The sequence below is a fragment of the Exiguobacterium sp. UBA7533 genome, assembly GCF_002479335.1.
Taxonomy (GTDB): domain Bacteria; phylum Bacillota; class Bacilli; order Exiguobacteriales; family Exiguobacteriaceae; genus Exiguobacterium_A.
In genome coordinates this window covers 1-41421 of record NZ_DLMP01000009.1, presented here as the reverse complement: position 1 = coordinate 41421, position 41421 = coordinate 1, and the positions used below count along the sequence as shown (strand labels likewise).

The window sequence follows — 41421 nt, the reverse complement described above, 5'->3', positions numbered from 1 at the left end:
GTTCAGTTTTCAAAGTTCGTTGTGTCGTTTTCAGCGACTTTAATATCTTAACAAGTTATCAACCCGATTGTCAACAACTTTTTTGATATTTATTTTTGTGTGTCACGACCATTCGCGGCACAAGAAGTAATATACCATGGCTTTTTGAATCGTACAAGCATTTTATTAGAAAAACATTTAAAAACTTTTGTTTACCCGTTTTTTGACTTGTTTATTCCTGTGTTGATTCCAAAAAGAACGCTCCGTTCCTTCTATACAGTATAGAAAGAACAGAGCTCTACTCATTAATTTTGTTGGTGACGCATCGTTGGGAAGAGTAATACATCACGAATCGATGGCGCATTCGTCAACAACATGACGAGACGATCGATCCCGATCCCAAGACCACCCGTTGGCGGCATACCGTACTCGAGTGCTTCAATGAAGTCTGTATCCATTTCATGCGCTTCGTCGTTTCCTGCTTCTTTTTCGACGAGTTGTGCTTCGAAACGTTCACGTTGATCGATTGGATCGTTCAATTCCGTGAAGGCATTCGCATGCTCACGACGGACGATGAATAATTCAAAACGATCCGTAAAGCGTGGATCTTCTGGATTTTTCTTCGCAAGTGGTGATACTTCAACAGGATGACCATAGACGAATGTTGGTTGAACGAGTGTTTCTTCTACTTTTTGTTCGAAGAACTCATTCAAGATATGTCCCGTCGTCATGTGCGACTGGACTTCAACACCGTGTTCATGCGCGAGTTCAAGGGCACGTTCGTTCGAAATCTGTTCGAAGAAGTCGACACCTGTTGCTTCTTTAACGAGATCTACCATGTGCGCTCGTTTCCAACCGACAGATAAATCGATGACGTCTTCTCCGTAAGTGACTTGTGTCGTACCGAGTACTTCTTGTGCGACGTGAGCAATCAGGTTCTCTGTTAAGTTCATGATGTCTTTATAATCCGCATACGCTTCATAGAGTTCGATCATCGTAAACTCTGGGTTATGACGTGTTGAGATTCCTTCATTACGGAATACACGACCGATTTCGTAGACTTTCTCAAGTCCACCGACGATCAAACGTTTCAAATGAAGCTCAATCGCAATCCGCATGTAAAGCGTCATGTCGAGTGCATTATGATGCGTGATGAACGGACGCGCCGATGCTCCACCCGCGATCGTATGCAACATTGGTGTTTCGACTTCCAAGTATCCGAGGTTATCAAGATATTGACGGATTCCACGAATGACTTTACTTCGCGCGATGAATGTCTCACGTGATTCTTGGTTCGTAATAAGGTCGAGATAGCGCTGACGGTAGCGTTGCTCGATATCCTTTAATCCATGATATTTATCCGGAAGCGGACGTAACGCTTTTGTCAATAACGTAAATGCTGTGACGTGAACAGAGAGTTCACCAACATTCGTCTTGAACACGTATCCTTGGATCCCGACGATGTCACCTAAGTCACATGTCTTATAGATCTCATACGCCTCTTCACCGACGTCATCTTTACGAACATACAACTGAATTTGACCTTGTACATCCTGAACATTCGTAAAGCCAACCTTCCCTTTACGACGTGTCGTCATGACACGACCTGCGATGGCAACTTCCGGTTTCAGTTCAGCCAATTCTTCTTTTGTATGTTCACCAAATGATGCACGAATGCTCGCAGTATCCGTCGAACGTTCAAAACGTGCGCCGAATGGATCGAGACCTTGTTCACGCATGGCGTTCATCTTACTGAGACGCACCTGCATTTGATCGTTCATTTCCATATCCTGACTCACTGTCTTCACTCCTTTTAATAATGGTTCACGACGATTCTCTCGAATAAAAAGCTGCCGGAATGACCGACAGCCCTTTAGAAAACCGATACGCTCATCTTCAATGCAACTAGCGTACCACAAAACGACTCTGTCCGACTATACTTTACCTGTTAGGCATACGCTACGTCTTCTTCGAGTGTCTGCAAGTACTGCTGTAACAGTTCAACGAGTCCCGTATGCGTGTCGATGTTAAATAACGCATTGCGAACGCGACCGTTCCCCTTCATTCCTTTCAAGTACCAGGCGACATGTGTCCGCATTTCGCGCACGGCGAGTTCTTCTCCTTTTAGCGCGACCAGTCGTGTAGCGTGCAAGAGACAAATATCAATCTTCTCGCGCGCCGTCGGTTCTGCCGGAAGCGTTCCTGATTCGAGATACTGGATTGTCTGATACAACATCCAAGGGTTTCCGAGAGCGGCCCGTCCGATCATGACACCGTCGACACCAATCTCATCAATCATTCGTTTAGCATCTTGTGGGGTTTGAACATCCCCGTTTCCGATGATTGGAATATTAACCGCTTTTTTTGCTTCACCGATGATGTTCCAGTCTGCGACACCTTCATATTTTTGTGAACGTGTCCGTCCGTGAATGGCAACAGCCTTCGCGCCACCTGCTTCTGCCGCTTTGACATTATCGACACAATAGATGTGATGACTGTCCCAGCCGGTCCGCATTTTGACCGTCACCGGTTTATCGATCGCTTGTGTCACCGCATGGACCATCTCATAGACCTTATCCGGATCAAGCAACCATTTCGCTCCAGCATCACTTTTCGTGACTTTCGGGACCGGACACCCCATATTGATATCAATGATGTCGGCATTCGTGTTCGCATCGACATATCGCGCTGCTTGAACGAGTGTCTCCTTTGAACCACCATAGATTTGAAGACTCAGCGGTTTTTCCCGCTCATCCACGTACAGCATCTGTAGCGTCCGTTCGTTCTCGTACAAGATCCCTTTATCGCTGACCATCTCCGCACAGACGAGTCCCGCGCCGAATTCTTTTGCGATCAATCGAAACGCGGGATTACAGACGCCTGCCATCGGTGCCAAGATGACTTGATTCTTCAATTTGACATCACCAATGTTAAATTCCATTATTGTTCCTCCGCTTCTAAAAGACCACCTAAGCGTCGCACACCGTTTCGTTCTGTCTCTGGTAACTGCTGGTACAATTGCTCGACACTTTGCCCAAGACCAGGTATGACGCATGTTGCTGTTAGTTCCCGTAATGGCGCGAGGACGAATGCCCGCTCTTGCATCCGCGGATGCGGAACGGTTAATCCTTCAAGGTCAATACGTTCTCCCCCATATAACAAAATATCTAAATCAAGCGTCCGCGGTCCATTTTTGAACAGACGCTCGCGTCCTTCTAGCTGTTCGATTTCCTGCAGTCGCTCAAGTAAGACATCTGCCTCGTCCGTCGTTTGAATCCCGACGACCATATTATAAAATAAATCCTGATCGAGATACCCGACAGGTACAGTCTCATAAATGGAAGAGACCTTTACATCATGAACAGACGATAAGGCTCTCAGGCGAGCGATCGCTGCTCTTAAGTGAGCCGCTTTATCACCAATGTTTGAACCGAGTGCAATGTAAGCTTCCTTCATGCATAGTCCCCCCGGAGTCGATTGATCTCGACTGCCACATGTTCATAATGACCAGCAATCGGCGGATCCGGTTTGATAACTTTGATCGATGCTTCTTCAATCCGCCCGTCTAACGCAAAGACTTCTTTTGCAATACGATCCGCCAAGGCTTCGACGAGTTGGAGCGGTTCTCCTTCGACGACACGTTTTGTCGCTTCATACAATTCAGCGTAATTGACACTTTTCGTCAAATCATCCGTCCGACCGGCTTCTGCCAATGCAAGTCCGATCGATAAGTCGACATTGAAGCGTTGACCGAGTTTCGTCTCTTCTGCAAATACACCGTGATACCCATAAAAACGCATTCCTGTTACATGAATTCGATCCACCGTCATTCCCCTTTCGTCGCAGCTAACATGATGTCCATCATCTGCGCTGCCCGTTTGACTTCTTTGACGTCATGCACGCGCACCCAGTCACATCCTTGTTGAATCCCGTAGCAAACCGTAGCAATCGTTCCTTCAAGTCGTTCTTCCGTTGGCAATCCAAGCGCGAGACCAATCATCGATTTACGGGACGTTCCAAGTAAAACCGGATACCCGAAGTCCGTGACGATGGACAGGTAACGCATCAAGTACAAGTTCTCTTCCTGCGTTTTCATGAATCCAATCCCTGGGTCGAGCCAAATGTGCTCTTCCGCCACGCCTGCCTGTTTCGCTAACCGGATTGATTCCTCAAGGTCAGCACGGACTTCCGCAAGCATATCTGTTCCATGCGCCGTTTCCCGATTATGCATTAAAATGATTGGTACTTCATACTGCGCAGCGACCTTGACCATCGAACGATCGCCCCACTTCGAACCCCAGACGTCATTGATGATGTCCGCTCCTGCTTGAATAGCAGCTTCTGCGACGACCGGTTTATACGTATCGATCGACACGAGGACGTTCAGCTCTCGTTTAATGCGTTTAATAATCGGTAAAACACGAGCGAGTTCTTCTTCAACTGACACGAACGCCGCACCCGGTCGTGTCGATTCTCCACCGATATCGATCGCATCTGCTCCATCCGCGACAAGCTGACGCGCTTGCCGCATCGCTTGCTCGATATCAACATATTGTCCACCGTCCGAAAAAGAGTCCGGTGTCACGTTCAAAATACCCATGATGTAGGTCATGGTTGTTCCCTCCTTGTTGTCACATGTTCGACAGATTGATCGAACAGTTTCATAATCTCCGCATACCCTGTTCCGTTGATTCCGGGGAAAGGGCGTCCGTCAAGTGACGAAATGGCGACCGCTTCCTGAACGGAATTCGTATAGATGATCTCATCTGACTCTTCGAGCTGTGGTAAATATGCCAGACGTTCTTCGACTGGTAAATGTTGCATGAGGAACTGACGGGTAATCCCATTCAATGCACCGGTCTCAAGGGGCGACGTATACCATGTACTTCCGTAACGCCAAAAGATATTTGACGTAATGCCTTCACAGACATGACCTTCCTTCGTCAAGAACAGCCCTTCTGCTTCTGGATTGAACAATTGACGTTTCGCGACTAGATTGTTCATGTAATGATGTGACTTTAAGCGATATGTCGTCTCCGGCGTACTGCGCGGCAAACGAATCGTCTCGAGTGCACGTTCCGCCCGTTTTCGTGGAGCGATTGGTTTCGCATAGATCAACACGGTCGGCGTATCGTAAGGGTCAATTGATAACCCAATCTCACGCGGACCAGCCGAAACATTCAACCGGATATAGAGATCGTTCGCCTCATATGCTTCATATAAATCTTGGATTGCTTGCCGTAAGGCTTCCCGGTCATACGCTAACTGTATCCCGAGTGCGACACAACTCATCCGCAAACGTTCGATATGATCATCGAACAAAAACGGATGTCCGTTATACGTCCGAAACGTCTCGAATATACCCATCCCATAGACGAATCCATGATCAAGTGGGGAGATTCTTATCTCTTCTTCTCGTTTGATGATTCCGTCATGCCAGAGATACATAATGCGTCAACTCCAAGAAATTTTTTAACATCTGTTTACCGTCTCGTGTCAAAATCGCTTCCGGGTGGAACTGGACACCTAAAATCGGTAACGTCCGGTGACGGAGTGCCATGATCTCTCCGCCGGCTTCCGCTGTCACTTCGAGTACTTCCGGGAATGTCTTACGTTCAACGACAAGTGAATGGTAACGCGTCACCGGTGTCGCTTGTGGGATCCGTTCAAAGATCCCTTGTCCATCATGCGTCAGTGGCGAAACTTTTCCGTGCATCAATTCCTTCGCTCGGACGACTTTACCACCGAATACTTGTCCAATCGCTTGATGACCTAAGCAGACCCCTAGGATCGGTACCTTCCCCGCAAAATAAGCAATCGCCTCTAAACTGATCCCCGCTTCATTCGGTGTACAGGGACCCGGCGAGATGACGAGATGATCAGGCTGTAGCGTTTCGATTTCCGCAAGCGTAATTGCGTCGTTGCGAAATACCCGGATGTCTTGTCCGAGTTCGCCAAAATACTGGACTAAGTTATACGTAAAGGAATCATAGTTATCAATCAATACAATCATTGCGTTCCCTCCGCCGTTTCTTTGGTCACCCATAACGCTTTGGCTTTACTGAGTGACTCTTCGTATTCACGTGCTGCGTCCGAGTCCGTGACGACTCCAGCACCTGCTTGAACATATGCCATCCCGTCTTTTGCGACGAGTGTCCGAATCAAGATGTTGAAAATGACATCATCCGCCCAACTGATGAAGCCAAGCGATCCGGTGTAGATTCCGCGCCGGACCGGTTCTAGTTCCTCGATGATTTCCATCGTCCGGATTTTTGGTGCTCCAGTGATCGTCCCACCTGGGAACATCGCAGCGAGCACTTGACTCCCGGAGTGTTCCGGAGCCACTTCGCCTCTGACATTTGAGACGATATGTTGCACGTGGGAGTATTTCTCGATCACCATCAGCTCATCGACATGGACCGTACCATAACGACTAACGCGCCCTAAATCATTGCGCTCTAAATCAACGAGCATCACATGCTCTGCCCGTTCTTTTTCGTTATCGAGTAAGGTTTTCGCGAGTCGTAGATCCTCCGCTTCATCCTTCCCGCGTAGCCGTGTTCCCGCAATCGGACGCGTTGCTAACGCATCACCTATTTTTTCGACGAGCAACTCAGGTGAGGCGGACACAAGTGTTAAATCCTCATCTGCGAAGTAACCCATGTATGGAGAAGGATTAATTTGTCGTAATACATCATACAGATGTTCCGCTGTCGTCCCAAGCGGTTCTTGTTGACGGACGGACAAATTGACTTGGAAGACGTCACCATCCTCAATATACGATTTAATCCGGTGTGCCGCTGTCATGAACGCTTCCTGTCCGAAAGCTCGTTCTCGTTCGCCGGATGAACCGGTTGTTGTAAACTGCGGTCTATTTGTCTTGACGCACCAACGCGCGACTTCTTCTTTAAGAATCTGTGTTGCTTCCTCTGCTGTGTCTCGCGTCACGGCAATGAACAACTGTTTCGTCTCCTCATCAAACACGGCGACTTCATCGTACCAGTAAAATGACAGATCGGGTGTTTGTAGATCATCCATCGCTTGCTCCGGTAGCTTTTCTAAATAACGGACAGCATCATAACTGACATATCCGGCAAATCCACCAAAGAATGGCGGCATTCCATCCGGTCGGATGGATTCACGTTCGACGCGGAGTCGTTCGAGTAGATCAAACGGGTTTGCCGTCGACGTCTCGACTTTTCCATCTGTCTCAATCGTCGTCATCCCGTCCTTTGTCCGGACGTATCCGACAGGACGAGTCGCCGCCATCGTATACCGTCCGATTCGACCACTTTCGAGCCAGACGTGTCCTGTTGTTCCAATCGTCTGTTCGACATACCGATTGTAGAATTGTTCTTTCGTCCATGGTATTGCTTTATATTTCGTCTGTCGCATACGCGTCCCCCACTTCACACTATTCTGCTCTCATTATACGCAAAAAAGTACACGGAAGCCGAATGACTTCCGTGTACTTATGATGGATTACTTCGATTGATCTGCTTCTTCCTCGACTTGATACAGCGGTGTACTTAAGTACCGCTCACCGTTCGAAGGAATGATCGCGAGAACATTTTTTCCTTTGCCGAGACGTTTTGCCGTCTTCAGTGCCGCTGCAATCGCAGCACCTGACGAGATACCGCCTAAGACACCGTTCGTCTTCGCTGCTCGGCGCGCGTGATCAAATGCTTCTTCCGTCGTGATTTGCTCGACACCATCATAAATATCTGTATCGAGAATCGACGGTACGAATCCAGCACCGATACCTTGCAGTTTATGCGGCCCCGGTTTACCACCTGATAAGACCGGTGAATCCGTTGGTTCAACAGCAATGATTTCAATGCCTTGGAAAGCATCGCGCAACACTTTACCAGCACCCGTGATCGTTCCACCGGTTCCGATTCCCGCGATGAACGCATCGAGTTGCATACCTTCGAACGCTTCGACGATTTCAGGACCTGTCGTTTTTTCATGAACGACTGGATTGGCACCGTTATTGAATTGTTGCGGCATGAAGTAACCGTGCTCTTCCGCTTCCGCTGTCGCGCGAGCGATCGCACCCTTCATCCCTTCAGGACCTGGCGTCAAAATCAATTCCGCACCATAGGCGCGAAGCAACGTCCGACGTTCCATGCTCATTGTTTCCGGCATGACGAGGATGGAACGGTATCCCTTCGCCGAAGCGACCATCGCTAGTCCGATACCCGTGTTCCCACTCGTCGGCTCGATGATCGTATCTCCCTCTTTAAGTTGACCTGCTTCTTCTGCCGCTTCAATCATTGATAACGCGATCCGGTCTTTTACGCTCGATCCAGGATTCATGTACTCCAGCTTCAGATATACATCTGCATCCTCAGGACCCGTTAGATGATGTAACTTGACGATTGGTGTCCGACCGACTAAATCTAATACTGAATTCGCAATACGCATGACCATTCCTCCTCATTAGTGAACCGCTTGAATTCCAAGTAATCCGATAGATTAATTATCAGCGGACTGGATGAAATCTGTCAATCAAAGCGTTTAACTTCCGGCTTTTTTCCATCCTTTGTCTGGCGCTCGACCGCTTCTTGAATCAAACGATCGATTGTCTGCTTCTCTTGTTCCGTTCGCATCGTCTGATAGACCATTGCTCGGGTGATTTTTTCATCACCGACTTCGGCGATGACATCCTCAAGCGGACCACCAATACTGTCCTGAACGATTTTAGGAGAATCGACCTTAGGGAGCTCACCCATGAAGGCATAAGCGCCGGTCATGAAATTCGTCAACAATAAGATGAAGATCAACATCCACAAGTACTTAGGTTGTACATTCCCCATATCGGATCCCTCTTATGCTCTTTCGAGTGATTTTTCGCGAAGTTCCTCTAATTCTGGAACATCATAGTGATAATGCTCTGAACAGAAGTGACAAACAGCTTCCGCGCCACCATCTTCATCAATCATCGCTTGAATCTCATCTGGTCCAAGGGCAATAATCGCTGTTGCTAATTTGTCGCGGTCACACGTACATTCGAATGACACCGGAATCGTATCAAGATGTTCGTAGTCACCGAGAACGAGTTCTAACATTTCTTCGGGTGTTTTTTCCTCACCGACGAGAATGGAGATTGGTTTAAGAGCTCCGACACGTTTTTCAAGCGCTGCGATCGTCTCTTCCGATGCACCCGGCATCAATTGAACGATCAACCCACCTGCTGCAATGACCGATTCGTCTTCTGGGTAAACGAGAACGCCAGCTCCAACGACTGATGGACTTTGTTCCGATACAGCGAAGTAATACGTGAAGTCTTCGCTGATCTCACCGGTTTGAATCGGAGATTGACCACCGACAAAGTCACGCAACCCGAGATCCTTGATGACAGAGATGTTTCCGCGACCGACCGCTTCACCGACTTTTAATTTCGTCAGACCGTCTGCATTGACGTACGTATCCATCTCGACGCGGGGACGACTGACATATCCACGAACGACCCCTTTTGCATCGGCATCGACGATGATTTTTCCGATTGGTCCATCGCCTTCGACTTTCAATGTGACACGTGTATCGCCTTTTTGCATCGTACCCATCATCGCGCCGATTGTTAGTGTCCGACCGAGCGCTGCCGTGACGACCGGTGTCGTCTGGTGACGAAGTTGTGCTTCATAGACCGTTTTTGTCGAACGGATCGCAAATGCACGAACTTCTCCGTTGAAGCCTAACGCCCGTACTAAATAGTCATCTTTTAATTGTGCTAATAATTCTTCCCGTTTCATCTTAATCCCTCACTTATTTCGTTCGTAGATAATCCGTAATCCATCTAACGTCAAGAATGGATCGACGATCTCAATCATCGTGGATTCCTCGCTGATTAGTCGGGCTAAACCACCGGTCGCAATGACCTTCGCTTCACCCATTTCTTCTTTCATCCGGTGAACGAGTCCGTCCACCTGCGCCACATATCCGAAATACGTACCCGATTGCATCGCATGGATCGTATTTCGTCCGATGGTTGACTGCGGTTTCGCAATTTCAATTCGCGGCAATTTTGCTGCCTTATTATAGAGTGCCTCGGTCGCAACCATCACACCCGGTGAGATGATGCCGCCGTAATACCGTTTTTGTGCATCGATGTAACAGTACGTCGTCGCTGTTCCAAAATCGACGATGATCATCGGTCCCTCGTATTTCGCCGTCGCCGCTACTGCATTGACGATTCGATCGGCTCCCACTTCCCGTGGATTATCGACTTTTAAATCGAGTCCTGTCTTGATTCCTGGTCCAATCAAAAACGGACGGCGTTTAAAGTAACGCACACACATATTTTCTAGTGGAAACACGACGGGGGGTACGACAGATGATAACACGATTCCCTCGATTTCTTCCACGTTTAGCTCTGCGTCACGAAACAACGCTTTGACGAGCATACCGTATTCGTCCGTCGTCCGTGTCCGGTCTGTCGCAATCCGCCAATGCTCGATCAACTCTTGTCCTTGATAGACACCTAAGACGATATTCGTATTTCCGACATCGATGACTAAAATCATTTGCTTATTTCCCCGCTTCTTCTCGATTTTCATGCTTCTTTTTATATTCCGTTGTTTCACGCTCGGAATGATATACGTTGTGATTATACCATGCTCGTATGGTCACACCTACCGATGTGTATTCGCTCGGTCTGTAACAAAAAAGAACGGATTCGATGCGAGATCGAATCCGTTCCATCCGTTTACACTTGATCGTCGCGACGCGGCGTATCTGGTGTATCCGTATCTACATTTTGTCCTTCGTCAACGACTGAACCCATTTGCGTTGGAGACTCTGTCGGTTGATCGACGGTTGCATCTGTCGATTCCGGTGCTTTCTCTTCTGCTTTTGGAGTCGTTGCTTCTGGTTCATGTTTTTTGTATTCGCCTGTCTCTAAGAGATGGTGAATTTGTTTTTGATCAAGTGTTTCGACTTCAAGCAACGTCGTTGCAATCAAGTCGAGCTGATCGCGTTTCTCAGTCAAGATATCTTTCGCTTTTTGGTAACAGCGGTTGATGATCGCTTGGATTTCCGTATCGATTTCGTGTGCAATCGCATCCGAGTAATTCTGTTCGTTTTGGAAATCACGGCCGAGGAAGACGTTACCGCTTTGACCTGAGCCGAATTGAAGCGGTCCGAGTTTTTCACTCATTCCGAACTCCATGACCATTTTCCGTGCAAGACCTGTCGCACGCTGGAAGTCATTGCTTGCTCCAGTCGAGACTTCTCCGAAGACGATGTCCTCTGCAACGCGACCACCGAGCAATCCAGTAATCTTATCTTCGAGTTCCGGCTTCGTCATGAAGTAACGATCTTCTTTTGGCAACATGACGACGTATCCGCCCGCGTTACCACGAGGAACGATTGTTACTTTGTGTACTTCGTCCGCATCGTCGAGCGTGACACCGATGATCGTATGTCCAGCTTCATGCCATGCGACGATCTTTTTCTCTTTCGGCGAGATGATCCGGCTCTTCTTCGCTGGTCCAGCGATAACACGGTCAATCGCTTCTTCGAGATCAACGATCGAGACCTTATCACGATCTGCCCGAGCGGCAACAAGTGCTGCTTCGTTTAGAAGGTTTTCAAGATCCGCACCCGAGAAGCCAGGCGTCCGTTGTGCGATGGCTTTTAAATCAACCGTTGAATCAAGCGGTTTGTTCCGCGCGTGTACTTTCAAGACTGCTTCACGACCGACGACATCTGGACGATCAACCGTGATTTGACGGTCAAAACGACCTGGACGGAGTAACGCAGGGTCAAGAATATCAGCACGGTTCGTTGCTGCGATCATGATGATGCCTTCGTTTTCACTGAATCCATCCATCTCGACGAGAAGTTGGTTCAATGTCTGCTCACGCTCATCATGTCCACCACCGAGACCTGCGCCCCGTTGACGACCGACAGCATCGATTTCATCAATGAAGATGATACATGGTGCGTTTTTCTTCGCGTTTTCGAACAAGTCACGAACACGTGATGCCCCGACACCAACGAACATCTCAACGAAGTCAGAACCTGAAATCGAGAAGAATGGTACGCCAGCTTCACCAGCTGCAGCACGCGCGAGCAACGTTTTACCTGTACCTGGAGGACCCACGAGGAGAACCCCTTTCGGAATACGGGCACCGAGCTTCGCGAATTTACGCGGATCTTTTAAGAATTCGACGACTTCGACGAGTTCTTGTTTCTCTTCGTCTGCGCCGGCTACATCATCAAACGTAATCTTTTTCTTCTCTGTATCGTAGAGGCGTGCCTTCGATTTCCCGAAGTTCATGACGCGACCGCCACCACCGCCACCTTGTGCTTGATTAATCAAGAAGAAGAAGAGGATGAAGATGATGATGAATGGAACGATCGTCGTTAGTAACGCGATCCAACCACCATTCGTTTCTGCTGCCTTGAAGTCCATCTTGACTCCTTGGCTTTTCAATTGCGTGTAGAGATCCGTTAGTTCCGTATCAACAGCCGGTACGACTGTTTCATACGTCGAATCTTTTGCACGCAAATCTCCTGTCACATTATACGTCTGGCCTTCATACTGGAAGGTAGCCGTCTTGATTTCACCTTTTTCAACAGACTCGACAAACTGTGTGTAATTGATTTCTTTGCTTTTGTTCACTGGACTCTGCAAGTATTGCAGAAACAAGATCAAAGCTAGAAAAATGACCCCAAACACGAGGGTATTCTTCACTGCTCGGTTCATCTTATGCCTCCTCTCCGCATCCATCTCGTTTTTCTAATGGATGAATACGAATCCTGGCGCGACAGGGCGCGCTTTGTAATTGGTTTCATCTTATCATGGGACAGACGAGATTAAAAATAATTAGCCACCGTAGACTGCAGGTTTCAAGACACCTACATACGGAAGGTTACGGTATTTCTCTTCGTAATCCAGACCATACCCGACGACGAATTCGTGTGGAATGACGAAGCCGCTGTAATCTGCATGCAAGTCATTTTTCCGTCCTGTCGGTTTGTCGAGCAATGTCACGATTTTAACGGACTTCGCTTTCCGGTACTTGAAGAGGTCTACGAGGTAACCAAGCGTCAATCCGCTGTCGATGATATCTTCGACAATCAAGATGTCGCGTCCTTCTACCGATGTGTTCAAATCTTTTTCAATCTTGACTTCACCGGTTGATGTTGTCCCACCGTGATACGTCGAAACGTCCATGAAGTCCATTTCAAGGTGCATATCCATCTTTTTGACAAGATCGGACATGAAAGGCATTGCGCCTTTTAAGACACACACAAGCAACGGAAAACGATCGTGATAATCCGCTGTCAAATCGCCGGCGAGTTCGCCCACTTTATTTTGGATCTCTTCTTCTGAAATCAATACTTTTTCCATATCGTTCATCAAGGTCATGCTAGGTATTCCTCCTCCATAATAAACACTACATTACCATTCTATCATTAAATAAGATTTTGCGAGGAGTTCAAATGACCCGAATATTGCAATTCGATGTCCAATGACGGCTAAAATCACTCCATTTGCATCGACGACGACCGGAACCTGTTCTCGGAGATAACGTGGAACCTTCGCATCAATCAGAATTCGACTGACTTTTTTCGAACCAACAGCAAGTTGAATCCGATCTCCCGGACGTGGCGGACGTACCGTCAACGGAAACGTAATCGCGTCCAGTGGGATCCCGTGCGTTCCAATTGAGAAGCGAACCATTTGTTCACCATAATGATACGTTCCCAAATTCTCCCCTACTTGAAACGGTAAATCGTCATTCATTGACCGTATCACACGATCTTGCATCAAAAAGCCATATGCACGTCGCATCCTCCAGTTTCCATAATACACTTCGTCCGAGCCCTTATCCACCCGAAGCCACATGATGAAGTGACGAATCGTTTCGGAAGAAAACGTATCGCCCGTTAACGTCGGCAAGACGAGCCGTTGTAAATCCGTCGGCAATTCTAAAATACGTGCGACCGGAATTCCGTTTGTTTCCTTACACCGGTCGAGATAGGTCGCGACGAATGTTGCCTGCTCACGCATGATTTGCTGTCGCGCATGTGCTGCTGCTGCTGTTGCCTGTTCAAAACCAGGACGAATGTCTCTCAACAGAGGAAAAATAGTATGCCGAATTTGATTTCGTAAATAGGTTGTTTCTGCATTTGATGCATCCTCTCGCCACGGTACCTCATGTTGCCATGCATAATCGAGTAATGCTTGCTTCGATTCATGTAGTAACGGTCGATGTAACCAGCCGTTACCAAACGGACGAATGACAGGAATCCCATCAACTTGTGCTTCTCCTCGAACGAGCTGAATGAGCAACGTCTCGATTTGATCATCTTGATGATGGGCGAGGACAAGACGCGAGCGTCCGGTCTCTTCCATGATGCGCTCAAAAAATGCATACCGTTCCTCACGACATGCTGCTTGAGAGCTCGTACGTCCTGCCCAGTCTAAACGCGTCATGAAAAACAAAATCTTTCGAGTTGCTGCCCAGTCTTCGATAAAATGTGCTTCTTCGTCGGATGCTTCTCGTAATCCGTGATGCACATGTGCAATTGCAATGTCATACCCTTCTCGATACAACCGATCGACGAGTACCATCGAGTCACATCCTCCAGACACTCCGACTAGGAGCGGTTCAAACGGCACACCTTCCATTACGACTTCACCCCTTTCCGTTAAAACCTAAAAAAAGCTATCTCTATATAATAGAGATAGCTTTTTGAGAATGACCCGTACGGGATTCGAACCCGTGTTACCGCCGTGAAAGGGCGGTGTCTTAACCGCTTGACCAACGGGCCAAAAAAAATATGGTAGCGGCGGAGGGAGTCGAACCCACGACCTCACGGGTATGAACCGTACGCTCTAGCCAGCTGAGCTACACCGCCATATTTTTAACTCGTGCGTCTTAAGCACATTTTCTATAATACGGGCAGGTCAAATGAAAGTCAACGCTTTTTATAAAAATAATTTTAAAAAAATAAAAGATGGAATGAACGGCGTCATTCCATCTCTATTCTTATAAAGAACAGGTCAGCAAGTTATTGACGTTTTGCGCCGCGCCCGCCACGTTTTGAATCCGTTTGACGTTTCAATGTAGCAAGACGATCTTCACTATCTTTCAGGAAACTAGACATCAACGTATCGAACGATTGTTCTTTGCGCGGTGGTGGTGTATTACGGCCACCTTTGTTGAAGCCTCCACGATTACCGCCTCCACGCGGTCCTTTGTTATCGAACGAACGTGGTCCGCGATCTTGTCCTGCTGGACGTGGTCCACGATCGAACTGACGTGCTGGACGTGGGCGTTCACCTTCTGGACGATCGACGGCTTTTTTAATGGAAAGACCAATCTTACCATCGTTTTCAACACTTAAGACTTTAACGGTGATTTCTTGACCAACCGTTAATACATCATTGATGTCCTTAACATAAGAATCTGCCACTTCACTAATGTGAACAAGACCAGTTTTCCCTGTTGGTAACTCAACGAACGCTCCGAAATTCGTGATGCCTGTTACTTTCCCTTGCACTTTGCTGCCTACTTCAATCGACATAAATTGTATTGCTCCTTTTTAGTTGATTCGTTTCTTATTATACGAGTGATTCATTCTTTTTTCAATCAATCGGCAACCTTCAATTAGTCTTCAGGTGAAAAGTAGAAGATCGTTTCCCCTTTTTTCGAATAGAGCAACTCGCTCCGGGCTAAGTTCGCCACATATTCTTTATCATTGAGACGATTGATTTCTTCTTTCAGACGAGCAGTCTCTTTTTTTGCTTTCGTCTGCTCCTGTTCAGCTACTTGAAATGACTGCTTTTGTTCTGCGATCAATTGCCGTTTTTCCATGTATGACCACCCCATGAGGGAAAAGATGAGCAAAAAGACGGTCAGACACAAGAAAAAGCGATTTTTGAGACGTCGACGGTTTTCAATAGCATTCTGACTCAATTGCTTCTTACGGTCATTGAGCGGCTTGATCTTTGGCGTTTGACGCCCTGATTCGAGCGGTGTTGGCATATCATCCCTCCTCTTTCTGAGTGGTCATCCCTGACACTCTTTAGTATACTTCCTTTTTCCGGTAAATTACATCGATTCTTCGGAATTCACCTTTTCTTCACGGATGATTTCATACATATCAGATGCTTCTTCTTTTTTCGCATGTTCTTTAATGCTTGAAATCGCAACTGTCACGATCTTATTTCCGAACCGAATCGTCATCTCATCACCTGCTGCTACCGTGCTACTTGCTTTCGCTACATTACCATTGATCGTAATCCGACCTTGATCAGCAACTTCTTTCGCAAGCGTCCGTCGTTTGATCAGACGCGATACTTTTAAAAATTTATCAAGTCTCATGACTGTTCCTCCTGCTTCGCTTGATGCCAGAGTGAATCTTGCTCTTCAAGCGTCATCTCAACGAGCGGTCGATCCGCTAGTTGTTCCATCCGTGTAAAACGGCGAATAAATTTATCATTCGTTCGTTGTAATCCTTCTTCTGCCGATAGACCGAGGTATTTTCCGACGAGTGTTATCGAGAACAGGACGTCTCCAAATTCTCCGAGTCGTTCTTCTGGGGCGGCTTCTTTCAATTCACGTAACTCTTCGATCACTTTTTCAAGTGCCCCCTCGACATCTGTCCACTCGAAACCGACTTTCGCCACTTTCTTTTGAATGTCTTCTGCGCGCATCAAAGCAGGTGCTCCTTTTGTCACACCATCAAGCAAAGAAGTCCGCTCCGGTTTTTCTTGTGCTTTGATGTCTTGCCAGTTCGACACAACGTCTGCTGAAGAATCAACAGTCGTTTCCCCGAAGACATGCGGATGGCGACGAATCATCTTATCGCTGACGCTTCCGATGACGTCTCGAATATCAAAATACCCTTCATCTAGACCAATTTGTGCGTGGAGCATGACCTGTAAGAGGACGTCTCCTAGTTCTTCTATTATTAAGTTATCGTCCTGAAGGTCGATTGCTTCCAGTAATTCGTAAGATTCTTCGATTAAATGACGTTTTAGGGACTCATGCGTCTGCTCTTGATCCCACGGACAACCACCTTCACCGCGTAATCGCGCGATAATCTCTTTTAAGGTCGCGAAGTCACGATTCAACGTCTGCTCATCCGTAACCGGTGGTACATAGACCGTCGTTAAGTTACTGAGCGTCGTCACATGATCGAGTTCATACAACGGTACGTTTTGAACGGTTTGCTGACTCGTACCTGCTGCTGTGACAAGAGTGACGAGATGTTCGTCCGGATAACGTTCCATCAACTGGACTTTTAAGTCGCCAGCGACGAGCGCGTCATAGACTTGCCCAATCAGTAGATGTTGACGAATCTGTGCTTCATCGACAGCAAATGCCGTTGCATCAAGTAACTGGAATCCTTCAATCGGATCCACGCCAAGTGCAGCGAACATCGGATCGAGAAAACTTTGTCCCCCTACGACATCGACATTGTCTGTCCGTTGCAACAACTGTTGCACAGTACTCTCAGCGACTAATGGATGTCCTGGAACGGCATAGATGATATCCGTCGTTTCAGAAAGACGAAGCAATTCCTCGACGATTTCTGTATATACGTCTTCAAACCGACTATGTCGTTCATAAACTGAGTCAAATGATGTAAAGTTCATTCCCTCTGTTGCAAGTTCTGAAACGACTGGATGATCCACTGTCCGCAAATAGACAGGTTGTGTCGTGTTTTTTAATAATCGATAGATGCCAAACGGCAATTGTTCGAGTTCGCCGACGCCAAGGCCGACGATCGTAATTCGGTGTGTCATATGCTCCTCCTACGTTGGTACATCTGATATAACTTATCTCCTAAAGGCAATAACGCCCACTCTTGTTCTGATAAGGCACGAAAGCGTAACGCCATACTGCCATAAATGATGGCACCACCGACGACAAGAACGCCGACTTCGAGTGCCGCACCGATTCGTGTCTCAAGCTCAAACAGCTGGAAAAACGTCTCGATAAGATACAGAAACACACCCATGGTAAGCACAGGTAAGACCAGTCTTCGATAAAAAACAGTTCCCGCAGATACACGACCGAACTTCCGGTTCAATAAAATCCATTGCGCTGCCGCCATGACGGCAAAACCTCCAAATGTCGCCATACCCGCCCCGATCATACCATATCGGGGAATGAAATAGAGGTTCAGAGTAAGCTTCGCCCCTAATCCGATAAGAACACCAACAAGCGCATACTTCTCGGCATCAACCGACTGGAGACAAGAGACGATCATCATCGCGATCGATGCGGCAAATGCCGTCGCTGCGAGCCAAATCAATCCCGCTGTTCCTTGATCATTTTGATATAACGCAATATTGAGCGGACGCATCACACCCATTAGCCCGATCGTCGCTGCAGCGGCAATCAATAAACCGGAACGGAGTAATGTCTCGAGTTGTTGACGCATCATCTGTGGATCGTGTTTCCGGTATGCAGTCGACAAGGCTGGCACACTCGCAAGGCTCATCGACGTCGCAAACAGAATCGCAAATTGCAGTAACGGATACCCACGGTCGAGTATTCCTTTTTCGATTTTTGTTTCCGTCGTATTGCCAAGTAGATTGACGAACGTTAATCCATCAATCAATTGCATCAGCAACAAGGCAAGTGACGCGATACTAACTGCTACACCGCTTGTCACCAGCACTTTTCCGACACGTCTTATATGAATACTCGAAAATACCGGACGACCGATTTTCCCTTTCGCAAAGCGTAACAGGACGAATAACGAAACGATGCTGCCGCCAATCGCCGTTAAATGAGCGCTCGCACCAATCCAGTAGGGGTCCGCCTGCATCGAGACACCGATATACGTCACGAGCAACAATAGTCCGACACGGACGGCATTTTCAGAGACTTGGGATACAGCCGTCGGTCGCATCTCAAGATCTGCTTGGAACATTCCTCGTAGAACAGCAATCACGGGTAGTAAATAAAACGTACATGTTACCGCACGCAGGGGCACAACCAGTTTTGCATCCCCGAACCACCCAGCGAGCGTCGGGGCGATCCACCATCCGAGCAGACCGAAAAAGACGGTCATGGCAAGTAAGACATAAAAAATCGACCAGAGAACTTCTCGTTTCTCATCCGGGTGGTGAAGCGTCAACTTCGCCACGATGACAGGCAGCGCATAAATGCCGAGCGCTGCCGCAATCGCAAATAATGGATAGACGGTCTGATAGACGTACAATCCGAAATCACCAGCGAGGTTCTGATACGGAATCCGGTAAAAGAAGCTGAGCAATTTTGAGATATAACTAGAGATCGCAAGCAGTGCTGCGCCTTGCGCAATCGTTCGTCTATTCATCGCCCGACGAGCCGGCGATCAAGTTCCGCCAATAATTGTTCTGCCTGCATCGTCATCTGTTGCGTCGACTGTTTGTTGCGGTTGAGGGTTAAGACGAGTTTCTCCTCTTGTTGTCCCATTCCAAGACCACGTCCCAGTGGAACAGTCCATTTAACGAAGTCCGCCACATCGAGTTGTTGTGTCGATTGGAGCGATAAGACGATCTCAATTTTCGGATCGGTTTGTTTAACACGCTCGACACGCGCCCGTTCAGCGAAAATGCGCATTCGCGTCAACTGGATCAAACGCGCGACCTCATCCGGAAACTCACCGAATCGTTCAAGCATTTCCGTTTCGAGTTGTTCGAGACTATCGACGGTATCAACATATTTCAAACGTTTGTAGAACTCGATTTTCAGCTCGGAGTCTGTCATGTAGTGCGATGGAATATAGGCATCAAGGCTGAATGTGAACTCAGGAACGAATTTCTGGATGCGTTTTTTACCTTTCATCCGTTCTTTCCGCTCCTCGACTGCTTCTGCAAGCATCTGCGAATAGAGATCGAAACCAACAGAATCGATGAATCCAGATTGTTGCGAACCGAGTAAGTTCCCGGCACCGCGAATCGACAGGTCACGCATTGCGATTTTAAAACCGCTACCGAGCTCCGTGAACTCCTTGATCGCCTGCAGACGACTTTCTGCCACTTCCGTCAATCGTTTTTGCGGACGGTACGTAAAGTACGAGTAGGCGACGCGACTTGAACGACCGACACGACCACGTAATTGATAAAGCTGTGATAAGCCCATTTGATCGGCGTCATGAACGATCAACGTATTGACGTTCGGGATATCAATCCCCGTCTCAATGATCGTCGTACTGACAAGGACGTCGGCATCTCCTTCGAAGAAGGCGATTAGCTGACTTTCGAGTTCGGTTTCCGTCATTCGACCGTGAGCCGTGACAATTCGTGCTTCCGGTACGAGGGCGCGAATCTCTTCTGCCTTTCGCTCGATGCCCTCGACACGGTTGTAGAGGAAGAATGCTTGTCCACCACGTCCGAGTTCCCGTTCGAGTGCTTCCCGCATGACGATTCCGTCGTATTCCATGACGTATGTCTGGACCGGATAACGGTTTTCCGGTGGTGTCTCAAGGACAGAGAGATCACGGATTCCGATCATCGACATGTGCAATGTCCGCGGAATCGGTGTCGCTGTCAACGTCAAGACATCGACGTTTGTCTTCAACTGTTTCAGACGTTCTTTGTGTTTAACACCGAATCGTTGCTCTTCATCAATGATCAACAATCCGATATCAGCGAATTGGACGTCTTTCGACAGCACACGGTGTGTCCCAACGACGACATCAATCGTTCCTTCTTTTAACCCTTGTTTCGTTGCCTTTAATTCTGCTGGCGAACGGAACCGGCTCATGACCGACACACGAATCGGCCATTCACTGAATCGTTCAAGCATTGTTTCGTAGTGTTGTTGCGCAAGGACGGTCGTCGGTACGAGCAATGCCACTTGTTTTCCAGACATGACTGCTTTAAAGGCTGCACGAATCGCCACTTCCGTTTTCCCGTACCCGACGTCGCCACATAATAGACGATCCATCGGACGCGGACGTTCCATATCTTTCTTGATCTCGGCAATTGATCGCAATTGATCGACCGTTTCCTCATATGGGAAGGAAGCCTCGAACGCTTGCATGTTATCGTCATCCTCTGGAAAAGCAAAACCGACGGCAGCTTCACGAGCCGCATAGAGCTTGATCAATTCATCAGCGATATCCTCGACCGATTTTTGAACCTTCGCTTTGACCTTTTTCCATTCCGTTCCACCGAGTTTATAGATTTTCGGCTCTTTCCCTTCAGCCCCGACGTACTTTTGAATCAAGTCGATCTGATCGACAGGAACATACAACGAGTCCTCTCCTGCGTAGACGAGATGGAGATAATCCTGATGATTACCGGCTACATCAATTGTCTTGATGCCATGGTACCGCCCAATTCCATGATGAATATGAACGACGTAATCACCTGTCTTCAATTCTTGGTAACTCTTGATCCGTTCAGCGTTCGTCAGCTTCGTCGTCTGCTTCCGGCGACGCGCCGGTTGCTTGAAGACTTCTTCTTCTGTGATGACGACGAGGCGCGCATTCGTCATCTCGAATCCACCATGAATTCCGCCAATCAAGATCGCTGGTTGACCACGAGTGATACCTTCTTTCGTTACAATCGAGGCTTCAACCCCATAATCGGATAACGTCTGGCGCATCCGCTCGGCACGTTCTCGGTTACTCGCTAAGAAGACTATCCACATGTCAGCGCGACGATATCGCTCGACTTCTTGCTTCAGGCGTTCCATCTGACCATGGAACGGCGCAATCGGTTTGATGCTGAAATGGATTGCCGCACTTTCCGGTACACCGCTCCGACGAGTCGGAAGGAGCGAGAGGTACAACAATGGTTGTCCTTCAAAGACATGTGTCATCGGAACGGACAGGACGTAATCACTGACGCTTTGTCCGCGTTCAATGAGCGACGCCATCCATTCTGCTTCCTCTGCATCCTGGACTTCTGCCGCTTCTTCAACCCGCGCGACTTCATCGACGATCAAGACGCTGCCTGTCACGTCTTGACGTAACGTCGACGTGTAGAGGATTGGTGCATACTTCGCGAACTGTTTCGGACGATCGCCGTTTTCTAACAACTCGACGTCGTAAGCAATCCCCTCTTCGAGTGCCGCGAGGACTTCCGTACTTTGGACGCGCTCTTTCGTCGCCTCATAAAGACGACGGACTTTTTCGCCAGCCTCCTTTAACTGATCCTTGGTCGCGAAGTGTTCGGCTGCTGGCATCAAACATGCTTCTGCGACAACACCGAGCGAACGTTGAGTCTCCGCATCGAATGTATAGATCGAGTCGATTTCCTCGTCGAATAGATCGAGCCGGTACGGGCGTTCAACCGTGAGCGGATAAATATCGATGATACTCCCGCGAACGGCAAACTCACCTGGTGTCGTCACGGTCGCTGTCCGCTCATACCCCGCATCAACTAAATCCTGGACGAAGTCTGGAATCGATAAGATGTCGCCTGGCTTCACCTGTTTAACGTGCGACAAGAACGTCTCTGCACCCGGAACATATCGGCGTAAGCCAACGAGCGGAATGATTAGGATCCCATCGTCCGTCGTCAATAAACGATGACGGGTTTCGATCCGCGTTGCTCGCAGTTCCGGACTCGCCCCGTAAGAAAGTTCCGCGGCTAATGTCTCATCGACCGGATAGAGCATGACGTCTTCTTCCGGCACGAGTTCAATCAAATCATCGTACAACTTTTGCGCTTGGAACATATTATGTGTCACGAGTACGAATCGACGTTTCGTCTCCTGATAAATCCCGGCGACGAACAATGCCTTTCCACTATTCATCAGACCAGTGATCAACTGAGCGTTGACACCGTCCCGGAAGCGTTCCCGAACCGTCTTGATTTCAGGAATCGCTAATAAGAGTTCTTGTAATTGTTTCATCTTCTTCCTCCTAAAACACGACAGCAAAAACGCTTTGGAACCCCCAAAGCGTTGCGTTCAGTTATACCGATTCATCAAAGCGAGAAACGGTGTGTCTATAAAGTCCGTCGCTACATCGACAGACGCATTGAGTACGTGTTGCAGACTTCCTTGTTCCGCCTTCGAAAAATTCATTAACACCCAGTCGATGACTTGGATTGGTGCCGGTGGTCGACCAACACCGAGTTTAAGACGCTTGATTTCCTGCGTACCGAGGTGCTGGATCAACGACTTGACGCCGTTATGACCGCCTGCACTGCCTTTCGAACGCAAGCGCAATTTCTCAAGTGGTAAATCCAGATCATCATAGATGACGAGCACATCCTCGACCGCGATCTTGTAGAAATCAAGTAACGGTCGCACCGCTTCACCTGATAAATTCATATACGTCAATGGCTTGACGAGCACGACACGTTCTCCGTTTATCATTCCCGTTCCGAAGAGGGCTTTAAACTTCGATTCTGAAAGCGTGATCCCGTGTTTCTCCGCTAAGGCATCGATCGCAAGAAAACCGATGTTGTGGCGCGTATTCGCATACTTCGCGCCAGGATTCCCTAATCCGACGATACATTTCATATCGATTCCTCATTTCTGTTTAAAAAAGTAAACGAACAAGGGTCCGATTTCAATAAACCGGACCACATCGTTCGTATGCATAAGCAATCAGCTGAAGAGCGGGCTGATTGATTTCTGTTCGTGTACACGGATGATTGCTTCTGCAAGCAAGCGTGCCACAGAGATTTGTTTGATTTTGCTTGCACATTCGCGTTGTGTTAAATCGATCGTGTTCAAGACGACGAGTTCTTCGATCGCTGAGTTCTCAATTCGCTCCATTGCCGGACCTGAAAGAACAGGGTGTGTACAACATGCATAGACTTGTTTCGCTCCGTTTTCGATCAAAGCGTTCGCTGCAAGTGTGATCGTACCCGCTGTATCGATGATGTCATCGATGATGATGGCAATCTTGCCATCGACTTGACCAACGATGTTCATGACTTCTGCGACGTTCGGTTTCGGACGGCGTTTGTCGATGATCGCGATTGGTGCTTTTAATTGCTCTGCTAATTTACGTGCCCGTGTGACACCGCCATGGTCTGGAGAAACGATGACGAGTTCGTTTGGATCGATATTCTTTTTCTCGAAATATGAAGCGAGAAGCGGTACACCCATCAATTGATCTACTGGAATATCGAAGAACCCTTGGATTTGTGCTGCATGGAGATCCATCGTCACGACGCGTGTCGCCCCTGCTACTTCAAGCAAGTTCGCAACGAGTTTCGCCGTGATTGGCTCACGTGAACGTGCTTTGCGATCTTGACGCGCATAACCGTAATACGGAATGACGACGTTGATCGTCCGTGCAGACGCCCGTTTCAGTGCATCGATCATGATGAGAAGTTCCATCAGGTTTTCGTTGACTGGTTGGCTTGTCGATTGAATGATGTAAATATCATCCCCCCGGACACTTTCTTCGATGTTCATCGAAATTTCGCCATCACTGAAGTGTTTGACTGAACTTTCGCTCACCGGGATTCCGATGACTTTAGCGATTTCCTCTGCCAGTGGTTTGTTCGAGTTGAGTGCGAAAATACGAATTTCATGTTCTAAGACAGTAGACATGTGTAGGTGGCCTCCATTTGTTTGGGTTTAGACGAGTAGAGCGACAAGTAATGAATTAACGATAATCGGGTTTCGTCGTTTGACGTTCCCGTGCGATCGCGAGACCGTTTTCCGGCACATCGTCTGTGACGGTTGATCCGGCAGCAACAAGGGCATTCTTGCCGACCGTGACCGGTGCAATCAAGTTGACGTTACAGCCGATGAAGGCATCGTCCTCAATGATCGTCTGGAATTTATTTTTTCCATCATAGTTGACCGTGATCGATCCACAACCGAGGTTGACGTTCTCTCCGATTGTTGCATCTCCGACATAGCTCAAGTGGGCTGATTTGCTACCTTCGCCAAATGTTGATTTCTTGATCTCAACGAAGTTTCCGACGCGTGTGTTCGCACCGAGAACCGCTTGCTGACGTAAATGCGCAAATGGACCGACTTGTGCCGCTGGACCAATCTTGCTATCCGTGACGACGGATTGACGAACAATGGCGCCATCTGCCACTTCACTGTTACGGATATCCGAGTTCGGACCAATCGTACATTCTGAACCAATGACCGTCTGACCGAGCAACTGCGTACCAGGATAGAGAACAGTATCTGAACCAATCGTGACGTCTGGTCCGATGTACGTCGAAGACGGATCAACGAACGTGACACCTTGACGCATCCAGTACTCATTCGTTCGCTTACGCATCGACGTTTCTGCTTGTGCAAGTGCGACGCGGTCATTGACACCGATCGTCTCTTCGAACGTAGGTGCCGCATACGCTGCGATCGTCTCGCCTGCTGCCTTTGCAATCTCAATCACGTCTGGTAAGTAATACTCACCTTGCGCATTATCGTTCTTAACCTGCTTCAGCGTCGCGAACAACATCTCATTATCGAATACATACGTACCGGTATTGATTTCACGAATCGCGAGCTCTTCTGCATTCGCATCCTTATGCTCGACGATTTTCGAGACGTTTCCGTCTTCGCCACGAACGATACGTCCGTAACCTGTCGGATCGTCAGCGAGTGCCGTCAAGACGGTCACTTTTGCGTTTGTCTCCGCATGATGTTGTAACAATGAAGCCAGTGTGTCACTCGTCAAGAGTGGTGTATCGCCACAGACGACGAGCGTTGCTCCCTGTTCGTTCCCGAGTACGGGTTCTGCCATTTGAACAGCATGTCCTGTGCCAAGCTGCTCACTTTGAAGTGCGTATTCCACCGATGTGCCAAGCACTTCTTTGACGGATTCCGCACCGTGACCGACGATGACGACCTGTCGCTTGACGCCGAGCGTCGCTAATTGATCGACGACGTGCTGTACCATAGGTTTCCCAGCGACTGGGTGAAGTACTTTGTAAAGCTTAGATTTCATCCGAGTTCCTTTACCCGCTGCTAGAATTACCGCGAAATGATTCATCCTTGTCGCTCCTCCACGTAAATTAGTGTTGATTTCGTTCTGAAATAGTACACTCGTTCCAACTATAACGAAAATGGCATCGTTATTCAATGATGGGACGAAGCGGAATCGATGAAAAAACGAGAAAAAAGACAGGTTTTCCCAAGAAGAGAAAACCTGTCTTTTTCTTATGCTTGATCTGCCGTTTGGGCAGAAGAGACTTCGTAACCGATGCCTTCTTCTTGATCCTCACGTGCCGCATAGGCTTCGAGTACTGAATCTTCGACCTTTTTTCGCATTAATGCATTGATTGGATGAGCGACATCCCGGAAGATACCTTCTTGCGTTCGTTTGCTTGGCATGGCGACGAAGAGACCACTGTTCCCTTCGATGACACGCAAATCATGTACCACGAATTCGTGGTCGAGCGTAATAGAGGCAAGTGCTTTCATTCGACCCTCTGCTACGACGCGACGAATTTTAACGTCCGTAACGTTCATTTTGTCCGCACCCCTTTAACCGTTGTCACAACTCTTCGTTGTCTACTTCTACTTACGGCTTAAAACAAACAAAGGTTTAGTCTTTCCCAATCTTTTTACGCATAATTTCCAAAAGTTTGATAATTACAGTATAGTTACAATCCATGCGGCTGTCAATTTCAGGTAGTCTCAGCTTCCGAGAAATAGTGGTCGACGTTTCCACGCTTGACTTGGATTTGACCATGGTCGACGTCGACGTCCGCTAATTTCATTAAGCTGACGTATTCGTTGACCATCTTCTTCTCAGCACCCTCTGCCTCGATCAAAACACCAACACCTGCGACCTTTGCTTCAAACTCGCTTAAGAGACTCATCATTCCGCGAATCGTTCCGCCAGCTTTCATGAAGTCATCAATCAATAAGACATTCGCTCCACGTGGTAAACTTCGACGCGCGAGTGCCATCGTCCGGATCGCTTTTGAAGAACCCGAGACATAGTTGATGCTGACTGTTGATCCTTCCGTAACACGACTATCTGAACGCACGATGACGAACGGTACACCAAGTTGCTCAGCGACTGCATAAGCAAGTGGAATCCCCTTCGTTGCGATCGTCATGACGACATCGACTTTCTTTTGGCTAAAGACAGATGCAAACACTTGTCCCATTTGTTTGACCATCTTCGGATCTCCAAGTAAGTCCGTCAAATAAAGGTATCCCCCCGGTAACAGTCGGTCTGGACGAGCGACACGTTCACATAGATCATCGATGAACGGTAACGCCTTCTTACTGCTCCACGTCGGAATGAACATGACGCCACCCGCAGCACCTGGTACTGTAACGAGACGACCTGTTCCCTCATGTTCTAACATCTCGCTGACGATATCTAAATCTTCACTGATCGACGATTTCGCCGATTTATAACGTTCTGCAAAAATCGTCAATGAGACGAGATGATGGGGATGGTCAAGCAAGTACCGCGTCATGTCGACCAATCGACCACTTCTCCGAATTTTCATTTGTTTCGTTCCACCTCTCCGTAATTCCGAATATTCAATAGTGAATATATCATTTTCATACGGATATTATCAATGGTTTTCGCCTAAAAGACGAACGACGTAGACTTCGTTACAAAAGCCGCGTAATCCATTATAGAGACGTTGTGCCCGATTTTCATGCTCCGTTAGAGCAAAGACCGTCGGACCACTTCCGCTCATCAAGACGCCTTCTGCGCCACAACTTGCCATGAATTCCTTGATTTGCTCGACTTCTGGGTGCATCGGCAACGTGACCGCTTCGAGAACATTACCGAGTGATTGGCAGATGGCTTGGAAATCTTGCGCCTTCACCGCATCAATCATTGCTTCGACGTTCGGACGTTTTGCCGTGTTCAAGTCGAGGGCACCATAGACGTCAGCTGTTGAAACACCGATCGTCGGTTTAGCAAGAACAACCCAGCATGGGGGTGGTGAGACAAGTTTTTCTAGCTTCTCTCCGCGACCCGTTGCAATCGCTGTTCCACCCATGACACAAAACGGGACGTCAGAGCCCACTGCTGCGCCGACTTCCGCCAACTCTTCAAGCGTCAAACCGAGTTGCCACAACTCATTTAATCCGCGTAACGTCGCTGCCGCGTCACTGGATCCACCAGCGAGTCCGGCTGCAACTGGAATGTGTTTCTCTAAGAAGATCTCTACTCCTGTCTTGACGTCGTATTTTTCTTTTAAGATCGCTGCTGCTTTATAAGCAAGATTACGTTCGTCGTTCGGAACGTAAGCATGCTGGGCATTCATTCGAATTTCTCCTGACGGCAGCTCCGTCAATTCTAGACGGTCTGCCAAATCGACTGTCGTCATCACCATATGTACATCGTGATAGCCGTCCGGGCGCTTTGCCGTCGCATCCAGGACTAGGTTGATCTTGGCCGGAGCCTTTACAATAATCGTCATCGTGCCGTTCCTCCTCTAGTTCGTTTCCTGTAGGAATTGTATCAACCTTTCCACAAAAAAAGAAGCGAACATTTTGTCCGCTTCGGAAGGTAAGTTTACGAATTCGCAAATTCGATTTGTACGGAGTCTGTTAGCACGTCGGCGTAGCTATAAGAAACTCGCTCGACATTGTGGCGCTCTGCGTCTAGCTTGACTACAAACACCGAAGGATACGTCTCAACGAGCGTTCCGATTCGGGTTACGACCTTTTTACGACCGCCGCTTGCTTTTAGCGTCAGTCTTTCACCAACATGTGTTTCGAAAACATGTCTGATTTCGTTCAACGTCTTTGGCATACGCTTCACCTCACTAATATTTATTATAGCATATTAAATAAATATTAGAAAGGGGAAATATTATATCTGTTCTACTCGTATCCGTCAACGTTTTTTAATTGGCAAAAGTGCATCCGCTAACTGTGCGAATTCCTGTAAGCTGAGCGTTTCTCCGCGACGACGCGGTTCGATTCCAGCTTCTAACAACGCCGCTTCGACCGCCGCTTTTTCCGTTTTCCCGAAGTGTGTCGTCAAGTTGTTTAAAATCGTTTTCCGACGTTGTGCAAAACTTGCTCGGACGATTTCAAAGAAGAGTGCCTCATCCTGTGTCTGTACCGCTGGCTCTTTTCGAATGTTCAAGCGGATGACTGCTGAATCGACGTTTGGTGCTGGAATGAAGACTTGTTTTGGGACCGTGAAGCAGACTTCAGCTTCCGCATAGTATTGAATCGCAATCGATAGAGATCCATATGCTTTCGTGCCTGGTTTTGCACCGATTCGTTCAGCGACTTCCTTTTGAATCATCATGACGAGCGTCCGAAACGGTGCTTTCGCTTCAAGGATCCGCATGATAATCGGTGTCGTGACATAATACGGGAGGTTCGCGACGACGGCAATGTCGGTGATGCCTTCTTGCGTGAACTCTTCAGCAACGATCGTCGAAAGATCGAGTTCAAGAGCATCACCGTGAATGACCTTCGTATGGGGATATGGTGCAAGTGTATCATCAAGAATCGGTAACAATCGTTGATCGATTTCAAGAGCAACGACTTTTTTCGCCTGTTTCGCCGATTGTTCCGTCAATGAGCCGATTCCTGGTCCGATCTCGAGTACACCACTCTCAGGCGTTAATCCAGCTGCTCCGACGATGTTTCCTAATACATTTAAATCGATTAAAAAGTTTTGCCCTAACGATTTTTTAAACGAAAAGCCATGTTTCGCTAAAATTTCTTTCGTCCGGTGCAATGTAGCAATGTCTTTCAAACTTCTTCCTCCTCTAGTTGTTTCAACGCTGCTTCCCATTCCGCCAGCGTGATTCGGATCGATGCGACACGTTTGACGAGTTGTTTTGCATTCGGTTCACCAATCGCAAGAATCTGACCGAGACGACGACGACGGATCGAGGCTGCTGGTCCACCAATCAAATCAGCTGCCAAAATCATCTCACGTGTCACTTCGGCAACCGGTGCTTCTTCCGTCTCATAGACAGCAGCGAGCGCCTCTTCGATTGCGGCAGGTGAGGCATGTTCAACACCAATTTTACCGCGCTTATCTTTTGCTTGAGCACGCGGAAGATAGGCATGTTTACAGCCTGGTACACGTTCATTGATTCGGGCACGGATACGATCTCCTGGAAAATCAGGATCCGTGAAAATGATGACACCGCGTCGTTCGAGGGCCTTCTCAATGCGTTGCATCGTCTGTTCATTAACGGCTGAACCGTTCGTTTCAATTGTATCGACATCAAAGACTTCTTGTAATCGTGTCGTATCATCTCGTCCTTCGACGACGATGACTTCTTTTAAGCGTTTCCGCATGATCTCTCCACCTTCTTCAAACACTCTCGTAATTGTACCTGTTTCCACGAAAAAAACAAGGAAGCGTCACGTGTCCGCTTCCGTTGCACTAGGAATGACCCAGACTTGCAGTTGTTTTCGACCGAACATCTTTGCTTTTTGTTCACCATCGACTAAAATATCAATCTTATTGCCTTTAATGGCACCACCTGTATCGAGAGCGATCGCAAGACCAACCCCTTCGACGTAGACCTTCGTACCAAGCGGAATGACCTTCGGATCAACCGCGATGATCGGCAAACCTTGATAGGTGATCGTATCGGTCACGTCATACCCGGTCGCTGTCAAGGCACGACCATTGTACAAACGACTGCCGTTCGAAGCTGGGTCGTTCGTATACGCCGTCGCTTCGACCATCAAGCTCTTCGCACTCTCAAAATCAAGGTCCGCATCGGCTTTCGGTGTTTCCGTTAGCGGATTGGTCGCTTGTTTTTCGTTGAAGACGGGCGCTTCGATTGGTGTCTCAATCGGTTTTGTCCCGACTTTGACGACTTGTTTGATCGGCGTCCGTGTCACTTGGTCATCAATCAGTTTTTTCTCTTTACTAAGACCGTCAGCTAACGTCAATTGATACTTTTTCGTTCGGACACCCGGACGACCTGATGTCGTCACCAGTTGCTCGCCTTCCGGTAAGGTCGGATCCTCGACTTCTTCGATCTCAAACGGAACGAGTTGATCCTGTGTCAACATCGCACGACGTGTCGTGTTGACCGTAATCAACGTCCCTTCCGTCACGCGGGTATCGGGATTTGGAGCGACCCGATCTTCCTTTTGAAGACGGATTCCTTCCCGTTCTAACAATTCGCGGACCGTCGTTTCATACGTGTAGAGTTGTCGGGCTTTTCCCCCGACGACGAGATCAACGGGAAAAGCTTCGCGGTACCGCACCGTCATACCACTCGTCAATACAGCGTCAGAAGACGGATAGATATCATCCGTGTCGGCTTTCTTGATACCGCGCTCTGCAAGTAGATCCTTTACTTGACGCGCCTGCGTCCGGACGCGACGGGACTCACCGTAGCCCATGATCAATGTGATTTCTTTTGCCCGCTGAATGACGATTAATCGTTTTTTCGGCAGGTCGGCACTAAGAGCCGGTTCAATCACATCATTGTCACGCGTCGTAATGCCGGCTTCTTTGAGAACGCCATAAACAGAATCAGCCATTGTCTTCACCTGCTGCTCTTGTCCATCAATCAAAACTGTCACGGTTCGTGGATGATCCATCATCCCATAGACGAGTGCAGCCGCAAGTAGCAGGCTGCACCCGATTGTAATGAACGTCAACGAACGCATCATGGCAAACGGAAGACCCGTTTTGCATTTTCCGTTGTTGCTGCTTCCACATCGGCATACATCATGCCACGGAGCTGCGCAATTTCTTCAGCGACGAACCGAACGTAAGCCGGCTCGTTGCGTTTACCGCGGTGTGGTGTTGGTGTCAGATACGGACAGTCCGTCTCAACGAGTAAACGATCGAGCGGTACTTCCTGTGCAACACGTTTTGGCATTTTCGCGTTTTTGAACGTAACAGGTCCACCAAGTGAAATATAGAAGTTCATCGCTAGGCAACGCGGTAACAATTCAGCACTCATACTGTAGCTATGCAAAATACCACCGACTTCTTTTGCATCCTCTTCTTCAAGGATTCGTAACGTATCTTCTGTCGCTTCCCGGTTATGGATGACGATCGGTTTTTTCTTCTGCTTCGCGAGACGGATCTGTTTGCGGAAAGCTTCCTGTTGGACGTCTTTCGGTGACGTATCCCAGTGGTAGTCGAGTCCGATTTCTCCAAGCGCAACGACTTTTTCATGATCCATCAATTGTTCGACCTTTTGATAGGCTTCCTCATCAAAATCAATCGAGTCGACGGGATGCCATCCGATGACCGCATAAAGATCATCGTACGCTTCGACGAGTTCCATCGCGCGGTCGATTGTCTTATGATCAAATCCGACGACGATCATCGGTGAAACGCCGTTTGCACGTGCCCGCTCGATCGTTTCATGAACGTCTTCCGCGAATTGGTCTGCATTCAAGTGAGTGTGTGTATCGATTAACATATCTTATTCGACTCCTTCTTTAAAAAAATGCCTGTGACATGAAGTCCACAGGCATCGGTTTTATTTTACGCTTGCGCCGTTTGCCATCGTTGATGGGACCGTCGCGAGTTCAAGTTTTCCTGCTTTCTCAGCAGCAAGGACCATTCCTTGGGAGAGTTCGCCACGTAACGTGACCGGTTTTAAGTTCGCTACGACGATGACCTTACGTCCGACTAAATCTTCCGGCTCATACCACTGCGCGATACCTGAGACGATTTGGCGTGTTTCTTTGCCCATATCGACTTGTAACTTCAGTAGTTTTTTCGCCTTCTTGATCTTTTCAGCCGTCACGACTTCACCGACACGTAACTCGATCTGATCAAAGACATCGATCGTCGTTTCCGGACGGACGTCTTCATCAGCCTCTTCCTCCACACGTGCTGCAGAAGCTTGATGCATCATGTCGACGATTGCTTCGACCTCTTCTTTGACATCGAGACGTGGGAAGATTGGTGTCGCTGTACCAACTTTTGTTCCTGGTGTGATGTCTGCGAATTTCTCGAGCGCTGCCCAGTCCATCGCTTGTCCGGAGAGACCAAGTTGCGCGAAGATCTCTTTTGGTGAACGCGTCATGAACGGTTGCAACATGATCGCCACGTGACGTAAGACGCCGACGAGATGCACCATGACCGAACCGAGTTCCGCCGTTTTGGATTCGTCTTTTGCAAGAACCCACGGTTGTGTCTCATCGATGTATTTATTGGCACGGCTGATTAATTGCCAAATGTTCGATAGCACGACAGAGAATTCCATGTGTTCCATCGATGCTTCGACTTTCGTGACCGTTTCTTTTGCAAGATCCGAGAGTGTCGCATCAAACGGTGTCACATTGCCTGTATAGGCTGGGATCTCACCGTCAAAGTATTTCGTGACCATCGCGATCGTTCGGTTGAGTAAGTTCCCAAGGTCGTTTGCTAAATCGTAGTTCATCCGCTCAACGAATGCTTCAGGTGTGAACATACCATCTGAACCGAATGGAACTTCGCGTAACAAGTAATAACGAAGGGCGTCAAGACCGTAACGATCCGTCAATGGGATCGGATCAACGACGTTCCCTTTTGATTTCGACATTTTTCCGTCTTTCATCAACAACCAACCGTGTGCGAAGACTTTCTTCGGTAATGGGAGATCAAGTGCCATCAAGAGTGCCGGCCAAATGATCGTGTGGAAACGAACGATTTCTTTTCCAACGAGATGAACATCTGCTGGCCAGTACTTATCGAAATTACCATGATCGTCCGTACCATAACCGAGTGACGAGATATAGTTCGTCAACGCATCGATCCAGACGTAGACGACGTGCTTCGGATTCGATGGGACTTGTACACCCCAGTTGAATGTCGTCCGTGAGACCGCTAAGTCTTGGAGACCCGGTTTAATGAAGTTATTGATCATTTCGTGTTTACGTGATTCTGGCAAGATAAATGACGGATTCGCTTCAAAGTACTCAAGCAGACGGTCCGCGTACTTGCTGATCCGGAAGAAGTAACATTCTTCGCGAACGAGTTCGACTGGGTGTCCACTATCGGGGCTCTTTCCGTCGACGAGTTGTGATTCCGTATAGTACGTCTCATCCGGAATCGAATACCAACCTTCGTATTCACCTAGGTAGATATCGCCTGATTCAAGAAGTGTCTCGAACACTTTTTCGACGACTTTCTTGTGACGTGGTTCTGTCGTCCGGATATAATCATCGTACGAGATGTCGAGACGATCCCATAAGACTTTAATCTGCTCGACGACACCATCGACGAATGCCTGTTCCGAGATACCTGCTTCTGCTGCTTTTTCCTGGATCTTTTGACCGTGCTCATCGCTACCTGTCAAATACCGGACGTCGAATCCTTGAAGTCGTTTGTACCGTGCCATTGCATCTCCAGCCACCGTCGTATACGCGTGACCGATATGTAGTTTTGCACTTGGATAATAAATCGGGGTCGTGATATAAAATGTCTTTGCCATGTTATTCCTCCGTTCTCTTATTTCCATCTTCATTATAGGCTATTATACGCTGTTACGGGACTGATGTCGAAATTCACTTTTTGTCGAATCGAAACATTTTTTGACATCAGACATCAAATTACAAAAAAACACACTCTATAGTTTCATTTCCTTTAAAAAGGGAAAATATATTAATAAATCGTTTCAAATATGGGTTTTTTGAGAAATAAATGACATTTTGATTTCAAGCTATTCAGATTGGTTGACTACTTTTGGAAAGTCTAGTATTCTACATTCTATAGAAACGATGTCGAATTTTGACGATTTTTCAAAAGAAAAAGAGATCCATGACATCAAAGGAGGAACAACAAAATGAAATCAACAGGTATTGTACGTAAAGTAGACGAGCTCGGTCGTGTCGTAATTCCAATCGAATTACGCCGTACACTTCAAATCGCAGAAAAGGATGCCCTCGAGATCTATGTCGACAACGAACAGATCATCCTTAAAAAATATAAACCAAACATGACTTGCCAAGTGACAGGTGAAGTATCAGAAGATAACTTCAAATTGGCTGATGGTAAATTGATTCTTTCACCAGATGGCGCACAACGCGTTCTCGTTGAATTAAAAGATTTCCTCGATCGTCATTACGCAAGCAACGAATAAACAAAAAAGGAAGCTCCTTAACGGGGCTTCTTTTTTTAATCTGCTTCGTGAAACGCGAGGTACAGTTCCTGACGATCCAGTCCTCGTTCTTTTGCGACACGCTTCAACGCTGCATTCGGCTTTTCGCCCTCTTCGATATACCGACGGATTTGCTCGAGCGGATCACTGTCTTGAATGACGGCATCCGGTCGTTCTTCGTTTGATCCTTCGACAAGGACGACGAACTCACCTCGAACGTCTTCTGCTGCCCAAGCGCGTAATTCACTCACACTTCCACGAATATACTCTTCATACCGTTTCGTTAGTTCTCGGGCTAACGTCACCTGGCGATCACCAAGTACTTCTTCGATCCCTTGCAACATCTCTTTCAATCGATGCGGTGCTTCATAAAAGATGAGTGTTCCTGATTCGTATTTCAATTGCTCTAACACTTCGCGGCGTTCTTTTTTCTTTCGTGGCAAAAAACCATAATACAAAAAGCGTTCTGTCGACAGACCGGACGCGACAAGGGCTGTCAATGCAGCGTTCGCACCCGGAAGAACGATGACAGGAATATCTGCTGCGATCGCTTGGCGGATCAAATCGCTTCCCGGGTCCGAAATACCGGGCATCCCGGCGTCGGAGACGAGGGCAATTTGCTTTCCCGCCTCTAAATCAGCGAGTAGTCGTTCGCCACTTGTTTGTTTATTGTGTTCGTGGTAACTGACAAGCTTCGTCTCAATCGAAAAATGCCGAAACAGTTTCATCGTCTGCCGGGTATCTTCTGCTGCGACGATATCAGATTCCTGTAAGATCCGGACAGCTCGATACGTCATGTCTTCTAAATTGCCGATTGGTGTCGGGACGATATAGAGACCGACTCCTTGCTGTTGATAGCTACTTGTCGCTTTCATGAGGTTCCTCCTTGAATCAAACGCTCTTTCTGTGAACGTGTCAATTGTTTAATCGCGTATTCCCGCTTCATCGCTTCTGATTTTGTCGCGAAAATTTCCTCATGAACGAGGACGACCGGCAGACGGGCACGTGTATACTTCGCCCCCTTGCCTGCATTATGTGTTGCGATGCGTTGCGTGACGTCTACCGCGTAACCCGTATAATACGTATCATCTTGGCAACGAACGATATAGACTGCATGCTCAGACATCGAACAGTTCCTTCATCTGAGCCGCATACGAGTTGTCCGCTTCATAGACGATGAACGGGGAAAGAACCTTCAGTCCAGGTTTTGCATCCTTGATCCCCTCGATCAAAAGCATGTTCGCTTCCTTCCCTGCCTTCGGATAAATCAACTGCATCCGTTTCGGTTCCAAGCGGTATGTTCGCATCAAAGTGACGATATCGAGCAGTCGTTCCGGTCGATGGACGAACGCTGCCTTTCCGCCTTGTTTTAACAAATCAGATGCACCACGAATACAGTCTTCAAGTGTACAGAGGACTTCATGCCTTGCGATCGTATAATGTTCACTTTGGTTTTGGTTTGATGTCTCGTTGGCTAAAAAATAAGGCGGATTACAGGTGACAGCATCATAGATGCCGTATCCAAGACGTGCCCCCGCCTCTTTGACGTCACCATCAATCATCTCAATCTGGTCGTTCAGTTCATTCAAGTTAATGCTACGTCGCGCCATCTCCGCTAGTCGCGGCTGAATTTCAAGACCCGTGATCTGCCCTTTCGTCCGGTAGGATAAAAAGAGTGGGATCGCACCGTTCCCAGAGCAAAGATCGGCAATCCGCCCCTGTTGAATTGGAATCCATGCAAATCGTGCGAGCAATGCCGCATCGAGTGAATAGGAGAAGACGGATGGACTTTGAATGATTTTCCCTTCTTGTCCTAAGAGATAATCAAGTCGTTCGTCTGGTAATAGTTCAAACATGTCGTGCCTTCCTTTCCGAAAAAAAGACTGACTCATGTAGAAGTCAGCCTCTCAATGTTTCGTTAACATGGATAAGCAGAAGAGACAATCGCCGTCTTTTCGTACTTGTCCATAATGCAAGTTACAGATGTGGAACCCTTCCTGGTACAATCGTCCGAGATTGTCATAGCCCGCACCAACGCCTGCTTCCGCTTCTTCCGCTTCCGTGACCGGCTGTTGTTCATCGCGTTCGACTTTTTCCCGAAGATGATGATTCTCCAGATACAGATGTTGGTTCTCTTCCATCATGTAAGCCAGCTGATCCTTTAACACGCTCAGATGCTCAGTCAGCAAATGAATCTGTTGCTCAATCGCATCGACACGCGTAATGATTTCTTTTTTATCGACTCTCTCCACGCGTATGCACCCCGTTATTCTTTTGGTCGTTTTGGTTTTACGGCACCAACGGATAATAGTTCTTCCATCGAATACGTCAAGACGCGGGAACGATCCTTCAGTTCAATTTGAACGACTTGATCGAGGATGTTCAAGCCAACGACGCGTCCTTCGCCTTCAGGTACCGTCAAACGTTTTCCATAGTCCGGCAAGTCACGGCGCATCTCTTCATACGTATCGTTCTCATATTTTAGACAGCACATTAAACGACCACACACCCCTGAAATCTTCGTCGGATTCAACGACAGGTTTTGATCTTTTGCCATCTTGATCGAGACCGGTTCGAACTCACCAAGGAAAGATGAACAACATAAGACACGACCACATGGACCAATGCCTCCAAGTAACTTCGCTTCATCTCGAACACCGATTTGACGGAGTTCGATGCGTGTCCGGAAAACAGCCGCTAAATCTTTGACGAGCTCACGGAAGTCAACACGTCCTTCTGCCGTGAAGTAGAAGATGACCTTATTGCGGTCAAACGTGTACTCGACATCGACCAATTTCATATCGAGTTTATGTTCACGGATTTTTTCGACACATACCGCATGCGCATCAAGCGCTGCGACTTTATTTTCGCGGACGATCATTGCATCTTTATCGTCAGCAATTCGAAGAATGGATTTCAGTGGCAACACCACATCTTCTTCGTCCATTTGTTTATCGGCGATGACCACTTCGCCATATTCAATGCCCCGTACCGTCTCAACGATGACTGCTTGTCCTCGTGATAATGACTCTTGTCCAGGTGCAAAATAATAAATTTTGCCCGCTTCTTTAAAGCGAACGCCTACTACTTCTAGCATGTCGCTCTACCCTTTCTGTAAGTCAAACATGAGACGCTCAACTGTTAATTGGGGATTAACATTCGCTTCGACCCGTCGGACTGCGGCAAGCACAGCTTGTAACCAGCGGGTGATCGTCGTCTGGCTCTTGGACCCCATCTGTTCAAGTTGGGGTTTACTATTCGTATAGGTCATACCTTCCCACGCCGGATTCAGTTTCAGGCGTAAGACATCCTCGAAGAAACAAGTGACGAGTTCAAGACCAATTCGGACATCCTGACGGTTCTTGAATTGTCCCATCCATTTCTCTTGTACGAACAGTGGTAAATCAGCCGGACGATTCGCTAATTCCTCCATCAATTGTAACACTGACGCTCGCGCATTTACAAACCAGTCTTCGAGTAATGCTTCTTCTGCATCCTCGACTTTTGGATAGACACGCGCTGCCAGTTGCGTCAACTCGTGGTCCCGTCCCGTTTTTTCAGATAAAACCTCGCCAATCATTTGACGATCTGCTGGACGAAAACTTAATAACTGTCCCCGCGATCGAATCGTAGGTAAAAGGAGTTGAGGTTGATTCGTCAACAATAAGGCAACTTTTCCTTCTCCTGGTTCCTCAAAGAACTTCAGCAAACTGTTCGCTGCTTGGGGAGTCATCTTATGGGACTGTGTAATGACATAAATCTGACGATCGCCTTCAAGTCCTCGGAGTGAGAGATCATGCATCAATTGTTGAATCTGTTCTTTTTTGATGGTCGCGCCATCTGGTTCGATTTCATAATAATCGACCAAGTTACCACTTTCCATCCGCCGACAGCTACGACAGACACCACATGGCTCCACATCGACCGGGGTCTCACAAAAAAGGCTTTTCGCGAACAAGTGAGCCGCTTCAAGTAGAAGCGGCTCATAGTCTCCAGTGAAGATATAAGCGTGATTGATTCGATCGTTTCGTAACGAATTTTGAAGAATCGTCGAAATGACCGATTGTGTCTGTTCCAGTTCATGAAACGTCTGCATTAGAATTGGTGAAACCCTTCGATTGGCAAGACGAAGACCGTTGCCCCGCCTACCTGGACTTCAACAGGGTACGGGATATAAGAATCGGCATGACCACCCATTGGTGAGATTGGAGAGACCATCTGTTCACGACTCGAACAATTCTTTTTGATCAATCGTAACAGATCATCGAGACGCTCACTCTGTACACCAATCATGAACGTCGTGTTTCCCTCTTTAAGAAAACCACCTGTCGTCGCTAGTTTCGTTGCTCGGAAATCATGCTCGACAAGCGCTTCCGCCAAACGTAAGCTGTCTTTATCTTGAACAATCGTAATGACCATTTTCATGAGAATCTCTCCTTTTCTTCTAAATACGTAATGACATCTTCCACTAAGTCCTGATGAATCACTTCAATCGATCGATTGGCTTGTACAATCTGTACCCGTTCTGGGTCCGATGCCGCAATCTGTTTGAAACCATCATAGACACGGGCACGAAACGCATCATCTCGTTGCTCGATTCGATCAAGTGCTCCCCGGTCCATCATTCGTTTTTTAGAATCCGTTACCGTTAAATCAAATAAATACGTCCGGTCTGGCGCTAATCCACCTGTTGCAGAATCATTGATTTGACGCACGAGATCAATCGGATGTCCAAGCCCATATCCTTGATAGGCAAGTGAGGCATCAACGAATCGGTCACATAAGATGATTGTGCCTGCCTCTAACGCCGGTCGAATCAATTCTTCGACATGCTGGGCACGAGACGCTGCATACAGCAGAATTTCCGTCATCTCTTTCATTTCTTCAAAATCAGGATTTAAAATCAATGAACGAATTTCGTTCCCAACGCGTGTGCCACCTGGCTCACGGGTCATCATGACATTATAGCCCTTTTCTTTTAACACATCATTAAGCAATTGTAGTTGTGTCGTTTTCCCGGCACCATCCGGTCCTTCGACAGTAATGAACGTACCTTTCATCTTTCAAACCCTTCCTCTATGACGCGTAACGCTCCTTGTTGCAATTGTTCGCCCCCTTGCAAATGAACGGCTACGGTTTGATAATGTCGTAAACGTAGTACCTGTTCCGCCGTAATGCGTTCGCCTCTGACGATCAACGGAATGCCTGGCGGGTACGGAATAATGGTTTCGAGTGAAACATGACCGATACACTCATCCAGCTGACGGAACGTACCTGTTGCTTGTTCTAACTGTTCATAAGAACAAGCTAAAGCAGATACCTGTATTTTACCCATAATTGGTTGCTCGATATACCTTTTCAAAGGAATTCCTTCTGATTTCATCATTTGAATGGCGCGTTCGACACGATGAACCCAGTCATCCTGCTCAGACTTTGCTAGCGGACGAAGTGGCAAAATACAGACGACGTGATATCCTAGAGCAAATTCCGCATCGAGTTGAACAGCTCGTAACGCGTGCAACAACGCATCTCCTGAATATCCCTCATACGTTAATGTCATCCGTGACCAATCATCGAAGCGAAGGACGGTCATATGATCGAACCGTTGAAGTGATTCGATAAACGCATCGTGACTAACCTGAATATCTGACATACCTTCAACTGTCCATTGTTCACGATAGGAACGGGCATAGTCTAATGAAGCCAGTAACAAATACGAAGGACTTGAGGTTTGAAACGCTTGGAGCGCTCGCTGTAACTTTCTTCTCATCTTTTCCGAAAATCGCTCGTGCATCCATGCTCCCATCGTCAGTGCAGGAAGCGTTTTATGGGCAGACTGGACAACAGCGGTTGCTCCTAATTCAAATGCAGAACGAACACCAAATGCTTTACCGAAGTGTGCACCGTGTGCTTCATCCACTAATAAAGGGAGTCCGTGCGACGTCGTGAGCTGAACGAGTGACGTGATATCAGCCACTTCTCCGTAATATGTCGGTGAAGTGATAAACACGCCAACTCCTCCTGGATATTTCGTAAACGCTTCCTTTAATGTTTCACGTGAAACATGACCACTGATTCCCGTTTCTTTATGGGTATCTGGTTCAAGAAAGATCGGTTCGATTCCTAACCATTCGAGTGCATTAAATACCGATTTATGTGAATTACGCTGTACATAAACACGCTCTCCTCTTGTTGCTACAGCTGCAAGCATCGCCCAGTTCCCAACAGTCGAACCATTCACAAGGAAATGACTCGCTTTTGCATCGTAGACTTTTTGAAGCAAAGCTATTGCGTCTGCAATAGCCTCTTCCGGATGATGAAAATCATCTAGACCAGGTAATTCTGTGACGTCCCATTTAAAAAAGTCAGGAAGAGGTGTCAGAGTCCCATTCTTATGTCCAGGAACATGCCATGAGATGGGCGTTCGATCTAAGTGACGTTGAAGTGCATATACAATAGGAAGTTCGTGTTTCATGAAAAAACTCCTTTTCCTTTAAAATGATTACACAAAAAGACCGACCTGC

Annotated in this window: 43 protein-coding genes and 2 tRNA genes; 1 reads left to right on the top strand and 44 read right to left on the bottom strand. The window is 47.7% G+C overall.

Features of this window, described 5'->3' with window-relative positions:
* Positions 1 to 284: 284 nt before the first annotated feature.
* The 35 genes from lysS to metG form a co-directional block, all read right to left on the bottom strand.
* Entirely contained in the window at positions 285 to 1766 is a 1482-nt protein-coding gene (gene lysS / locus B2U10_RS11520) for a lysine--tRNA ligase (protein ID WP_155960241.1), read from the bottom strand.
* 161 nt (positions 1767 to 1927) lie between these two features.
* Complete coding sequence (dusB, locus tag B2U10_RS11515; protein WP_290787821.1) at positions 1928 to 2920, bottom strand: tRNA dihydrouridine synthase DusB; 993 nt, start codon at positions 2918 to 2920, stop codon at positions 1928 to 1930.
* Positions 2920 to 3435, bottom strand: a complete 516-nt coding sequence (gene folK / locus B2U10_RS11510) for a 2-amino-4-hydroxy-6-hydroxymethyldihydropteridine diphosphokinase (RefSeq protein ID WP_290787818.1) — start codon at positions 3433 to 3435, stop codon at positions 2920 to 2922. The genes dusB and folK overlap by 1 nt, the downstream gene beginning before the upstream one ends.
* The gene (gene folB / locus B2U10_RS11505; RefSeq protein WP_035413281.1) at positions 3432 to 3803 is read right to left on the bottom strand and encodes a dihydroneopterin aldolase; all 372 of its coding nucleotides are present in this window, start codon (positions 3801 to 3803) and stop codon (positions 3432 to 3434) included. The genes folK and folB overlap by 4 nt, the downstream gene beginning before the upstream one ends.
* Before the next feature lie 2 nt (positions 3804 to 3805).
* A complete protein-coding gene (folP, locus tag B2U10_RS11500) occupies positions 3806 to 4591 on the bottom strand; it encodes a dihydropteroate synthase (protein ID WP_035413278.1) in 786 nt (261 codons plus the stop codon).
* Positions 4588 to 5427, bottom strand: a complete 840-nt coding sequence (locus B2U10_RS11495) for an aminotransferase class IV (protein WP_290787815.1) — start codon at positions 5425 to 5427, stop codon at positions 4588 to 4590. The genes folP and B2U10_RS11495 overlap by 4 nt, the downstream gene beginning before the upstream one ends.
* Complete coding sequence (locus tag B2U10_RS11490) at positions 5411 to 5992, bottom strand: anthranilate synthase component II (protein WP_290787812.1); 582 nt, start codon at positions 5990 to 5992, stop codon at positions 5411 to 5413. The genes B2U10_RS11495 and B2U10_RS11490 overlap by 17 nt, the downstream gene beginning before the upstream one ends.
* Positions 5989 to 7374: an anthranilate synthase component I family protein gene (locus tag B2U10_RS11485; RefSeq protein ID WP_290787810.1), complete on the bottom strand. Its 1386-nt coding sequence runs from the start codon at positions 7372 to 7374 to the stop codon at positions 5989 to 5991. Before B2U10_RS11485 ends, B2U10_RS11490 begins: the two co-directional genes overlap by 4 nt.
* A gap of 87 nt (positions 7375 to 7461) precedes the next feature.
* Positions 7462 to 8406, bottom strand: coding sequence for a cysteine synthase A (gene cysK, locus B2U10_RS11480; protein WP_056062013.1), 945 nt, complete (start codon positions 8404 to 8406; stop codon positions 7462 to 7464).
* Between the two features lie 80 nt (positions 8407 to 8486).
* A complete protein-coding gene (locus B2U10_RS11475) occupies positions 8487 to 8798 on the bottom strand; it encodes a hypothetical protein (RefSeq protein WP_035413262.1) in 312 nt (103 codons plus the stop codon).
* 12 nt (positions 8799 to 8810) lie between these two features.
* On the bottom strand, positions 8811 to 9734 hold the full coding sequence (gene hslO / locus B2U10_RS11470) for an Hsp33 family molecular chaperone HslO (RefSeq protein WP_023466563.1): 924 nt from the start codon (positions 9732 to 9734) through the stop codon (positions 8811 to 8813).
* Between the two features lie 9 nt (positions 9735 to 9743).
* Positions 9744 to 10505, bottom strand: a complete 762-nt coding sequence (locus B2U10_RS11465) for a type III pantothenate kinase (protein WP_035413293.1) — start codon at positions 10503 to 10505, stop codon at positions 9744 to 9746.
* A 182-nt stretch (positions 10506 to 10687) separates the two neighbouring features.
* Positions 10688 to 12691 carry an ATP-dependent zinc metalloprotease FtsH gene (gene ftsH / locus B2U10_RS11460; RefSeq protein WP_035413259.1) on the bottom strand — a complete coding sequence of 668 codons (2004 nt, stop codon included), beginning with the start codon at positions 12689 to 12691 and terminating at the stop codon, positions 10688 to 10690.
* 120 nt (positions 12692 to 12811) lie between these two features.
* Positions 12812 to 13357 (bottom strand): hypoxanthine phosphoribosyltransferase, encoded by a 546-nt coding sequence (gene hpt / locus B2U10_RS11455; protein ID WP_035413256.1) that lies wholly within the window; start codon positions 13355 to 13357, stop codon positions 12812 to 12814.
* A gap of 33 nt (positions 13358 to 13390) precedes the next feature.
* Positions 13391 to 14623 carry a tRNA lysidine(34) synthetase TilS gene (gene tilS / locus B2U10_RS11450; protein ID WP_290787805.1) on the bottom strand — a complete coding sequence of 411 codons (1233 nt, stop codon included), beginning with the start codon at positions 14621 to 14623 and terminating at the stop codon, positions 13391 to 13393.
* 71 nt (positions 14624 to 14694) lie between these two features.
* A tRNA-Glu gene (locus tag B2U10_RS11445) sits at positions 14695 to 14766 on the bottom strand.
* Between the two features lie 10 nt (positions 14767 to 14776).
* A tRNA-Met gene (locus B2U10_RS11440) sits at positions 14777 to 14853 on the bottom strand.
* 153 nt (positions 14854 to 15006) lie between these two features.
* Positions 15007 to 15522 carry a S1 domain-containing RNA-binding protein gene (locus B2U10_RS11435; RefSeq protein WP_035413250.1) on the bottom strand — a complete coding sequence of 172 codons (516 nt, stop codon included), beginning with the start codon at positions 15520 to 15522 and terminating at the stop codon, positions 15007 to 15009.
* A gap of 83 nt (positions 15523 to 15605) precedes the next feature.
* On the bottom strand, positions 15606 to 15983 hold the full coding sequence (locus tag B2U10_RS11430; RefSeq protein ID WP_035413247.1) for an FtsB family cell division protein: 378 nt from the start codon (positions 15981 to 15983) through the stop codon (positions 15606 to 15608).
* Between the two features lie 66 nt (positions 15984 to 16049).
* The gene (locus tag B2U10_RS11425; protein WP_023466556.1) at positions 16050 to 16322 is read right to left on the bottom strand and encodes an RNA-binding S4 domain-containing protein; all 273 of its coding nucleotides are present in this window, start codon (positions 16320 to 16322) and stop codon (positions 16050 to 16052) included.
* Positions 16319 to 17749 carry a nucleoside triphosphate pyrophosphohydrolase gene (gene mazG / locus B2U10_RS11420; RefSeq protein ID WP_290787802.1) on the bottom strand — a complete coding sequence of 477 codons (1431 nt, stop codon included), beginning with the start codon at positions 17747 to 17749 and terminating at the stop codon, positions 16319 to 16321. The genes B2U10_RS11425 and mazG overlap by 4 nt, the downstream gene beginning before the upstream one ends.
* Positions 17746 to 19293 carry a putative polysaccharide biosynthesis protein gene (locus tag B2U10_RS11415; protein WP_056062004.1) on the bottom strand — a complete coding sequence of 516 codons (1548 nt, stop codon included), beginning with the start codon at positions 19291 to 19293 and terminating at the stop codon, positions 17746 to 17748. The genes mazG and B2U10_RS11415 overlap by 4 nt, the downstream gene beginning before the upstream one ends.
* A complete protein-coding gene (mfd, locus tag B2U10_RS11410) occupies positions 19290 to 22805 on the bottom strand; it encodes a transcription-repair coupling factor (RefSeq protein WP_290787799.1) in 3516 nt (1171 codons plus the stop codon). Before mfd ends, B2U10_RS11415 begins: the two co-directional genes overlap by 4 nt.
* Positions 22806 to 22862: 57 nt before the next feature.
* Positions 22863 to 23420 carry an aminoacyl-tRNA hydrolase gene (gene pth / locus B2U10_RS11405; protein ID WP_035413235.1) on the bottom strand — a complete coding sequence of 186 codons (558 nt, stop codon included), beginning with the start codon at positions 23418 to 23420 and terminating at the stop codon, positions 22863 to 22865.
* An 87-nt stretch (positions 23421 to 23507) separates the two neighbouring features.
* On the bottom strand, positions 23508 to 24464 hold the full coding sequence (locus tag B2U10_RS11400) for a ribose-phosphate diphosphokinase (protein WP_012368955.1): 957 nt from the start codon (positions 24462 to 24464) through the stop codon (positions 23508 to 23510).
* 55 nt (positions 24465 to 24519) lie between these two features.
* Positions 24520 to 25869 carry a bifunctional UDP-N-acetylglucosamine diphosphorylase/glucosamine-1-phosphate N-acetyltransferase GlmU gene (gene glmU, locus B2U10_RS11395; RefSeq protein ID WP_290787796.1) on the bottom strand — a complete coding sequence of 450 codons (1350 nt, stop codon included), beginning with the start codon at positions 25867 to 25869 and terminating at the stop codon, positions 24520 to 24522.
* A 167-nt stretch (positions 25870 to 26036) separates the two neighbouring features.
* Positions 26037 to 26348, bottom strand: a complete 312-nt coding sequence (gene spoVG / locus B2U10_RS11390) for a septation regulator SpoVG (RefSeq protein WP_056061995.1) — start codon at positions 26346 to 26348, stop codon at positions 26037 to 26039.
* Positions 26349 to 26506: 158 nt separating this feature from the next.
* Positions 26507 to 27346 carry a pur operon repressor gene (gene purR, locus B2U10_RS11385; protein ID WP_056061992.1) on the bottom strand — a complete coding sequence of 280 codons (840 nt, stop codon included), beginning with the start codon at positions 27344 to 27346 and terminating at the stop codon, positions 26507 to 26509.
* A gap of 69 nt (positions 27347 to 27415) precedes the next feature.
* Positions 27416 to 28276: a 4-(cytidine 5'-diphospho)-2-C-methyl-D-erythritol kinase gene (ispE, locus tag B2U10_RS11380; RefSeq protein ID WP_035413228.1), complete on the bottom strand. Its 861-nt coding sequence runs from the start codon at positions 28274 to 28276 to the stop codon at positions 27416 to 27418.
* Between the two features lie 95 nt (positions 28277 to 28371).
* Positions 28372 to 28611, bottom strand: a complete 240-nt coding sequence (locus B2U10_RS11375) for a Veg family protein (RefSeq protein WP_012368950.1) — start codon at positions 28609 to 28611, stop codon at positions 28372 to 28374.
* A gap of 84 nt (positions 28612 to 28695) precedes the next feature.
* A complete protein-coding gene (rsmA, locus tag B2U10_RS11370) occupies positions 28696 to 29574 on the bottom strand; it encodes a 16S rRNA (adenine(1518)-N(6)/adenine(1519)-N(6))-dimethyltransferase RsmA (RefSeq protein ID WP_290772530.1) in 879 nt (292 codons plus the stop codon).
* A complete protein-coding gene (gene rnmV, locus B2U10_RS11365) occupies positions 29571 to 30128 on the bottom strand; it encodes a ribonuclease M5 (protein ID WP_035413223.1) in 558 nt (185 codons plus the stop codon). Before rnmV ends, rsmA begins: the two co-directional genes overlap by 4 nt.
* A gap of 66 nt (positions 30129 to 30194) precedes the next feature.
* Entirely contained in the window at positions 30195 to 31466 is a 1272-nt protein-coding gene (locus tag B2U10_RS11360) for a 3D domain-containing protein (protein ID WP_290787791.1), read from the bottom strand.
* Entirely contained in the window at positions 31463 to 32230 is a 768-nt protein-coding gene (locus B2U10_RS11355; protein ID WP_290787789.1) for a TatD family hydrolase, read from the bottom strand. The genes B2U10_RS11360 and B2U10_RS11355 overlap by 4 nt, the downstream gene beginning before the upstream one ends.
* Positions 32231 to 32290: 60 nt before the next feature.
* Complete coding sequence (metG, locus tag B2U10_RS11350) at positions 32291 to 34258, bottom strand: methionine--tRNA ligase (RefSeq protein ID WP_290787787.1); 1968 nt, start codon at positions 34256 to 34258, stop codon at positions 32291 to 32293.
* A gap of 324 nt (positions 34259 to 34582) precedes the next feature.
* Here metG and B2U10_RS11345 point away from each other — a divergent pair, with 324 nt between their 5' ends.
* Positions 34583 to 34879 carry an AbrB/MazE/SpoVT family DNA-binding domain-containing protein gene (locus tag B2U10_RS11345; protein WP_023466531.1) on the top strand — a complete coding sequence of 99 codons (297 nt, stop codon included), beginning with the start codon at positions 34583 to 34585 and terminating at the stop codon, positions 34877 to 34879.
* A gap of 35 nt (positions 34880 to 34914) precedes the next feature.
* Here B2U10_RS11345 and rsmI read toward each other — a convergent pair whose 3' ends face one another.
* The 9 genes from rsmI to B2U10_RS11300 are packed head-to-tail and all read right to left on the bottom strand — an operon-like array spanning position 34915 to position 41372.
* Positions 34915 to 35772, bottom strand: coding sequence for a 16S rRNA (cytidine(1402)-2'-O)-methyltransferase (rsmI, locus tag B2U10_RS11340; RefSeq protein ID WP_290787785.1), 858 nt, complete (start codon positions 35770 to 35772; stop codon positions 34915 to 34917).
* The gene (locus B2U10_RS11335; RefSeq protein WP_035413209.1) at positions 35769 to 36023 is read right to left on the bottom strand and encodes a GIY-YIG nuclease family protein; all 255 of its coding nucleotides are present in this window, start codon (positions 36021 to 36023) and stop codon (positions 35769 to 35771) included. Before B2U10_RS11335 ends, rsmI begins: the two co-directional genes overlap by 4 nt.
* Complete coding sequence (locus tag B2U10_RS11330) at positions 36016 to 36753, bottom strand: tRNA1(Val) (adenine(37)-N6)-methyltransferase (protein ID WP_290787782.1); 738 nt, start codon at positions 36751 to 36753, stop codon at positions 36016 to 36018. Before B2U10_RS11330 ends, B2U10_RS11335 begins: the two co-directional genes overlap by 8 nt.
* 51 nt (positions 36754 to 36804) lie before the next feature.
* Complete coding sequence (gene yabA, locus B2U10_RS11325) at positions 36805 to 37155, bottom strand: DNA replication initiation control protein YabA (RefSeq protein ID WP_119182633.1); 351 nt, start codon at positions 37153 to 37155, stop codon at positions 36805 to 36807.
* Positions 37156 to 37163: 8 nt separating this feature from the next.
* Complete coding sequence (locus B2U10_RS11320) at positions 37164 to 37994, bottom strand: PSP1 domain-containing protein (protein WP_029343044.1); 831 nt, start codon at positions 37992 to 37994, stop codon at positions 37164 to 37166.
* 6 nt (positions 37995 to 38000) lie between these two features.
* Positions 38001 to 38993, bottom strand: coding sequence for a DNA polymerase (locus B2U10_RS11315; RefSeq protein ID WP_035413204.1), 993 nt, complete (start codon positions 38991 to 38993; stop codon positions 38001 to 38003).
* Complete coding sequence (locus B2U10_RS11310; RefSeq protein WP_023466519.1) at positions 38993 to 39322, bottom strand: cyclic-di-AMP receptor; 330 nt, start codon at positions 39320 to 39322, stop codon at positions 38993 to 38995. Before B2U10_RS11310 ends, B2U10_RS11315 begins: the two co-directional genes overlap by 1 nt.
* The gene (gene tmk / locus B2U10_RS11305; protein ID WP_290787780.1) at positions 39319 to 39957 is read right to left on the bottom strand and encodes a dTMP kinase; all 639 of its coding nucleotides are present in this window, start codon (positions 39955 to 39957) and stop codon (positions 39319 to 39321) included. The genes B2U10_RS11310 and tmk overlap by 4 nt, the downstream gene beginning before the upstream one ends.
* Positions 39954 to 41372, bottom strand: coding sequence for an aminotransferase class I/II-fold pyridoxal phosphate-dependent enzyme (locus B2U10_RS11300; protein WP_290787778.1), 1419 nt, complete (start codon positions 41370 to 41372; stop codon positions 39954 to 39956). The genes tmk and B2U10_RS11300 overlap by 4 nt, the downstream gene beginning before the upstream one ends.
* Between the last annotated feature and the right edge of the window lie 49 nt (positions 41373 to 41421).

Bases quoted from the DNA above. Each gene is read 5' to 3' on its own strand.
- lysS (WP_155960241.1), bottom strand. From the start codon at position 1,766: ATGGAAATGAACGATCAAATGCAGGTGCGTCTCAGTAAGATGAACGCC.
- dusB (WP_290787821.1), bottom strand. From the start codon at position 2,920: ATGGAATTTAACATTGGTGATGTCAAATTGAAGAATCAAGTCATCTTG.
- folK (WP_290787818.1), bottom strand. From the start codon at position 3,435: ATGAAGGAAGCTTACATTGCACTCGGTTCAAACATTGGTGATAAAGCG.
- folP (WP_035413278.1), bottom strand. From the start codon at position 4,591: ATGACCTACATCATGGGTATTTTGAACGTGACACCGGACTCTTTTTCG.
- B2U10_RS11495 (WP_290787815.1), bottom strand. From the start codon at position 5,427: ATGTATCTCTGGCATGACGGAATCATCAAACGAGAAGAAGAGATAAGA.
- B2U10_RS11490 (WP_290787812.1), bottom strand. From the start codon at position 5,992: ATGATTGTATTGATTGATAACTATGATTCCTTTACGTATAACTTAGTC.
- B2U10_RS11485 (WP_290787810.1), bottom strand. From the start codon at position 7,374: ATGCGACAGACGAAATATAAAGCAATACCATGGACGAAAGAACAATTC.
- cysK (WP_056062013.1), bottom strand. From the start codon at position 8,406: ATGCGTATTGCGAATTCAGTATTAGATTTAGTCGGTCGGACACCAATC.
- B2U10_RS11475 (WP_035413262.1), bottom strand. From the start codon at position 8,798: ATGGGGAATGTACAACCTAAGTACTTGTGGATGTTGATCTTCATCTTA.
- hslO (WP_023466563.1), bottom strand. From the start codon at position 9,734: ATGAAACGGGAAGAATTATTAGCACAATTAAAAGATGACTATTTAGTA.
- B2U10_RS11465 (WP_035413293.1), bottom strand. From the start codon at position 10,505: ATGATTTTAGTCATCGATGTCGGAAATACGAATATCGTCTTAGGTGTC.
- ftsH (WP_035413259.1), bottom strand. From the start codon at position 12,691: ATGAACCGAGCAGTGAAGAATACCCTCGTGTTTGGGGTCATTTTTCTA.
- hpt (WP_035413256.1), bottom strand. From the start codon at position 13,357: ATGACCTTGATGAACGATATGGAAAAAGTATTGATTTCAGAAGAAGAG.
- tilS (WP_290787805.1), bottom strand. From the start codon at position 14,623: ATGGAAGGTGTGCCGTTTGAACCGCTCCTAGTCGGAGTGTCTGGAGGA.
- B2U10_RS11435 (WP_035413250.1), bottom strand. From the start codon at position 15,522: ATGTCGATTGAAGTAGGCAGCAAAGTGCAAGGGAAAGTAACAGGCATC.
- B2U10_RS11430 (WP_035413247.1), bottom strand. From the start codon at position 15,983: ATGCCAACACCGCTCGAATCAGGGCGTCAAACGCCAAAGATCAAGCCG.
- B2U10_RS11425 (WP_023466556.1), bottom strand. From the start codon at position 16,322: ATGAGACTTGATAAATTTTTAAAAGTATCGCGTCTGATCAAACGACGG.
- mazG (WP_290787802.1), bottom strand. From the start codon at position 17,749: ATGACACACCGAATTACGATCGTCGGCCTTGGCGTCGGCGAACTCGAA.
- B2U10_RS11415 (WP_056062004.1), bottom strand. From the start codon at position 19,293: ATGAATAGACGAACGATTGCGCAAGGCGCAGCACTGCTTGCGATCTCT.
- mfd (WP_290787799.1), bottom strand. From the start codon at position 22,805: ATGAAACAATTACAAGAACTCTTATTAGCGATTCCTGAAATCAAGACG.
- pth (WP_035413235.1), bottom strand. From the start codon at position 23,420: ATGAAATGTATCGTCGGATTAGGGAATCCTGGCGCGAAGTATGCGAAT.
- B2U10_RS11400 (WP_012368955.1), bottom strand. From the start codon at position 24,464: ATGTCTACTGTCTTAGAACATGAAATTCGTATTTTCGCACTCAACTCG.
- glmU (WP_290787796.1), bottom strand. From the start codon at position 25,869: ATGAATCATTTCGCGGTAATTCTAGCAGCGGGTAAAGGAACTCGGATG.
- spoVG (WP_056061995.1), bottom strand. From the start codon at position 26,348: ATGAACGTTACGGACGTTAAAATTCGTCGCGTCGTAGCAGAGGGTCGA.
- purR (WP_056061992.1), bottom strand. From the start codon at position 27,346: ATGAAAATTCGGAGAAGTGGTCGATTGGTCGACATGACGCGGTACTTG.
- ispE (WP_035413228.1), bottom strand. From the start codon at position 28,276: ATGACGATTATTGTAAAGGCTCCGGCCAAGATCAACCTAGTCCTGGAT.
- B2U10_RS11375 (WP_012368950.1), bottom strand. From the start codon at position 28,611: ATGCCAAAGACGTTGAACGAAATCAGACATGTTTTCGAAACACATGTT.
- rnmV (WP_035413223.1), bottom strand. From the start codon at position 30,128: ATGCGGAAACGCTTAAAAGAAGTCATCGTCGTCGAAGGACGAGATGAT.
- B2U10_RS11360 (WP_290787791.1), bottom strand. From the start codon at position 31,466: ATGATGCGTTCGTTGACGTTCATTACAATCGGGTGCAGCCTGCTACTT.
- B2U10_RS11355 (WP_290787789.1), bottom strand. From the start codon at position 32,230: ATGTTAATCGATACACACACTCACTTGAATGCAGACCAATTCGCGGAA.
- metG (WP_290787787.1), bottom strand. From the start codon at position 34,258: ATGGAAATAAGAGAACGGAGGAATAACATGGCAAAGACATTTTATATC.
- B2U10_RS11345 (WP_023466531.1), top strand. From the start codon at position 34,583: ATGAAATCAACAGGTATTGTACGTAAAGTAGACGAGCTCGGTCGTGTC.
- rsmI (WP_290787785.1), bottom strand. From the start codon at position 35,772: ATGAAAGCGACAAGTAGCTATCAACAGCAAGGAGTCGGTCTCTATATC.
- B2U10_RS11335 (WP_035413209.1), bottom strand. From the start codon at position 36,023: ATGTCTGAGCATGCAGTCTATATCGTTCGTTGCCAAGATGATACGTAT.
- B2U10_RS11330 (WP_290787782.1), bottom strand. From the start codon at position 36,753: ATGTTTGAACTATTACCAGACGAACGACTTGATTATCTCTTAGGACAA.
- B2U10_RS11320 (WP_029343044.1), bottom strand. From the start codon at position 37,994: ATGCTAGAAGTAGTAGGCGTTCGCTTTAAAGAAGCGGGCAAAATTTAT.
- B2U10_RS11315 (WP_035413204.1), bottom strand. From the start codon at position 38,993: ATGCAGACGTTTCATGAACTGGAACAGACACAATCGGTCATTTCGACG.
- B2U10_RS11310 (WP_023466519.1), bottom strand. From the start codon at position 39,322: ATGAAAATGGTCATTACGATTGTTCAAGATAAAGACAGCTTACGTTTG.
- tmk (WP_290787780.1), bottom strand. From the start codon at position 39,957: ATGAAAGGTACGTTCATTACTGTCGAAGGACCGGATGGTGCCGGGAAA.
- B2U10_RS11300 (WP_290787778.1), bottom strand. From the start codon at position 41,372: ATGAAACACGAACTTCCTATTGTATATGCACTTCAACGTCACTTAGAT.